Annotated in this window: 35 protein-coding genes and 2 pseudogenes; 15 read left to right on the forward strand and 22 right to left on the reverse strand. The window is 42.3% G+C overall.

Annotated elements, in window-relative coordinates; translation table 11 throughout:
- The first annotated feature begins 464 nt into the window (after window positions 1–464).
- The 4 genes and pseudogenes from AC5590_RS23220 to AC5590_RS23235 all read left to right on the forward strand — a co-directional run bounded on the left by AC5590_RS23220 (window position 465) and on the right by AC5590_RS23235 (window position 5,076).
- The gene (locus tag AC5590_RS23220; protein ID WP_169265763.1) at window positions 465–1,937 is read left to right on the forward strand and encodes an efflux RND transporter periplasmic adaptor subunit; all 1,473 of its coding nucleotides are present in this window, start codon (window positions 465–467) and stop codon (window positions 1,935–1,937) included.
- The gene (locus AC5590_RS23225; RefSeq protein ID WP_169265764.1) at window positions 1,934–3,151 is read left to right on the forward strand and encodes an ABC transporter permease; all 1,218 of its coding nucleotides are present in this window, start codon (window positions 1,934–1,936) and stop codon (window positions 3,149–3,151) included. The genes AC5590_RS23220 and AC5590_RS23225 overlap by 4 nt, the downstream gene beginning before the upstream one ends.
- Window positions 3,152–3,416: 265 nt before the next feature.
- A complete protein-coding gene (locus tag AC5590_RS23230; protein ID WP_169265765.1) occupies window positions 3,417–4,181 on the forward strand; it encodes an ABC transporter ATP-binding protein in 765 nt (254 codons plus the stop codon).
- Window positions 4,182–4,710: 529 nt separating this feature from the next.
- Window positions 4,711–5,076, forward strand: a pseudogene (locus AC5590_RS23235) (hypothetical protein).
- Between the two features lie 176 nt (window positions 5,077–5,252).
- On the opposite strand, the gene AC5590_RS23240 reads toward AC5590_RS23235, so the two are convergent.
- Together AC5590_RS23240 and queG are read right to left on the reverse strand one after the other, a co-directional pair.
- Window positions 5,253–5,894: an HAD-IA family hydrolase gene (locus AC5590_RS23240; RefSeq protein ID WP_169265766.1), complete on the reverse strand. Its 642-nt coding sequence runs from the start codon at window positions 5,892–5,894 to the stop codon at window positions 5,253–5,255.
- On the reverse strand, window positions 5,891–6,850 hold the full coding sequence (gene queG, locus AC5590_RS23245; protein ID WP_169265767.1) for a tRNA epoxyqueuosine(34) reductase QueG: 960 nt from the start codon (window positions 6,848–6,850) through the stop codon (window positions 5,891–5,893). Before queG ends, AC5590_RS23240 begins: the two co-directional genes overlap by 4 nt.
- 203 nt (window positions 6,851–7,053) lie before the next feature.
- Here queG and AC5590_RS23250 point away from each other — a divergent pair, with 203 nt between their 5' ends.
- Window positions 7,054–7,476, forward strand: a complete 423-nt coding sequence (locus AC5590_RS23250; protein WP_169265768.1) for a nuclear transport factor 2 family protein — start codon at window positions 7,054–7,056, stop codon at window positions 7,474–7,476.
- A 421-nt stretch (window positions 7,477–7,897) separates the two neighbouring features.
- On the opposite strand, the gene AC5590_RS23255 is transcribed toward AC5590_RS23250, so the two are convergent.
- The 3 genes from AC5590_RS23255 to AC5590_RS23265 form a co-directional block, all read right to left on the reverse strand.
- Window positions 7,898–8,329 (reverse strand): ATP-binding protein, encoded by a 432-nt coding sequence (locus tag AC5590_RS23255; protein WP_169265769.1) that lies wholly within the window; start codon window positions 8,327–8,329, stop codon window positions 7,898–7,900.
- A 3-nt stretch (window positions 8,330–8,332) separates the two neighbouring features.
- Window positions 8,333–10,006, reverse strand: a complete 1,674-nt coding sequence (locus AC5590_RS23260) for a SpoIIE family protein phosphatase (RefSeq protein ID WP_169265770.1) — start codon at window positions 10,004–10,006, stop codon at window positions 8,333–8,335.
- 195 nt (window positions 10,007–10,201) lie between these two features.
- Window positions 10,202–10,939: a response regulator transcription factor gene (locus AC5590_RS23265; RefSeq protein WP_169265771.1), complete on the reverse strand. Its 738-nt coding sequence runs from the start codon at window positions 10,937–10,939 to the stop codon at window positions 10,202–10,204.
- A 750-nt stretch (window positions 10,940–11,689) separates the two neighbouring features.
- On the opposite strand from AC5590_RS23265, the gene AC5590_RS23270 reads away from it, so the two are divergent.
- The 3 genes from AC5590_RS23270 to AC5590_RS23280 all read left to right on the forward strand — a co-directional run bounded on the left by AC5590_RS23270 (window position 11,690) and on the right by AC5590_RS23280 (window position 14,048).
- Entirely contained in the window at window positions 11,690–12,460 is a 771-nt protein-coding gene (locus AC5590_RS23270) for a WecB/TagA/CpsF family glycosyltransferase (protein ID WP_169265772.1), read from the forward strand.
- Window positions 12,461–12,802: 342 nt separating this feature from the next.
- Window positions 12,803–13,552 (forward strand): cell division ATP-binding protein FtsE, encoded by a 750-nt coding sequence (gene ftsE, locus AC5590_RS23275; protein ID WP_169265773.1) that lies wholly within the window; start codon window positions 12,803–12,805, stop codon window positions 13,550–13,552.
- A 109-nt stretch (window positions 13,553–13,661) separates the two neighbouring features.
- The gene (locus AC5590_RS23280) at window positions 13,662–14,048 is read left to right on the forward strand and encodes a hypothetical protein (protein ID WP_169265774.1); all 387 of its coding nucleotides are present in this window, start codon (window positions 13,662–13,664) and stop codon (window positions 14,046–14,048) included.
- 74 nt (window positions 14,049–14,122) lie between these two features.
- On the opposite strand, the gene AC5590_RS23285 is transcribed toward AC5590_RS23280, so the two are convergent.
- Both AC5590_RS23285 and AC5590_RS23290 read right to left on the reverse strand, forming a co-directional pair.
- Window positions 14,123–14,725, reverse strand: a complete 603-nt coding sequence (locus AC5590_RS23285; RefSeq protein ID WP_171975174.1) for a hypothetical protein — start codon at window positions 14,723–14,725, stop codon at window positions 14,123–14,125.
- Window positions 14,726–15,439: 714 nt separating this feature from the next.
- Window positions 15,440–15,976, reverse strand: a complete 537-nt coding sequence (locus tag AC5590_RS23290) for a DUF4330 domain-containing protein (protein ID WP_169265775.1) — start codon at window positions 15,974–15,976, stop codon at window positions 15,440–15,442.
- A 269-nt stretch (window positions 15,977–16,245) separates the two neighbouring features.
- On the opposite strand from AC5590_RS23290, the gene AC5590_RS23295 reads away from it, so the two are divergent.
- Entirely contained in the window at window positions 16,246–17,112 is an 867-nt protein-coding gene (locus tag AC5590_RS23295; RefSeq protein WP_169265776.1) for a M48 family metallopeptidase, read from the forward strand.
- A gap of 36 nt (window positions 17,113–17,148) precedes the next feature.
- On the opposite strand, the gene AC5590_RS23300 is transcribed toward AC5590_RS23295, so the two are convergent.
- The 3 genes from AC5590_RS23300 to AC5590_RS23310 all read right to left on the reverse strand — a co-directional run bounded on the left by AC5590_RS23300 (window position 17,149) and on the right by AC5590_RS23310 (window position 19,967).
- Window positions 17,149–17,910 (reverse strand): metallophosphoesterase family protein, encoded by a 762-nt coding sequence (locus tag AC5590_RS23300; RefSeq protein WP_169265777.1) that lies wholly within the window; start codon window positions 17,908–17,910, stop codon window positions 17,149–17,151.
- Between the two features lie 239 nt (window positions 17,911–18,149).
- Window positions 18,150–18,941 carry a Tab2/Atab2 family RNA-binding protein gene (locus AC5590_RS23305; protein ID WP_169265778.1) on the reverse strand — a complete coding sequence of 264 codons (792 nt, stop codon included), beginning with the start codon at window positions 18,939–18,941 and terminating at the stop codon, window positions 18,150–18,152.
- A 198-nt stretch (window positions 18,942–19,139) separates the two neighbouring features.
- Complete coding sequence (locus AC5590_RS23310) at window positions 19,140–19,967, reverse strand: TIGR01548 family HAD-type hydrolase (protein ID WP_169265779.1); 828 nt, start codon at window positions 19,965–19,967, stop codon at window positions 19,140–19,142.
- Between the two features lie 268 nt (window positions 19,968–20,235).
- On the opposite strand from AC5590_RS23310, the gene AC5590_RS23315 reads away from it, so the two are divergent.
- A complete protein-coding gene (locus AC5590_RS23315) occupies window positions 20,236–20,535 on the forward strand; it encodes a 30S ribosomal protein PSRP-3 (RefSeq protein WP_048871660.1) in 300 nt (99 codons plus the stop codon).
- Between the two features lie 134 nt (window positions 20,536–20,669).
- Here AC5590_RS23315 and AC5590_RS23320 read toward each other — a convergent pair whose 3' ends face one another.
- Both AC5590_RS23320 and iscB read right to left on the reverse strand, forming a co-directional pair.
- On the reverse strand, window positions 20,670–22,049 hold the full coding sequence (locus tag AC5590_RS23320; protein ID WP_169265780.1) for an aminopeptidase P family protein: 1,380 nt from the start codon (window positions 22,047–22,049) through the stop codon (window positions 20,670–20,672).
- A 238-nt stretch (window positions 22,050–22,287) separates the two neighbouring features.
- Entirely contained in the window at window positions 22,288–23,571 is a 1,284-nt protein-coding gene (iscB, locus tag AC5590_RS23325; RefSeq protein ID WP_169265781.1) for an RNA-guided endonuclease IscB, read from the reverse strand.
- A gap of 307 nt (window positions 23,572–23,878) precedes the next feature.
- Here iscB and AC5590_RS23330 point away from each other — a divergent pair, with 307 nt between their 5' ends.
- Window positions 23,879–24,328, forward strand: a complete 450-nt coding sequence (locus tag AC5590_RS23330) for a DUF4332 domain-containing protein (protein ID WP_169265782.1) — start codon at window positions 23,879–23,881, stop codon at window positions 24,326–24,328.
- A 40-nt stretch (window positions 24,329–24,368) separates the two neighbouring features.
- Here AC5590_RS23330 and AC5590_RS23335 read toward each other — a convergent pair whose 3' ends face one another.
- Window positions 24,369–24,983: a TetR/AcrR family transcriptional regulator gene (locus tag AC5590_RS23335; protein ID WP_169265783.1), complete on the reverse strand. Its 615-nt coding sequence runs from the start codon at window positions 24,981–24,983 to the stop codon at window positions 24,369–24,371.
- A 406-nt stretch (window positions 24,984–25,389) separates the two neighbouring features.
- On the opposite strand from AC5590_RS23335, the gene AC5590_RS23340 reads away from it, so the two are divergent.
- The gene (locus AC5590_RS23340; protein ID WP_169265784.1) at window positions 25,390–26,970 is read left to right on the forward strand and encodes a M16 family metallopeptidase; all 1,581 of its coding nucleotides are present in this window, start codon (window positions 25,390–25,392) and stop codon (window positions 26,968–26,970) included.
- Between the two features lie 90 nt (window positions 26,971–27,060).
- On the forward strand, window positions 27,061–28,533 hold the full coding sequence (locus tag AC5590_RS23345; RefSeq protein WP_169265785.1) for a M16 family metallopeptidase: 1,473 nt from the start codon (window positions 27,061–27,063) through the stop codon (window positions 28,531–28,533).
- Window positions 28,534–28,833: 300 nt separating this feature from the next.
- On the opposite strand, the gene AC5590_RS23350 is transcribed toward AC5590_RS23345, so the two are convergent.
- The 7 genes and pseudogenes from AC5590_RS23350 to AC5590_RS23380 form a co-directional block, all read right to left on the reverse strand.
- Window positions 28,834–29,655, reverse strand: coding sequence for a DUF6174 domain-containing protein (locus tag AC5590_RS23350; protein WP_318284318.1), 822 nt, complete (start codon window positions 29,653–29,655; stop codon window positions 28,834–28,836).
- A gap of 181 nt (window positions 29,656–29,836) precedes the next feature.
- Complete coding sequence (locus AC5590_RS23355) at window positions 29,837–30,052, reverse strand: hypothetical protein (RefSeq protein WP_169265786.1); 216 nt, start codon at window positions 30,050–30,052, stop codon at window positions 29,837–29,839.
- Window positions 30,053–30,604: 552 nt separating this feature from the next.
- A complete protein-coding gene (locus AC5590_RS23360) occupies window positions 30,605–31,318 on the reverse strand; it encodes a phycobilisome rod-core linker polypeptide (RefSeq protein WP_169265787.1) in 714 nt (237 codons plus the stop codon).
- A gap of 214 nt (window positions 31,319–31,532) precedes the next feature.
- Window positions 31,533–33,098: a chlorophyll a/b binding light-harvesting protein gene (locus AC5590_RS23365; protein WP_169265788.1), complete on the reverse strand. Its 1,566-nt coding sequence runs from the start codon at window positions 33,096–33,098 to the stop codon at window positions 31,533–31,535.
- A gap of 1 nt (window position 33,099) precedes the next feature.
- A complete protein-coding gene (locus tag AC5590_RS23370; protein ID WP_169265789.1) occupies window positions 33,100–34,152 on the reverse strand; it encodes a chlorophyll a/b binding light-harvesting protein in 1,053 nt (350 codons plus the stop codon).
- Window positions 34,153–34,629: 477 nt separating this feature from the next.
- Window positions 34,630–35,667, reverse strand: a pseudogene (locus AC5590_RS23375) (chlorophyll a/b binding light-harvesting protein); the annotation flags it as partial.
- Between the two features lie 382 nt (window positions 35,668–36,049).
- Window positions 36,050–36,340: a hypothetical protein gene (locus AC5590_RS23380; RefSeq protein ID WP_169265791.1), complete on the reverse strand. Its 291-nt coding sequence runs from the start codon at window positions 36,338–36,340 to the stop codon at window positions 36,050–36,052.
- 1,119 nt (window positions 36,341–37,459) lie between these two features.
- On the opposite strand from AC5590_RS23380, the gene AC5590_RS23385 reads away from it, so the two are divergent.
- Window positions 37,460–38,506, forward strand: coding sequence for an SGNH/GDSL hydrolase family protein (locus AC5590_RS23385; RefSeq protein WP_169265792.1), 1,047 nt, complete (start codon window positions 37,460–37,462; stop codon window positions 38,504–38,506).
- 77 nt (window positions 38,507–38,583) lie between these two features.
- Here AC5590_RS23385 and AC5590_RS23390 read toward each other — a convergent pair whose 3' ends face one another.
- A complete protein-coding gene (locus tag AC5590_RS23390; RefSeq protein ID WP_169265793.1) occupies window positions 38,584–39,063 on the reverse strand; it encodes a hypothetical protein in 480 nt (159 codons plus the stop codon).
- A gap of 257 nt (window positions 39,064–39,320) precedes the next feature.
- Here AC5590_RS23390 and AC5590_RS23395 point away from each other — a divergent pair, with 257 nt between their 5' ends.
- Complete coding sequence (locus AC5590_RS23395) at window positions 39,321–40,610, forward strand: hypothetical protein (RefSeq protein ID WP_169265794.1); 1,290 nt, start codon at window positions 39,321–39,323, stop codon at window positions 40,608–40,610.
- Window positions 40,611–40,724: 114 nt separating this feature from the next.
- On the opposite strand, the gene AC5590_RS23400 is transcribed toward AC5590_RS23395, so the two are convergent.
- Window positions 40,725–41,870 carry a SpoIID/LytB domain-containing protein gene (locus AC5590_RS23400; protein WP_169265795.1) on the reverse strand — a complete coding sequence of 382 codons (1,146 nt, stop codon included), beginning with the start codon at window positions 41,868–41,870 and terminating at the stop codon, window positions 40,725–40,727.
- Window positions 41,871–42,524 lie beyond the last annotated feature (654 nt).

A 42,524-nucleotide genomic window follows, 5' to 3' on the forward strand; every position in this document is an offset into this window, starting at 1 on the left:
TGGCGGTGTGCTTAAAGGGGCGATTGCGCGGAGCGCAGACGCCTGCATGCGTATCACTTAAACAATGTCATGCTATACCAGTACCCGAGTTAAATTTTCAACGACAAGCTAATGATTTAGACAACTAAACTCAGAATATTAAAGATCAGGTGCGACTGCGTTTTCCCCCTTTTTGTCTGGCTGTAGAACTATCATTCTTCCAAAAAATGGCAATTAACGCAAAATTTTTTATAGTGTTGATAATAACTGTAAAAGTCACCCATTCAGGTGAAGTCATAACGAAGTCTTGACCAATAAGATGAAGATATATTAAGCTACTGTATATTTTAGATGTTTACATAGTCATTGATTTATTAATAACTTTATTTTCAAAAGCCTTCTAAAAATTGTAAAAACTCCAAATTATTCGTTTTGCTCTTACACTGAAAGACGCTGATATCAAGCTATTATCATGACAATCTATTATGACTACATACTTAGAAACTCCTGTAATTGATAAAAAAGTTAAGCACCCAGCACGCTGGTTGATTGGTTTAGTAGCAGCTGGAGTATTGGTGATTGGTGCAACCACAACATACACATTTGTCAATCGGGGGACAAGCAAACAAGACATAACTGCACTGACTGTCCCAGTAGAAGCCAAAGATGTGACTGTGCGAATTTCTGCTAGTGGTATAGTGCAGCCTGTTCAAAGCGTGAATATCAGCCCGAAAAACTCTGGAACTCTGGTACAGTTGTATGTTGAACAAGGCGACAAGGTTACCCAAGGGCAAATTATTGCCAAGATGGACAGTGCAGATATTCAAGCACGAATCGCTGAGGCTCGTGCAAACTTAGCACAGAACCAAGCACAGTTGGATCAAGTCGTTGCTGGGAATCGTCCTCAAGAAATTGATCAAGCAAAAGCACGTTTAGCACAAGCAGAGGCACAACTCGCTCAAGCGCGTGCAGGAAATCGTCCTCAAGAAATTGCCCAGGCACAAGCTCAAGTAGATGCCGCTCAAGCAAAGGCTAAATATACAACCGAACAACTCAAGCGTTACCAATCTCTCTACCAGCAGGGAGCTGAGAAAAAACAATTGCTTGACCAAGCCATAAGTGAAGATAATGCTGCTAAGGCGAGTTTGCTAGAAGCTGAAAAACGCCTATCTCTACAACAAATTGGCACTCGTTCTGAAGAAATTTCTCAAAAAGAAGCAACAGTTGCTGAATCACGAGCAGCTTTGCAATTATCACAAGCAGGTTCCCGTCCTGAGGAAATTGCCCAACGTAAAGCAGCTGTTGGAGCTGCTCAAGCTAAGTTAAAAACAGAGCAAGTAAATTTAGACAATACGATTATCCGCGCTCCCTTTTCCGGAATTGTCACCCAGAAGTACGCCAATGTTGGTGCGTACGTCACACCAACAACTTCCGCTTCCTCAAGTGCATCGGCAACTTCTAGTTCTGTTGTTGCTGTCGCACGCGGCTTAGAAGTTCTGGCGAGTGTCCCAGAAGCTGATATAGGTAGAATTAAGCAGGGGCAGCAGGTAGAAATTGTCGCCGATGCCTATCCTGATCAAGTATTTAAAGGTCATGTGCGCTTGATTGCTCCTGAAGCAGTCAAAGAAGAAGGTGTCACATTGTTCCAGATACGAGTTGCAATTGATACAGGTTTAGACAAACTGCGTTCTGGTCTGAACGTGAACATGACCTTTTTAGGTGAAAAAGTACAAGATGCCTTACTCGTGCCAACTGTAGCAATTGTGACAGAAAAGGGTAACACAGGTGTCTTAGTGCCAGATGCAAAGAATAAACCCCAGTTTCGTCCTGTGACAATTGGAGCACAGGTCAAAGACCAAACTCAGATTTTAGAAGGAGTTAAAGGGGGCGATCGCATCTTTCTCAACCCACCTGCAGATTACATGATTCAGAAAAAGCAGGAACAGGAAAAGAAATGAACATCCTTGAAAGTATGAAGATGGCAGGTAAAACCCTGGTGTCGAATAAGTTACGTAGCGCCCTGACGATGCTGGGTATTGTGATTGGGAATGCCTCAGTGATTGCCATGATTGGGGTTGGTGAAGGAGGGCAAAAGTTTGTCAACAAGGAATTGCAGTCCCTAGGACCAAACATCTTGTTTGTCATTCCTGGTAATCGTGAAACTCAGCGTATTAGCAGGAAAGTGTCGAAAAATCTAGTGTTGGAAGATGCGGAGGCGATCGCCTCTCAAGTGCCAACAGTAGCAGGAGTCGCGCCGGAGTTAAATGGCAGATATGTAGCCAATTACCGTAACAGAAATACCAATGTCAACATCATTGGCACAACTTCCAGCTTTCCCAAAGTACGGGACTTTGATACTGCCAAAGGTCGGTTTTTTACCGACATTGATATAAAGCGCAATAATCAAGTTGTTGTACTAGGTGCCAATTTAGCAGAAAGATTATTTGGTACTAGTAACCCCATAGGTCAGCAGTTGCGAATCAAAAATGCTAGCTTTCAAGTTATTGGTGTCCTAGAAGCTAAAGGCTCAAGCTTGGGAGCTGATTATGACGAAGCAGCATTGGTGCCAATCACAACCTCAGCAAATCGACTTGTCGGACGGAATTCTCCCTATGGCATTGCGTTAGATTATATTGTTGCTTCTGCTCGTGATAGCAACAGTGTTGATGCGGCAGAATTTCAAGTCACCAATTTGCTACGCCTGCGGCACAAAATTATCAGCGAAGATGACTTTACCATCCGTACTCAAAAGGATGCTTTGCAAACTGTTGGTCAAATCACAGGTGCTTTGACAATTATGCTGGCTGCTGTAGCAGGTATCTCCCTATTTGTCGGCGGTATCGGCATCATGAATATTATGCTCGTCTCCGTTACTGAACGCACTCAAGAAATTGGTTTACGTAAAGCTATTGGTGCAACTCAGCAAGATGTTCTGTCACAGTTCATCATAGAAGCGATCATTCTCTCAGCAGCAGGTGGGTTAATTGGCACTGCGATTGGTGTGAGCGGCATTATGGTAGTATCAGCCTTGACTCCACTAAAAGCAGGAATTTCTCCTGTAGCAATTGCCCTTGCAGTTGGTGTTTCTGGTGGTATTGGTTTATTCTTTGGTGTTGTACCTGCACGTCGTGCGGCTCAACTCGATCCAATTGTAGCGTTAAGAAGTGCTTGAAGAAGAACTCAGTTGTCAGAACGCAGAACTCAGAATCAATTGGAAAGGGAAGGCAGCTAACCAATTGTAGACACCCCCGTTAACTGTCGTTATTTAAACCCCAAGACGAGTTACCCAGTCGTACAGAAGTTCATTCTGACTTCTGACTCAGGAGTTGCTGAGTTCTTTTTGTTAAAAGAATTTAAAACTGAGCAGGTGACTAGAGCAGCATTGCCCTATTAGGTAAACTGATAGTGGGTTAGGTTAAATTCGGTTAAAAATTTATATGCCAAATACTTTATCACTGACTGACTCCCGCGTTCCCAATCCGGGAAATCAACCAGTGATTATTCGTTTAGAAAATGTTTTTAAAGTTTACGGTAGTGGCGAAGCTGAAGTGCGAGCACTCAACGGTGTTAATCTGACTATAGAGGAGGGTGAATACTGTTCAATCATGGGACCATCTGGTTCTGGTAAATCCACGGCAATGAATATCATTGGTTGCTTGGATCGCCCCAGTTCGGGACATTATTACCTGGATAAGCTTGATGTCGCCCAAATGAAAGATACAGATTTAGCAGAAATTCGCAATAAAAAACTGGGATTTGTATTCCAACAATTTCACCTTTTACCTCAGCTGAGCGCTTTAGAAAATGTAATGCTGCCGATGATCTACGCTGGTGTGAACGGTAAGGAACGACGTGATAGAGCCGCAGAAGCTCTCAAGCGAGTAGGCTTAGAAAAGCGTCTGAATAATAAACCAACTCAACTATCTGGTGGACAGCAGCAACGGGTGGCTATAGCTCGTGCCATTGTAAACCGTCCAGTCTTACTCCTCGCCGATGAACCGACAGGCGCACTCGACTCGCGCACAACCCAAGAAGTATTGGATATCTTTGGTGAACTCAATGCCAGTGGTATCACTGTTGTGATGGTAACCCATGAACCCGAAGTTGCTCGTCAAACACAGCGTGTTGTTTGGTTTCGTGACGGTGATGTTGTACACTCTCACCTGAGTCCATCTGATCTGGGTCATTTGGCGGTGTCTTAGCTTGTGAATACTACTCCATTGATGCAATAACATTGAGCTTATGTGCAATCGCGATACGCGGAGCGTCAAGCCTATGACTAACGTCACGCTAGTCCCTAAGAGGGACGCTCTTGCAACGCTATCGGCTTATCGCCTTTTTTTGATATAGCCATAGCCAGTCAAGTTAGGACGTAGAGTATAAAGGATATTTATTACTTCACTTGGATCATTGACGCTTCGGCAATCCAAGTCGTTCTCAAGCAAGCAGCGTCCTAATGAAGATGACTATGGCTATAGCTCTATGTGTTGTACTTCATTTACTTGCAATGTGCTGTAATTTCTCTTTAAGGTTATTTTACATACCAAACTTAGGCCTATCAGAGTTTGATCATTAATATCGACCACCAAGAGAAAGAGTTTTAAAAAATGCAAAAATAGACTTTTATCTACCTTTTAATAGAGGTAAAAATCTATCCACAGATGCCAAGAATGGAAGAGTTACTCTTGATACAATACCAGATTGATAAAGAAAAACTTGCAGGAGTTAGTCATGCCTGACGAAGTGAAGCCCAATCCATCAGAAGCTCCTACCCAGGATGCACAATTAGCCGCTGAAAACATCGCTAGTGGTGAAGAAAAAGCACCAGGCGTGGATATAGAAGAAGATTATCAAGCTGCACAGCAATTGAGCGTCAGTGGAGTTGATCGCACAGGTGAAGGTGCCAAAGCGGCTGAAGAGGCGACCGCACCTAAGCAGGAAGTGGGTGAATCGGAATAGACAAAAACACAAGCCAAGGAAACTAGTAATCCTGGTGATTACATAGATATGGCAAAAGATGTTGGTGGTTCTAAAACTGAAGCTGTAGCCAACGTTAGTGATGATTTGGTAGAAAAAGTCAAGGAAAAGAGTCAATAAAAGTAATATTGGCTGGATTTGATAACAACATCAACTAAGATAAGTATTCAATCTGTATTCAGCGTTATTTTACTCTTTTCTCATTGATCATATGGGAAAATATTCGGGAGGATTGCTACCTCCCGAATTTGTAATATAAATAATAGTTTCTATTAAGCAGTCAGTTTACAATTCAACTAAAAATTAATGCAATTTATCACCTCTAACAGTTGACTTGGGTGATGAATTATAAAATCTGGATTTTGTTTTGCTAATACTTCTTCTGAGTTGAACCCCCAAGTCACTGCAATCACCTTAATATTTGCTTTCTTTGATGCTTCAATGTCTCTGGTTTCATCTCCTACATAGATAACTTCTTGAGGTTTAATCTGTTTTTGCTTTAATACATTATTAATTATTGTTGTTTTGCCGAAAATTGTCACTCCTGAAGAGATAAACTCAAATAAGTTATCTAAATCATTAACCTTAATAAAAGCTGTCACATTTTCTAGAGAATTAGAGGTGATAATTCCTAGCCTATAACCTTCATTGTTAAGAGCAACTAAAGCTTCTTTAATTCCTGAAATTGGTTCTAATTCTTTAATTTTAGTTTTTAACTCAGTTTTTACTTTTTTGACCAAAAAAGGTATTTTTAAAATTGAAATTCCTGAGTATTTAATGATTTCCCTAGAGCTTAAGTTTCTCAAAAGGCTAAGCTCGTCTTGGGTAATTGGTATATATCCAAACTCTCCAGCTAAACGATTGGCAATACTTACCAAAGCATCTACTGTATCAGCAATTGTGCCATCAAAATCAAAAATAATTACTTTCTGGGTCATTCTTTCGCCTGTGAGAATGCGTCTAAATTAGCACGGGCATTCCGTCGCAACATATCTGGCTTAATCCGTCGCAACGCTGATGCCGAAAATTGTCTATCCCACTCTTGATCTGAGATTTGGGCTAATTCTACCAGCTTGGGCGCAAGATTCCCAGGATACGGTTCAAACTCTGCAACATCTGTTTGTTTAGCAAAACGCTGATTCCAAGGGCAAACTTCTTGGCAAATATCACAACCAGCAACCCAGCCTTGTAAGTGGGATGTTATTGTTTGGGGCAATGTTTCATTGCGATTTTCAATCGTATGGTAAGCAATGCAGCGATTCGCATCGACGACAAACGGTTGAGTAATAGCACCCGTTGGACAAGCGTCAATACAACGAGTACAAGTACCACAGTGTTCTGTATGTGGGCGATCGCTCTCCAACTCCAAATTCGTCAGCACTTCCCCTAAAAAGACCCAAGAGCCATACTCCTGGGTTATCACGTTTCCGTTCTTTGCAATCCAACCAAGTCCAGCTTTTTGTGCCCAGACTTTATCTTGTACTGGACCTGTGTCTGCATAGTATCGTGCTTGAATTCCTTCATCAAGTCCTTGCAGCCAGGTTGTCATTGCCTTAAGTTTTTTGTGCATGACTTTATGATAGTCTCGTCCCCAAGCATATCGAGAAATTTTTGCGTATTCCCTTGTTCCAGGACGTTGATGATCTGTGTAGTAGTTGAGGGCGACACTAATGATCGTTCGCACCTCTGGCATAACCTTACGAATATCTTGGCGCTTAGGATTTGTCATCCATTCCATATCAGCGTGATAACCCAACCCTATCCAAGTTTGCAATTTTTGGGTCTCGTGTGTTGTATTCTCTCCATCTATCGCAGCAATTCCAACCTTTTGGAATCCCAACTCTAGGGCTTTTTTTTTCACCTCACTGCTATTTGTTCGGGGGGATTTATTCATTTACTTTTTTTTATTTGCCCTATAGCATAGTTTTCCTATTCTACACTATTGAGTCAAAGTTGTGACTTACATGGGCGTTGGTCTACTAACACGCTAGATGATTTGTGCTCGCCTAGAAAATATACCTCAAAAGTAGCTTTCGAGTCTGGTTGCTTTTGTATTTCAATGAATGAATTGTTAGCTATCGTCATACAGGTAAATTTATGACAGATAATGAATCTACACCCACAAAAGTAGAGGAAAAATTCCAGATTTCGGGAATTACAGAACCAACTCTGCTGGATTACTTTCAAACTTTGAATGCAGGAAAATTTGAGGAAACAGCTGCTTTGTTTGCAGAAGATGGTGTTATGCATCCTCCATTTGAATCTGGGATTGTGGGACGAGATGCTATTACTCGATATTTACAACAAGAGGCTCAAAACGTGAAAGCTTACCCCCGTGAAGGTGTCGTCGAGACTTTAGAGGAGGAGCAAATTCAATTTCAGGTGACAGGCAAAGCACAAACTTCTTGGTGTGGTGTTAATGTCTTGTGGATATTTATCCTCAATCAACAAAAAGAAATCCTTTATACGAGAATAAAACTTTTAGCCTCTCCCAAAGAATTACTCAATTTGAGGCGATGAGTAAGCACGTGACATCCTCCCTCACCATAATCTTTGATGATGGTGAGGGCTTCCAAGATTTACACCTTGGATTTCCTGGTTACTTTCTTTCAAGCTTTCGCCACTTGCCTAGACTGACCTTCATTAGCCCCCGGTAGCTCGACTGCACAGGCTGTTTAGGTTCCCGTCGGGCAGACGGTACTAATGAGAGTCCATGTATCCCAACGCCATACACTTCGTGTATGGCGTGGGTCTTATAGCTCCCCCAGACCCCTACACAAGATAAAGGTAGCAAAAATTATAATTATTGTTAAATATTTCTGAATTTAGGATTTTAAATGGCTTGGTCTATGCTAATGCAAGGAGAGCGTTATTGTTAAGCCCTGACTTTGGTGGTAATCGGCACACTCATCTTTTGTGGCAGAGCTAGAGCAGTTATTTTTTATGCCGTAGTAGTAATTTTCGGCAAGGTGACTTCTAGCTTCAAACAGTTACCACCTTCAACCTGTAGCTGGTACTCCACGTTGTCCATCAGACGATGCATGATTAGCCAACCGTAGCCACCTTCTTGTTGATCAGTAGGATTTGGGGGCGAATAATCAGATAAATCGAAGCCTTTGCCATGATCCCAAACTTCCAATGCAATTTCCTGGTCTTTCAATTCTAAACGAATGAGAACTGGTAATAGTGGTTGATCTTTATGGGCATGACGTACCACATTAGAGTAGGCTTCCACCAAAACTAAGCGCAAGCGACTTGATTGCTTTGACCAATCAACTGAACCTTTAAACTGAACTTCCAAGCAACCGACCAACCAGTTTTCTACGATGGTTAAAAACTTTAAGTCACTTGGTACATGAAGCTCGCTTTTCATCACTTACAAAACCTCCAGCGAAAGTATAGTTTGGTCATCTTCTTGGACTCGGTTGTCTGCTTGAATACGCGCTAGTAAGTGGTTAAGATGAAGTGGTTGAGCTTCTATCTTAAGCAGTTGCCACAGACCCTCTTGATTCAGCATAGAACGGTTGACTCGCTGGGCGCTATCGACGAATTGTGCACCAAAATCTTTAGTATTTAATACTTCTGCTTCAGTAACACCATCACTAGCTAGCAGCAGGATATCTCCGGGAGCAAGAATCAACTGACTAGACATGACCTGCCATACAGGCAAGATACCCAGAGGAACGCTACGTACCTTGAGATATTTGGGTTTTGTTTCTACAGTCTCTCGGTATGACCAAACCAAGGGATATATATGTCCTGCGTTAGCATAAACTAGTTCCCTGGTATTGGGAGTATAGCGAGCTAAGACGACGGTGATAAAACAATTGTTGCTAATCAAATCATCGCTGAGAGTATGGTTGAGATTTTGCATAACCACATTTGGTAGAGGCGGTGATTCCTGAGACAACTCTCGGCGCAACACTGAGATAGCACTAGCCATGAACAAAGCCGCTGGGACACCCTTACCAGAAACGTCTCCCACAGCCAACCACAAGTCTCCTTTAGGATGGACAAACACTTCAAAAAAATCGCCTCCCACTTCACGAGCAGGGTAGCAACAGGCTTGTACCCTCACACCCTTGATGTCCGGCATCGTTTGACGGAGTAGGTTGTTTTGAATTTGGCGAGCTACTTCCAACTCAGCGCGGATTTGCTCTTGCTTGTGATGAAGACGTTGGTAAAGTTTTGCTTGAGAGAGCGCAAGAGCTGCTTGTTCAGCAACACCTGTTATGAGATCGATATCTTCTTGTTGCCAAGAACGAGCGTGGTGATGCTGCTTGAGAGCAAGAACAGCAAGCACATTTTGCTGCCATGTTAGAGGCACAACCAATTTCTGACAAGCTTTCTCATCATGTATGCTTAGGACTTTTTGTGATTGACGGGTTTCAAGAACTTCGCGAATCAAAAGATTTAGGCCTAAATCACAACTCGAATCTGGGAATTTTGGATCTTGGTAGCAGAACTGATCTGGTGTTAGGCGATCGCCCTCCACAGGTCTGAGCACGCAATAACTGGCTTCAAAAGTCTGTCCCACTGTTGCGACAATTCTTTGTAGCATACTGTTGTAGTCCAGAGACTCTCGAATAGCTGTTGTGACTGCATTAAATAAAGATTCTCTGCGCAAGGCGCGACTCAACTCTTGTGTGCGTTTTTTCACGACTCGATATATATCAGCTGCTTGCTCAACAACTGCTTTGAGTCGCTCGGGCTTCCAAGGTTTAGTGATGTACTTGAAGACCTGACCAGAGTTTATCGCCTCTACTAAATCTTCGACATCAGTAAAACCAGTGAGTAAAATCCGAATTGTATCAGGAAAGTGCTCTACAGTTCTACCCAGAAATTCCGTGCCATTTATTTCTGGCATTCTTTGATCAGAGATAATCACAGCCATCTCACCTTCTTTGTCCAAGATATCTAAGGCAGTGAGGGCATTACTTGCTTGATATACCTGAAAATCTCGCCGAAAAGTACGGTAGAGTAAATGTAGGTTGTCAGGCTCATCATCCACCACCATGAGCTTAAGCTTTCCTGTCTCTATCTCAGTCATACTTAATTTGACTTTCCAAAGACTTTGATACTAACCCAATTATTTGCTATTGCCATGTCATCATTAAAATACACTCGACAAAAGCAAAAGTAAATAAAATTTCTCCTATTTAAACTCATGATTTCTCGAATTTTTCCAAATTTTCTCTAAATTCTAGTAACTCTTCTAAGAGTTTTCCAAAGCTGAATGTAAACTCTATCCCACTAGTCCAGAACGTAATGCGCGAACCGCGGCTTGTGTACGGTCATCGGCGCATAACTTGTTCAAAATATTTCGGACGTGTGTTTTGACAGTTCCAACTGTGATGTAAAGTCTTTCCGCGATTAGCGCATTGCTACAACCTTCTACAATCAATTGCAAAACTTCTAATTCCCTTTCTGTTAAAGTGTAAGGATCGATTGTGTCCAGGGGCTGATTTTCTTTTTCTAGGCTACTATCAACAGACATTTGTAAACTAGTTTTATTGTCTAATTTTGTAACTTCAGGCGAGAATGGATTTTTTTGAGCTTGTTGCAATACAATTCGGGCGATCGCTGGATCAATCCAAGCGTTACCGTTATACGTGACTCGCACAGCTTCAAGTAAATTGTCAAACTTAATATCCTTCATACAGTAAGAGTCGGCTCCTGCTGCAAAAGCAGCTAGCACCGCTTCCTTATTATCCTGTAGCGTCAAAATCAATACTTTTGTTGCTAATTCTTCTCCATCAACTGTAGATTTTATCTCGCGTGTTAGTTCAATTCCATCTTTGTCTGGTAAACCAATATCTATAATGGCAATATCTGGTTGTAGCGTACTTAACATTTTTAAACCCTCGACACCATTTGTCGCTTCGCCTACAACTTCAATTTCTTCCTTTTGCTGAAGAGCTGTCCGAATACCTACACGGGTCAGATCATGATCTTCAATCAAAGCAACACGAATTTTAACCATAGTCTATTACCGCCCTTATACTCAAAAGCTGTAAAATTGAGTTTACAAAAAAGTCTGCTGAAGATGCAGTGTAAAGATGCCTGTGGAAAAAGATAACAGAGCTTTTTGAGTTAGACTAACATATAAAGGCATCCCCTTTTTGTCACAGAATTTGATAAGATACTTGCCCGCTTAAGTCTCCACAGCTTGTGTGTTAGATTAAAATACACCCGAGTTTATAATTATCCTTCTTTAACATTAGCTTTAACAATAAAAACACAAACACAAAATGTTTCTCCTGCTTAGGAGTAGTACCTGATATAGATAGATTCTATTGTGCATCCTGAGTTCTATAGGGAGTAGCCTAACATCTAAATAGATACCACAAGTTATGCTGCTTCATTTTTATTGAAACTTAACTGGAGTTCCTTGCCAGCAGACTAGGTTGCGCGTGAAGTCTGCCGGAGAGCATCAATCTTTGTAAAAGCGCGAGTTTCACCTCTTATGAAGTTTTTTTGCTACGGCAAGATTTATAACTCTGACTCGTAAGTTTTTTCCGGCGCAAGTCCTAGATACATATCATGATTTATTTGTACAGTGCGTAAGTTACAATGCTGAGTTTTGATCTACTTTTTGGAATCTCCGTAATTTACCGGAGAGTGCCCTCACAACATCTATTTTGTAAAATTCCCTCACTTAAACTTCTGGAAACAATTTGATAAGCTATTGTTCTATCTATGTAGTTGGTGCGAGGCTCATAAAGAATAGGCTATGTCTAAACTGCCTAGAAAGTTTTCAGTCTTGGGGTTACCAGTTCATGTGACAACTGACTATCCAAGCTGGTTGCTAGAAGGTTTGCAGCAGGGTACAGGAGTTCATGTCGTCACTCTGAATGCAGAAATGACCATGCAAGCAGAGCGGAATTCCTCCCTAGCAAAGATCATACAGACTGCTGAGTTAGTGGTTCCAGATGGAGCGGGAGTTGTTCTCTACCTGCAATGGCTATTGCAGCAAAAAGTCCAGAGAACTCCCGGAATTGAATTAGCAGAAAAACTTTTGCAAAAACTTGGACAGACACAGACTAAGGCAAAGGTCTTTTTCTACGGAGGAGCGCCTGGTGTAGCCGCAAAAGCATCAGAGTTTTGGCTCTCTCAAATTCCAGATTTGGTCGTAGTTGGTACTCACTCTGGCTTTCATTCACAACAAGAAGAAGAACAATTGCGACAAACTCTTGTGCAACTACAGCCACAAGTGATTTTTGTTGGTTTAGGAGTTCCACGTCAAGAGTTATGGATTGCTAATAATCGCCATTTGTGTCCTCAAGCAATATGGATTGGTGTTGGAGGGAGTTTTGATATTTGGTCAGGGATAAAAACTCGTGCTCCTAGTTGGCTAGCAGATAACAATTTAGAATGGCTATATCGGCTATATAAAGAACCTTGGCGCTGGCGAAGAATGTTGGCGTTGCCTGAATTTGCCTTTAAAGCCTTAATTTACCGGTTTTTTCAAGTGTCAGGAGTTGGTGTAACGTCAAATTTGTAAACTATTGTTAGTTGTCCACCTTCCCAATCCTAAATCATTTGTCAAAAATAAGATCTCCGACTTCGTAAAAGTTGTCGGAGATCTGTATCTCTCAATTGATGCGCTACGCGCAGGCACTTTCACACAAATCAAATTGCTATACCTACCAACGATTAAGTACTCAGAAAAATTTTCTACTAGACCTCTCCAAAAATCGATTTTTAGTGCAAGCGTCGTAAAGGTTTCATAGCCATTTTTGGAGAGGTCTACTGCCAAAAAACTTGTTTTGAATTCAAGGTTGCTAGATTTCACCTGGGAATACTGATTGTATTCAATCTCAAATCTAGAACTATTATTCCTCCAATGCTACTATTAACCAAGCGAAAAGCTCCTGAAAAATCCGTCCTGACTCAAAACAGCGAAACAAAACAGCAAAATGGTAATGTTGAATTCATGGTGCAATTGCGCTCTGTGTCGAAAACTTATGCCAATGGTTGTCATGCTCTTGCCAATATAGACTTGGAAGTCAAAAAGGGTGAATTTTTGTTTGTCACAGGAGCAAGTGGCTCTGGTAAATCGACGCTTTTAAAGCTGTTGTATGGGGATGAGTTACCAACACAGGGAGATGTGATTGTTAATGAGTACAATATGGTACCTTTGAGGGGTCATCGCTTATCATTTTTTCGCCGACGCATTGGTGTTGTGTTTCAAGACTATAAACTTATTTCTCGGCGGACAGTGGCGGAAAATGTTAGTCTCGCGCTAAAAGCTCAAGGATACACGCGCAAGGAAATTCAAAGGCGTTTAGAACCTAGTTTGAAACTGGTGGGTTTACATTCCAAAGCAGAATGCTTTCCAAAACAGCTTTCGGGTGGAGAGCAACAACGAGTAGGTATTGCACGAGCAATCGCGGGAACACCACCTATTCTTTTAGCAGATGAACCAACTGGAAACCTTGATCCAGAGAATTCCTGGCAAATCATGCAAATTTTCCAAAAGTTAAATTCTTTTGGAGCAACAGTGATAGTGACAACCCATGATGAACAGTTAGTCCGCAGGTGTAATCATCGAGTGATGCAAATGCAAAATGGGCGGCTTTATCCAAGAACTTAAAGAAGGTGGAAGTTTTCTATTGACATCCTCTCTCAAGCGAACCGAAGTTTGGTGAGGGATTCCAACTGTCTAGTGGAAAAAAGCTCTACAAGAGCCGCAACTGTTCGTTATGTGCCAACGTTCGTCGAATCAACAGGCTCAGGCTGGCTTTGTTCTAAAAAGACACTTGACTCAATATTTAGGCGCATTACCGCCAAATACTATGATTGCACATTTGCTGTTGTTGTTCCCAGGAATTTGGCAAAACCTCAGTTATCTTCTTCTGTATGTGCGCTATACGGAAAACTGGTTACGCAGTCGTAGCCAAGACAAAGCCAGCCTTGTTTTAGTTGTCTGTTATGTGTCCTGCTTAGTCGGGAACACCATGAAAGCTGATTTTATCTTTAAACAAATTCGAGAGAAAATTTTTGGATATCGCTCCCCCATTTACCAACGATCTACCTGTAGCCAAGACCCCAGTACTCTAGCGGCTCTTAATAAGGAAACAAGGATGTAAGGAGATAGATCAAGCATAAAAATTGATCAGATGTCCTACATCCTTACATTTATATTCCGTTATAGATTGACTTGTTAATAACAGAAACTAAAATCATCAATGGTGAATTGACCATCAAAAGCAGAGAAGGTAATACGGTGAATTTCCTTTGCTGATACTGATAATAAAGTGTTGGGAGATCCACCGGAGTCAGAATTAGCAAGATTTGCTCCTGGTAGTACTGTTTGTGTCAGCAGTTGCTGATCGCGAGCGTATGCTGAAAGCACAAGCCGCTGTGAACTGGTGACAAAAGCACTGACAAAATGGACAGGACGTAGAAAAGTTACTTCTATATATCCATTTTTAGGTGCTGCCATTAACACTACCAGGCCAGAATGGGTAGGAAATGCTGGGTTTGAAGGCTGTATTGCGATACAATTCTTAAAAAGAACTCCCCATTGCTCATACTGTCGCTCCACTGCTTCAAAACATCTCAATTCTTCCAAAGTTAAGTAGACGCACGTGGGTACTGATACGACTTTAGTGTCAATAACTTTTTCCACTTGGCTTTGCGAAACTGGAAATTGATTTTGATTTTTAGAATCAAATTCATTACGAGAGAATTTATGGTCTTTTATGGTTGATTTTGTCTGGGATTGAAGACTAGCCTGCTTTGCCACGACACCCCGCTTTGTCATTATCTAGAGAACAGTTAGATGATTAACGACATAAAAATTCATTGGTTTTGATCAGCTGCATAGGATTCTAGGTACAAAAACTAGTTGCCCAGCTAGCAGCATGAAGCACACCCAGGTTTACTTACTTAATATATTCAATGAGTGTTTACACTTTTCTGGACGCTTACTCATATCAGTGATGTTTCTGATAGAGCACTACAACAAATTAATGTTATTTTTGATATAAAGTTATATTTACTACCAGTAATAATTCTGTTTTAAGAGTCTATTTTTCCAGATATCTAAATGCACAAAACAACTTACATTGTAAAAATATTTACATTTTTTATAAAAAATATGTAGATTTTACAGATACTTCATGAGACGTAGGAATGAGGAGTGTGTGAATGTTATCTGTAAGCGTTGGTGAACTACTGAAATAAATTTGGAAATTGGAAGATAATGAAGATAAAAAAGTAGGGGGTTGGGTTTGAAATAGATAACTCCGACTGAGTTACCCATTCATACCCAAGAAATATTTCTCTTTAAGTTGGTGGTAAGTCGCGCTTATCATTAACTTACAAATCTAACTAAACCAGAGCGACTGACCACAAAAGCTCATGGCAGGCATATTCGGTTCATATTTTATGAAGCGGCAGTCGCTCATAGAGGAACCTCCAAAGGCACGCAGGCTCCTCATAACTGGACTGTCTTCTCCTGACTAACAAATGTAAGTTAATTTTCTTTTAATCTGACATCAATAACAGTGGCATTAAAGTTGTAGTTGAAGCCATCTAACTCAATTGGCATTCCAATTTTTACTTTACTATTACCTAGAACTGGTCCTTCGTCAGTGATTTGTGCTTTGCCTGCTAAAGTCAAACGTAAATCTTTACTAAAGCTGTTTGATCTGTCTGGTTCTGGCAATTGTTTAATCGAACCATCAGGTTGAGGAACTAATATAGTTCTGGGTAACTCTTCTACAGATTTAATATCTATTTGACCGTGAGGCTGATTGCGGATAATAACTTTAGTTTTGCCGCCTTTTTCAAATCCTCGCGCGTATAACTGTTTAGTATCGAGTACATTTAATCCCCGAACGATTAAGTCTACCTCGATGGGTACTGTTTTCCCACCAACTTGAGCAACGGAACCGGAACCACCAGGGAAGATAAAGATGCCAACTATCACTAGCAGAATAACAAGTACAGCACCTAAATCCAGGATGTTAATTTTACCGAATAAACGACCTTTGGAATCTATAATAGCCATAAGAAATCTTTCCAAATAAGAGCAAAGTTGCTGATTGTAACAGTATGGTTTATTTAAGCACAGAGGATTCTGAGTTACTGCGTTAGCAGTGAATGTGCTTGGGCGTTACGATCATGCGACAGTGTATCACAACTTCCTAGTTTTAGATGGACTTTTTGCTATTTTAAGTTGCTGTCCCACAGAAGATATATCTTTATGCAACTTACACAGTTAGAAATCCGTCCTATAGTTTTATATTCCTTCAAACCTCTTTTCAAGCCGGATTTGTGATGAATAGGAAACGCTTTTCTATCAATCCCCGTTTTTCTCAAAAACCCTGGTTTTACCCATTCGTTTCGGTAATTGTCGCCACACTCATCTGCTTAGTGACACCTGTGACAACAAGAGCGATTGATGCTGGGCAGTTGTTGCCTTTCATTCTTCAGGGAGTTCAGGTTATTCAATTGTCTAATATGTCTCCTCGCCAGGAAGTTGATATTGGTAAGCAGATTAATGAGCAACTGTTAAGTAGTCAAGTTAAACTTAACCGCAACTCTGCACTTAATCGTTATGTACAACAAATTGGTCAGCGTTTGGTAGCTAATAGCGATCGCCCCGATCTCCCTTATACTTTCCAAGTCGTTGAGGATGACACTATTAACGCTTTTGCCACTCTAGGTGGTTTTGTGTATGTTAACACAGGTTTGCTGAAAACAGCAGACAATGAAGCCGAACTAGCAAGTGTTATGGCGCACGAAATTGGTCATATTGGCGGAAAACACCTTGTTAAACAGATGCGACAAAAAGCACTTGCAAGTGGTTTGGCATCAGCAACTGGATTGGATCGTAACCAAGCTGTGGGGATTGGTGTAGATTTAGCCCTCAATCGTCCTCGTAGTCGTGGAGATGAATATGATGCTGATACTAGAGGATTAAGAACTCTAACTAGTTCTGGTTATGCTCCATCAGGCATGGTTTCCTTTATGGAAAAACTACTAAAAAAAGGTTCTAGCGTTCCGACATTTTTGAGTACTCACCCTGCAACAGGCGATCGCATCAAAGCTTTGCAGAGTGCTATTAACAATCAACCTAGAAGTGGGAGTGCCGGTTTAGATAGTTCTAATTATCAGGCAAACATTAAAGCTTTGCTGAGATAAGTTGTTTTGACTGCTCCTCATGTCCTTTATTTGCTACTAGACTCGTTGCTTATTGCAGCGTCTCACCTCGACTTTAGCTGGATTGACAACAGTCACTGCTTCTTTTAGAGGCAAGGTGCGGAAACGATGATTATAAACATTTGCCTGATAAACAAGTTGATTTGTAATGTCTAGTCCTGTCAGCCACCCACTTCGGGGATGATAAGCGCCAGTATCAATATCTAACCATCCTTGTCCTTGTGCTAATTTACCAGGATTCACGTCAGGTAACGTAAATGTCATAGTATGACCAACAATAATTAGCTTATCAGGAAGATAGGGTTTTTCCATACTGTGAAATTTATCGCGCACCCAGCAAAGCTGTTCTACAGTTTGTTCTGCCATCGGAATTGAGGGATCAACACCCGCATGAGCCAAGAAAATATCTCCTAAATCCAGATGTGTAGGTAAAGTTTTCAACCATTCCAGATGCTCATCAGGTATTGTGGCTTCTTGATAACTGGCTACCGTTGCTTGCCCTCCACTGCATAGCCATCCTTGTACGAGCGAGGTGGAAACGTGTTTGTTGGTAAAAATGTTTAATAACATTTGCTCATGATTCCCCAACAAACACTGGTAGCAACTATTCTTGACAAAACTCACAACTTGTGAACTTTGAGGACCGCGATCAATTAAGTCTCCAAGAAAGTAGACTTGATCATCTGATGTGGGAGCGATCGCTTCTAACAATGTCATTAAACCTTCATAATGACCATGTATATCCCCAATAATAATTCGGCGGTAGCTAGTTGCGCTCATGAGCTTTATGGTTGGATAACTTTACCTAATACTGGTGCTACACTTTAACTGCTGCTAATTTCGTAAATTTGGCTAAAAAAAGCTCAGAAACATAAATGTTAATATCATTGGGACTCATTCAAGTAGGCGTATATAACTACTTTAACTCGCTGTGAGTAAATACCGTTGTATTATGGCAAACAATAAACTCACAGATGTGAAAAGGATCTGGCGCTTGGTACAGTGCCATAGGTAATAACTCACTCCTCACGTAACAACCAAAAGCCACTGTAAGTCATCCCAGAATCATCAGGTTGTACTAACAAAAAATGTAATCCTCGGCTTTGCTGCTTCCGTTGTTCATAAACTTTGCCAGCAGTTGTCACTTCTTTATCTTCAAATGTGCCAACAATCCACCTGTCAACTAAGCCAGCTTCTAATACCAAACCATCAGGTGCGCCAGCAACGTAATTCAACGCCACAGGATGGACTTGTTGCAACCAGCGTGCCAAACGCATTGATTGCCTTCCACCATAAATGACAACACCGGGAACGGGTGTTGTTGATGCTAAACCGAGATTAATAGGTAGGAGATATTCTGGCATTTCTAGAATCGGAATGGGGCGATCGCCAAATATTTCTGCCACATCACCAGCTGTGAGTGAAGCAAAACGCCATTCTTCTCCCCAAAGATTTTCTGGTAATGGCATTGGGGGTGGTTTGTCCAAAGATATAGGATATTGCTTTTCTTGCAACCACTGTTTTAATGCCAAGGTGCGGCGCGTTGGTTCAACACAAATGCCTAAACTGCGTCCAGCTTGTTCTATTAAACTTAAAGACTGAGGACGAAACACTTGAATGACATCTGGGAGTTGTTCAAGCGCTGCTTTGTGAAGTTGAGAACCAACCCAACTTGAAGAAGCTTGTGACTGTAGACAAGTTGCTTGATACTCAAAACTACGAGTCGGATCGCAAATCAGCAACTCCCACATCACTTGTCCAGATGCTTCAGTCTGGGGACGACGATAAAAATCAGCTTGCCAAATTTTCATGAAAGGTACGCATCTTAACAATTCAAAATCACCGAAGATTGGATCGGAGGAAACCTCCGCTCCAACTTCTCTCAAAATTCATGGTTGCTGAGCGTAGTCGAAGCAAAATTCAAAATGAAAGACGGTTTCAGTTTGGGATTTAAACCCCAACTGAAACTGAGGTGCAATGACTTGCACCCTACCTCAACAAAATAACACCTACACTTGTTCAAAACCTGTTTCGTTGACTAGTTCCGAAATCCTAAGCAGACTCAGGTGTTGTACATTGGTGAAAACCATAGATGCTCCTGCGTCTATCAATTTTTCAGCATACGCATCCCGATGTGCTAGTATTTGCTGTACATGAGGTGGTAAAACACCAACGCCAATCCAAGTCCGAGAAGGTTCTTGCAAACGCGCTTGCTTCACCGTGTACATATCAGCTACTGTATCTCCTACATACACTACTGGCGTTAAATGCTTATCATTTTTATTGTCGGAAGACTCTAAGGAACGCACAGTGGCAAAAAGTCCAGTCGGGTTTGGTTTACTTGGTGCATCTTCCATTGCGATTAAGACTGGAGACTTCAACCCAAGGCGTTGTTCCAAAATGTAAGTAGCAGAACCGCGAGTTGCACCACTGAAAAATCCCCAGGGAATCTCAGCTTTTGTTAGTTCCTCTAGATATTTAGAGTCTAGCAATAATGGTTCATTGCAGATATATCCTGTGAATTTGTCGGGATCACATCCTCGATAACGCGATTGAAAAAAGGTGACAATGGCATTGTAATCGAGTTGTAATTGCTCGCGCGTGTAACAGAGAGTTTCAAAATAGCGGTAAGTTAATTCTTGAGATGCTTCCCAATCGTTATTCCAAACACCTTCAGACTTGAGCTGATCTATATCGAGTTGTGTTGGGCGATACGCTCCTTCTGTAAAATGCTCTACAGTATCTGCGATCGCTCGTCGATAAGAACCACTGACATCACGTATAACACCATCAATATCGAAAACCACTATCGCCTTTGGTGAGAGTTGTTCAGTCATAAAATGCGGAGATTTTTGATGAGTTATTAGGAGGCGGTGCTACAACGCGGGTTAAGCGTTTTGTAGCACCTGCCGTTAATTAGTCATTAGTCAATAGTCATTAGTCATTAGTCAATAGCTATTAGTTACAACAAGCAATTTTCCTTTTCATATTTCATTCTCTTGACTTGCGACTTTCCACTCTTGTTTGGAAATTTGGTAGATATTGCGTTACAATAGGCGATCGCAAAGTTAGTGAGTGTTGCCCGGATACTCCCCGGAGGTGTGATTGTCGAAATTTATTTTGAAAATACTGTGGCTAGATGAAAACGTAGCCTTGGCGGTTGATCAAGTTGTAGGCAAAGGCACAAGTCCTTTGACTAAGTACTTTTTCTGGCCGAGGAATGATGCCTGGGAAGAATTAAAAAAGGAGCTAGAATCAAAACACTGGATTACTGAACTAGATCGGGTGGAGTTGCTCAATAAAGCTACAGAAGTTATTAACTACTGGCAAGAAGAAGGCAGAAACCGCCCGATGGCTGAAGCTCAGTTAAAGTTTCCTGAAGTTGCCTTTACAGGTAGCGCCTAGAGTTGCATAGTTCATTCCCCTGTTGTTGAACAAGCTCCGAGAGTTTGTTAGTTTTATCCCTGCTGCCAATAACCTGAGGTTGTGCAACAGGGCTAACACTTATGTGTTATCTGTTTTTCATCACACAAGAACAATTATCGACACACTAAATCTTCTATCTGACTAGCTTGTGTCGGTAATGCCGCAGTTAAAACGTCGCGACTTTCTTGTGTCACTAAAACATCATCTTCAATGCGGATTCCTCGCACATCGGCAAATTGAGATAAGTGCTCCCAATTTACAACATCCTGATACTGGGACCGTACATTCGCATGATTTAGAATCGCTGGAACTTGATAAAATCCTGGTTCAATTGTGACTAACATTCCTGGACGTAAGGGGCGATTTAAACGCAGGTAGCTTAAACCAAAATGATTGCTCCTTGTACGTCCCTCTTCATAACCTGCTAAATCTCCCAAATCTTCCATATCATGAACATCTAAACCCAACAAATGACCGATTCCGTGGGGAAAAAATAGCGCATGGGCGTTGATTTCGACTAAATCTTGCGGATTTCCTTGCAAAATGCCTAAATTGACCAAGCCCTCTGCAATGACAGTACAAGCGAGTAAATGTAATTCTTGATACTCAACGCCAGGGCTTACCTTAGCAATACAAGCATCATGAGCCGCTAACACAATATCGTAAATATCTCTTTGGGTAGATGAAAACTTACCACCTAGTGGCCAAGTACGTGTGACATCACCTGCCCAGCCTGTCTCTGTCTCAGCGCCAACATCAGCAAGTATCAAGTCGCCCGGTTGCAATGAGTGGTGATATTGCTCGTTGTGTAGAACTTCTCCGTGAACAGTGACGATACTGTTGTAGGAAGTCGTCATGTTATTGGCGATGATCACTTGTTCCATCGCGGCACGAACTTGTGCTTCAATTTGAGCATGAGTTGTAGCCTTCATGCCAGCTTTGTGTGCTTCTACAGTCACAGCGGCGGCTTTGCGTAATTCAGCTAATGCGCCATCGTCGTGAATCAGCCGTAACGAGATGATTGCTTTGGCTAACTCCAAGTCAATGTCTTGTGGTGACTTCAGCGGCAAAACCCATCTATTCAAAAGTTGGGACTGTTGTGTCCAAGTGGCGGCGTCCTGTACAGCAATTGTTGCGGCTTCTTCTGTCCACAATTCTAATTCTGCCATTGGCTTAGCAACGTCTGCTCCAATTATTTGAGCAATTTCCTCACGATCAGGCATTTGTCCATGCCAAAGAGCGCTTTCTGGTTGAGGATCATCCATAAACAGTTCTAGCTTACCCGCACTCAGGCGAATTGCTGCGTTTGGCAGTCCAAGTCCTGCAAAGTAGAGGAAATGACTGTTTGCACGAAATGGAAAGACGTTTGCTGGATAATTACGCGGACTGGTAGTTCCTGACCAAAGAATTGCCGGAAAATCAATCAGGCTGGCGAGTCGTTGGCGTCTGTCGCGTAGAGTTTCGATGAGGGAGCTAGAGGTTTTCAATATCATAATCTTGAAATTAAAGCAAATGTTTCAAATTTTTGTCAGTTTCCAGAGCAAATGAAGATTTTTCAACAGCGAAAATTTTGCTTAAGATTACGTTGAAATAAAGATATCAATGAGCGTATTTCTCACACAAACCAAAGGCGGAAGCCCACGAGGAGGTGTGAGAAATCCCGATTTCTCACACCTCCGTCCTTCAGGCGTGGGAGGAAGCCGACACGACTTTAGTCGCCGTCCAGAAATCCTAAAATGCATAATTGTACCCGTCATTTTTGTGAATGTGTGTGCAACATTTATAACTAATACCTGACACCCTTCCAGATTTAGTAGATATGTCGAAACTACCACTCTTGCGGCACAAGACACGACCTACGTATTTACCCGTCTTCTTCCCAGACTCAACGACGGCTTTAACAATGTCGCCAGTTCTAAACCCGAAGTGAAGCACTTTGCGCTCATGATGACGTGTCGAAAATCCGTATTTATCGGTTCCGCACATCTGCCGTGTTCCGTGTCCAGTCGCCTTAAGCAGGAGTGGCTTAACGTATTTGACGACCAGAGTAAGCGTGGAAAGCCCAACACAAGCCGCATCAATCCAATGGGTCTTATCTAAACCTTGTTGGGTGCGATTGAACTTAGTTAATCCTCCGCTGCCCGTCTCTACAGGTAACTCCGTTGCTTTGAGTACCTCCAGCAACTTGAACCGAGTAGCATTGACTGCTGTAGTGTCGGCAAGTGGTTTCTTAGCTTGCGACAATATCTTCTTGAGCAAGTCAGGCTTGTTTTTCAAGAATAGCTCAATTGGCTTGTTGCCCTTTTTCAAATTGCACTTTTCACACGCCAAGCATAGATTACTAATGCGGTTAGAACCACCTAGTGAACGTGGGTGAATATGCTCTATTTGCAGTGGAACATCTTTAATCTTGCAGTAAGCACATTGACGGAGCCACTTATCAAGCAAGTACTCTCGCGTCTCATAACCAGCAAGTGTGCCTTGCTGATATTCCTTGCCGCTAATCTCCGGATTTTGGATTAACTGCGTGTCAAATTTCACTAACTCTTGGGAAATGCCAGTAATCGGTGCTAGCTTGCATAGTCGTTTTACCCAAGTCTCAATGTTGTACACACGGCTCATGAGACTAGGTGGCAACCATCCTTTTGGCTTCGTGCGGTTATTGAATCTTGGAGCACGGTAACGAGTTTTGCGGTTGCGCCGACTTCTGCGTAGTTGGCGACGGGATATCAAAGATTCCCGAATAGCAAAGCCTCGGTGTTGCAATTCGGCAGCCCACACAACCTCTCCCGTTTTATCGTTAAGCAACGCCAAACCCGTTGTTTTTGCGCCTGGGTCAATTTTGAATCTTAATGGTTGAACGGAAACCTCAGGTCGTGATTCTTTTAAAATCAGCGTGAATGGGAAGCGATATAAGATTGCGGCTTTATCGTTTCTCAGTAGTTGCCTTGCTTGCGCTGGGTGGATTGGATCTAATGGTCTTTTGTTGGTATCAATTACAAGTACTTTGCTCATACGAGCCTCCTTTCGACTACGCTCAAGGCAAGCCTTTCGGGTGATGTTAGCCTGGACAATGTTATCGGTCGGTACTTTCTATTGCGGCACTGAGTTTAACCCTTTACGTCTGTTTAACCGTTTCGTTCTAGTATCCTGGAACTGGCTTTGTATTCCGGAGTAGGTTCTTTAACACTTACCGATAACGTAGTACGCGGGGTACTTAGTCGGGTCAACTAGGGCTTACAACGACTTGGTCGCTGGAAGCCCACGGCTTCTGGCCGTGGGTGTTGACTATATTTGTATAGCGTATTTGTTTTTTCAAAAAATGTCTCTTAAACAAAAAGTAAACGTCAGTCCTATCTCATCCTCTAATTGGTCTATTGAGCAATTGCCTGGATTGAGTCAGCAAGAGCAAGCCCAACTGCAAAACTGTGGAATTACAACCACAGCCGCACTCGTTAAACAAGGGAAAACACCTGCGGATAGGCTAGTGCTGGCAAATAAATTACATATCCATCTTCAGTATGTGAATAAATGGGTAGCATTGGCTGATTTAGCTCGTATCCCCGGTGTCGGAACACAATATTGTGGATTGTTGCTGCATGCTGGTATTGCTTCTGTGGTACAGTTAGCAGCTACCCCCATTCACAGATTGCACCAACAACTTCTGCGTTTGGTGGTAGCAACCATGCAACGACGAGATTTGTGTCCTTCGATTGAGCAAGTTCAACAGTGGAGTCAACAAGCGAAAACAGTACTGAGTAATGAGCGATGAACTTAGTACGCAAAACAAGAAATTGTTGACTGTTGACTGATTACTCTGTTGCCAAGACTCCATTCAGGAAGATATCAGCTAATCCTTCTGCCATTTGCTGCATTTGTTGGGGTGAGGCGTTTGGTTCCATAAGGGTGTTGTTGGAAAAGCCTGCAACGGCAAACATTCCTAGAAAAACCTTGGCGACAAGTTTGGCATCCATGCGACGATAGATTCCTTTATCCATTGCAGTTTGAAAGAATGCCTCGCCAACATCAGTCATTTTGGCAATGACTTCAGACTGGATGCGATCGCGCAAGTCTGGGTGAAACTGTGCCTCCATAAAACAAACCCGCATCAAGTCCGCGTTTTTTTGCATATTCCACATCCGGCGACGCATAACCTGAGCGACAGCCTTATAACTCCCCATTTCACTCAATTCTGTGAGCAAGTCTGTCAGAATTTCCACCCACCCTTGAGTTGCAACCTCTATCAAAATCGCCTTTTTATTGGAAAAATGACGAAACAGCGTGCCTTCAGCAACTCCTGCTGCTTGTGCCAAGTCGCGGGTGGTTGTGCCATCAAATCCTTGAGACGCAAACAGTCGTCTTGCCGCATCTAGAATGCGGGTGCGTGTTTGTGTTTCTGAAGATGGAGGAGCATTAAAAATTCGCATAAAAATTATGATGATATCGCTGGAATAGAATGTGTAGCATTATTGTCTAATTTAAATGCAATAACAATGGAAAGCTTAATACAAGATTAAGACCTTGTTGACTGACGATGCCAACTCGTATACTCACTTTTCCCCGCAAAGGGATGAAAACACTTTATCTGAGGGTATTTTGACGATAAGCCGTCTTACCGCATCTGGAATGCGGGCGCATGTTTGTGTTTCTAAGAATAGAGAAGAATAAAAATTCCTATAATCACAGCTATAGTGAAATATCCGGAACAGGATGTGTTGCATGATTGTCTAAGGTTTAATGCAAGAACGACAGAAAACTTAATACAACACTAAGACCCTCTTGACTGACTAAACTGTTTATATTGTCAAGCGAACTTTACTTTTTTTTTCGTGTATGCACAAGCCCAACCACTCATACCAGAGGAAACTTAAAAACAAGGCAAGTCAACTTTTCGTATCTTTTGTTATAGCAGTTCTTCTTTGGTGGGAGTTACTACCGGGAGTTGCTTTAGCACAAACTCAGACTCCAGCGCCTACTGAAAACTCGATTCAACCTTATTTGAATCGGGTGATGAAGCAATTGAGTGAGTTCCGCCTCGACAATGGTTTGAAGTTCATTGTCTTGGAAAGACATCAAGCTCCTATTGTTTCTTTTCTAACTTATGCTGATGTCGGTGGTGTGGATGAGCCAGATGGAAAGACTGGTGTAGCTCACTTTCTGGAACATTTGGCTTTTAAAGGTACGACGCGTATAGGTACTTCTAATTACCAAGCCGAAAAGCCACTACTTAACCGTTTGGATCAATTGGCAGAGCAAATTATAGCAGCAAAAGCGGCTAATAAAAAAGATGAAGTTGCTCAGTTAGAAGCCCAGTTCAAGAAAATAGAAGCACAAGCCGCTAAACTCGCCAAGCAAAACGAATTAGGACGAATTGTGGAACAGGCGGGAGGCGTGGGTTTAAATGCCAATACCTCCACGGAAGCGACTCGTTATTTTTATAGCTTTCCTTCTAATAAGTTGGAACTGTGGATGTCGTTGGAATCAGAAAGATTTCTTGATCCTGTGTTTCGGGAGTTTTACAAGGAAAAAGATGTCATTTTAGAAGAGCGACGTATGCGGGTGGAAAATTCTCCCATCGGAATCATGATGGAAAAGTTGATTGATACATCTTTCAAAGTCCATCCCTACAAGCGTCCAGTGATTGGTTACGACCAAGATATCCGTAATTTAACACGGGAAGATGTCCAGAAGTTTTTCGATGCGTACTATGTCCCCAATAATTTAACTATTGCTGTGGTTGGTGATGTCAAGTCCGCTGAGGTTAAAAGACTAGCACAAATTTACTTTGGGCGTTATAAGGCAAAAGAAAAAGGCGTTGCTCAAATTTCTGTAGAACCGAAACAAACACAACCCCGAGAAGTGAGTGTTGAACTACGCTCTCAACCCTGGTATCTGGAAGGTTATCATCGTCCCGCAATGACTCATCCAGATCATGTGGTTTATGAAATTATTGGTAGCTTGCTCAGTAGTGGGCGTACGTCGCGACTGTATAAGTCTTTGGTGGAAAAGCAGCAGTTAGCGCTCACGGCACAGGGTTTTAGTGGATTCCCAGGAGATAAGTATCCTAATTTGATGTTGTTCTATGCTCTCACAGCTCCGGGTCACACGGTTGATGAAGTGGCTGTGGCTTTGCGTCAGGAAATTGAGAGGTTGAAGACAGAGCCAGTTTCTGAGACTGATTTGAAGCGGGTGAAAACACAAGCGCGAGCAAGTTTGTTACGCATACTTGATTCCAATATGGGAATGGCACAGCAGTTGTTGGAGTATGAAGTGAAAACTGGCTCTTGGCGGAATTTGTTTAAGGAGTTGGATCAAATTATAGCTGTGACGCCTGCTGATATTCAACGGGTGGCGACAGCGACGTTTACAACGGAAAATCGTACAGTTGGTAAGATTTTGTCGAAGCAAAGTTGATTGACGGATAAGAGGAATGAACCGCTAAGACACGAAGGGCACGAAGGAAGAGATATGAAGAGATTTAGGGGTAGAAGGGATAAGAAAAGGATGAGACGTCTTTACTCGTTGCTGGTTTGTTTTGTGTTGGTTGGATTGTTATGCTTTGGAGTATACAACACATCTTGGGCGGCGACGGCGGCAAAGCATTACACAGAGTTGCAACTTCCACCATTACCTCAGGTGAAGATACCGAAGTATGAACGGTATGTGATGAAGAATGGCATGGTTGTGTATTTGATGGAGGATCATGAGCTACCGTTGGTGAGTGGTTCGGCTATAGTGCGTACGGGCGATCGCTTTGAACCCGCAGATAAAGTTGGCTTGGCTGGGTTGACAGGTGTTGTGATGCGTTCTGGAGGAACAACCAAGCATACACCGGATCAACTCAATCAGATCTTGGAACAACGCGCGGCAATGGTTGAAACTGGCATTGGTGAAACTGCTGGTAATGCTAGTTTTCAGTCACTCAGTGAAGATTTGGAAACGGTTTTTGGGTTGTTTGGTGAAGTTCTGCGCGAGCCAGTTTTCGCGCAGCAAAAGTTGGATTTGGCGAAAACACAGTTGCGGGGTGCGATCGCTCGTCGCAATGACGATCCAGATGATATTGCAAGTCGGGAATTTCAGAAATTGATTTATGGTAAAGACAGTCCCTATGCTCGCACTCAGGAGTATGCAACGCTGAAGAATATTTCCCGTGAGGATTTGATCAAGTTTAAGCAGCAGTCTTTTTATCCCAATAATATGATTTTGGGAATTGTGGGGGATTTTGACTCTAAGAAAATGCGATCGCTGATTCAAGCTCAGTTTGCTGACTGGAAACCCAATCCCAATTTGGTTAAACCTCAGTTACCCAAAGTGTCGGAAAATAAACAAAGTGGTGTGTTTTTTGTCAATCAGCCACAACTGACTCAAAGCAATATCTTGATTGGGCACTTGGGAGGACAGTTTAATAGTCCTGATTATCCAGCGCTGGATGTATTGAATGGAGTGTTAAATGGCTTTGGTGGACGCTTGTTTAATGAAGTCCGATCGCGTCAAGGTTTAGCTTACTCAGTTTCCGGTGCTTGGAGTCCCCGATACGACTACCCTGGAATGTTCATTGCTGGCGGGCAAACACGCTCGAATGCGACAGTGCAATTCGTTAGAGCGCTACAGCAAGAAATCAAGCGCATACAAACTCAAAACGTCATGCCTAAAGAGTTAGCTTTTGCGAAAGACTCTACCCTCAACTCGTTTGTTTTCAATTTTGAAGATCCTGGGCAAACTTTGTCACGCCTCATGCGGTATGAATATTATGGCTATCCGTCTGATTTTCTGTTTCGCTATCAAAAAGCAGTCGCCGCAACAACAGCTGCTGATGTCAGGCGGGTAGCGCGCAAATATCTTAAACCAGACAATTTGGTGACTTTGATCGTTGGAAATCAAAGCGCTATTAAACCACCACTAACACAATTGGCAACGCAAGTGACACCAATAGATGTGACTATTCCTGGTTCACCAACACAAGCAACAAGAAATTAATACGTAGTGATTTGTCTCATTAATTTTGATAGTTTGTAGAGACGTTGCCCTCCGGGTATCTCCTGAGCCCTAAGCAATGGTGTTGTAAAACAGAAACAGCCAGATTAGGGCTAGGAAATCATACCTTAGCCTTGTTTTGCGCCCTTACTGGCAAGGCGACTCCAGCCGCTGCGTGGCAAGGTGAAGACTTGCCCCTTGCTCCCTTCTGTCGCCTTGCCTCTTGCACTGCTGAGCTAAATTGACTTTATCCTACAAGCCGTAAAACCCCTATGCCTTCACTTCTGCAATCGCTTTTCGGGGTTACTCCAACACAACTGCTTTAACATTGTTAGATGCGTAAATTTTGACACCCAAGAAGTTACCTTGTCGTGGTAAGGGACTGTAAATTGCCTTTATAGGCGTTATTACTTGTGCAGCAGATCCATTTGGTGGTTGGGCTACGAAATCAAATTCTACAAAATCAATTTCACCATTTGGTGCTGAAGGGCGCAGAATTAATTCGGCATCTCTCCAACCCGCCGTGCTCACAATTCCATATGCTGTTATACTCTGGAGTTCCTGAGATACCTCTATATTCTGTACTTCAAACACTTTCGTCTTGGTCGTCTGAGCCTGAGTGAAATTTTCAACTGTCAGAAACAATTCCTCATCAGCTATCCTACGGTCGTAATCTATATTAATTTGGGTTGGATAGCCCAAAGTGGGATTGTATTGTACGTTGATGCTATCTGCCCGACGTGTAATTGCATCTCTAATCACATCAAAGAGTTTAGGAATCGTATCGTACCTATTAAATAACTCTGGATTGGCTGGCTGACCAGTACTTTGAGAAGTCACGGAAGATGTGCTACCATTACTTACCTTAATTACGACAGGTCCTCTGGCTTCATTTGTGCAGAAACAACTTCTGGTAAGTGTGTAACTATAATCGAGAACTCCTTGTTTGTTCCATAATTTTTGATTTTTTGTGAGTTCCTTTGAGTCGGTTACATTTTCTTGGTTGGAGTTTTCTTGCGTTTGTACAAGTTGTACTTGTGCTTCTGTTAGGGGAAGAGCCATGACAGGCGCATTCCAGCAGAGTAATAGAGTTAAAAAGATGCCAATAACCAGTGATAAGCGCATACTGTTCCTTTGAAATGGATCTGCAAATTAATAGTTACAAGCCTTTTCAACTTATGCACTCCCCCTTTTTGCAAAAATGGGGGGTGGTGGGGTAGACTCAAACTGATTTCGCCTGCCAATTACCTCTGTTTTTATTTACCGTCGCTAAGGTCGTCCCCTAACATCTGAGCATAAACTTTTGCTATCCCTCTTGAGCTTCTATAGTCACGTTAATCGTGTTTTCTCCTGCAAATCCGCCCTCACTACCTGATGTTTCAATAATTTTCCATTGAATGCGTAGGTCGGAAGTACCTGGGCTTGATAAAGCGTTTAGTGCTTTACGAATAGCTTCATTAAGAGCCGATTGAAAATTCCCTTCTTCTGAGGTTCCTTGAAATTGTTCTTTATTTAATGACATTTTACGTTTTATTAAGTTGAGCTACTTATAAACATAGTATCTAGCTGCAATTATTTTGATAATTAACTATTTTTAGAAAGAGATGATTAAGTATTAACTATTTTTAGATTATCTCCTTAACAGCCATCGCTCGTGCAATCTGACGTTATACCTGTCTATTTTTGATAAAATCTTCACTCTGATTGCATACACATCGCTATAACCTAAGCATTTGTCGCAAATAGGGGTTCTGGCAATACGGTTCGGATAAACATGGGAGCAAGGAAAGGGGAATATGAGAGAGAAAGAGTTATCGTCCATCAACTCTTGTTCTCCCTTGCCCCTAGCAAGACTGCTGTCTCAACGAATAGATGCCTTAACCAAACGGTAGCGTGTCTAGCTTAAAATGCTGGGTTGAGGATCTTAGGATGACAATTCTTGTTAGATATTAGTGATATAAAATCCGGTAGGGTTGGAATCATTGTATACGCGACTTATGCGCTTACGCGCAGGCTGCGCCAACACAAATCAAACAGAATTGATATGGAGAATAGTTTCATAACTGCAAATAAGTTATTTAGGAGTCGCAACAGCTATCAACGTCAAAAATAACATAGCAAGTGCAAGAATTGGAACTGCAAATATCACCTTTCGATAAACAGAAGCACTTTTATCTGCCACGCCATAATAAAAAGGTCGTAGTTGACCGATTTTTCGCATTTGCTTCAGGTAATGATCATCGTAGCGTGCCATACGGGCAAAGGGAAGTTCGCCTTGCGATCGCTGCGGTAAAATCCGTCGTCGTTGATAAGGAACTGTAGAAAACCCAAAGTTGTTTAGATATTCTTCGCTGTTTAATAACTCATCAATAAAACCCCGCAGTCCCTTGGTTGCTAAAACAATTGACCAAGCTAATTTTTCACGGTTGTCATATACATTCCGTCCCAACAAACGCTGAATGCACATTTCAACAAAGCGGTAGTTATTGTTTGTCTCGTAGTTCAACCGACGAAAAGAATCAGATAAAACTAACCCTTTAATAAAATCTCGCACAGTAATTTGATTGGCGTGAAGTTGAGATTCCAAAGCAATTTGGCGATGGCTTGCAATCTGTTGTTGCTCATTGAAAACTTGCCGATATGCTGCCCGGATAATTTCATCTACTTCCGTACCTTTGGGCAAATTATCCGTAGTATATATCCTAGGTTGTTCATCACCGGGAATTTCATAGCCATTTACACGTTGATTCTGGCTCGATAATGGATAACTCAGAAGGGAAATAGTCATGGTTGAAATCTTTGTTAATTAATGAATTTTTTAATTGGATTGGGGATTGGGAATTGGGAATGACTCTCTTCGGTGCTCTAAAATTACCTCTGACAGTAAAGCGTATTTTCTCTGCGCTCTCTGCGTCTCTGTGGTTTTAAAATAGTAATCTTTTGGCAACAAGGGAGTAGGAATTAAAACTTCTTCCTATCACCCAATACCCAATACCCATTACTTACGAGCCAATACCTGCTCGTGCAACTTCAAGTAGGATGAAGCCAGCAAAAATCACACCTCCGATCCCACCAACGAGAAAGCCAGAAGAAAAGAAGCTCCAACCCCTTTTGCTTTGGAGGTTCTCAGGTAAAACCCCAACGGGTTTTTGTTTTTTGCCAAACACAGAAATACCGTAAGAATACAGGCAAAGACTTAAAATCACCACTAACCCGGATGCAGAGGCTAATCCGGCTGGAAGTGCAATGTCTGTATCGCGCAGGGGACCAAGTTTCAAGAACGGACCCAGCAAGAAATAACCGTGCGCCATACCAATCTCTAACCCGCGTGTAATTGGTGACAACCCATCACGGTAAATCGGTAAATTTTTGAGCCAACCGAGGCTGACACTGCTGTTGTTGACGGGAGTAGCCAAGTTTCCTAAATGAAAGTCGCCTTTGTAGGGCTGTACAATCCCTTCAAACACGGCGCGATCGCTAAATTGAATATCCCCAAACAAAGCATCGGCATTAAATTTCATCTCGCTGAATACAAATCCAGCAGCGATCGCTCTTGCTCTCAGGGCGTGCCAAAAATGTCCCGCTAGCAACAAGCTTGCAAAGATAATATGGAACAACATCAACCAGGTACGGGGAGTGATAATCCCGTCTACAGTTGTCGTTCCAACCGGACCATAAAACACACTTGGATAAACGGTGTCATTTACCCAAACGAAAAAGGCAGCAAAGAATCCCATATAACCAAGAGCCGCTTGACTATAGGATAAATATGCTTCACCCGACCAAACAAATAACCCTTTCGTCCATTCCTTTGGTGCGGTGTTGATATGCCAGATTCCGCCCAAGATACACATTGTTCCAACCCAGATGTGACCACCAACCACATCTTCTAGGTTATTAACACTAGCCATTCCCTTGAGTGTCCAGCCATCACGACTAAAGCCAACTAAATAGCCAAAAATCACCGCTGGATTCAAGGTTGGGTTGGAAATTACCCGGACTTGCTGGGCGACTGGATCGTACAATCCACCAAACAACACAGCTTTGGCAACTAATAACAGCGCTCCTAAACCCAGTAGTACTAAGTGGATACCGAGAATCGTCGTCATTTTGTTACCATCTTCCCAACGGTAACCAAAACCCTTCTCATCTAACTTATCTGGACCTAGCACCGCATGGTAAATACCACCTGCTCCTAACACAGCAGAACTAATCAAATGCAAAATCCCAACTACAAAATAGGGATAAGTATCGACTATTTGACCGCCTGCACCAACACCCAAACCTAATGTTGCGAGATGGGGTAACAAAATTAACCCCTGTTGGTACATTGGTACATTTGGATCGAAACGGGATAGTTCAAACAAGGTCATTGCACCTGCCCACAGCACAATCAATCCAGCGTGGGCAACATGGGCACCCAGGAGTTTACCTGAAAGATTGACAAAGCGGAGGTTTCCAGCCCACCAAGAATAGGGGTCTTGAGACTGGGCGACGTAGTTGATAGCGACTGTTGGATCGTCAGAAAACCCAAGGGGTTTCAAAGGACTTACATTTGTTGATGTCATATTATTTCACCTGTCCGCGTGTGGATGCGATGACTTTACCTTCTGTGAAGCTGTAACCTGCAGCCCGCAGTGCATGGAACAGATGTCCTTGCAAAAAGAAGAAGCCCAACCAAAAATGAGCATTCGCGAGCCAGACTCGACTAGTTAATGCTCCATCTGTACTAGCAAAGAGGGGGAAGCGGTCGAATATCAATGTTAAAGTCGATCCATAAAACTCTGTTGGGAATACTATTGTATTTACCGATACAAACAGCGTTGCCACAAATGCCATCAAGCTTACGGCTCCAATGCTGTAGGATAAATAGGCTTCACCGGACCAGACAAATAAGTTCTTTGCCCATGGGAATGGTTGAGTGCGAATATGCCACAATCCACCCAACACACACATGGCACCAACCCAAATATGACCACCGATCACATCCTCCAGGTTATTGACACTCGCTAACCAAAGCTTGCCATGCGTACCGAATAAATAGCCAAAAATTACTCCTGGATCTAAAGTCGGGTTTGTAATCAAGCGAACGCTTTTAATGAGTGGGTCGTAAATTCCCCCAAAAGCCATTGCTTTCGCCACTAACAAGAATGCACCTATCCCCAACACGATCAAATGAATGCCAAGAATACTTGTCATTTTGTTGGCATCATCCCATCTATAGCCAAAACTTGGAAATTTTGTTTCTAGCTGTTTGGGGCCAACGAAGGTATGGAAAAGTCCGCCCGCTCCCAAAAACGCAGAGCTGATCAAATGAATCACGCCTACTACAAAGTATGGGTAGGTATCTACAATTTGACCACCTTCACCAACACCAAGCCCTAACCGAGCTAAGTTTGGCAGTAGAATCAAACCCTGCTCATACATTGGGCGTGTTACGTCGAAATTAGCAACTTCAAATAACGTCATCGCTCCTGCCCAGAGTACAATCAACCCCGCATGGGCAACATGAGCACCGAGTAATTGTCCGGAGAGGTTAACTAAACGGGCATTCCCCGCTCTCCAGGGAATCTCCTCGGTTCTTCCATTTGTGGTTACAGTTGTTGCAGTTGTTGCAGTCATTCGTCGAATTGCTCCTTGAAAAATTTAATTTTGTCGTGCTGAGTTTTGAGCAAAGAAGTTAGGACTTATGATTTCTGTGTTACTTCACCCTAACCCTGTCCTTGATAAGGAGAGGGAAGGCAGGCGGGTGAGGTTCTTCGTGTTTTATAAGTCCGGACATGAAATTCACTCGCTACTTCCCGCATAGCGCCAAAGGATTTGCCATACGCATATGAGACCGACCACAATATCAGTTATCAGTTATCAGTTACCAGTTATCAGGGGGGCTTGCCCTGAGCTTTGTCGTTTGCGTAGCGCCCCCTCCGGGGCTAGGGTCAAGAAATCGCTGACTCTGTTAACTGTTGACTGTTAACCGTTCACTGTTTGAATGAGGTTATGGGGTGGAATTTATAGACTCCCAACTCAGGCAGTCGGATTGACAACACTTGTCATAACAGCAGGTCTCACATCCTTGGCGATGAAGTCAAAGAAAGTATTGAAGTAAATACCATGAGCTGCTTTACGTGCTCGATAAGCGTGCCAGATATGACCGACTAATGCGAGAAATCCGAAAGCAGCATGAACGCTCGACAAAGCTGCACGCACTGACACAGATCCGCCATTAATAGGTCCATAAAACACGCTTGGGTAAGCAATCTCGTTTACTGAGACAAAACAAGCAACACTAAAACCAGCGATCGCCAAAGCTCCTAAACTATACGAAAGATAAGCTTCACCCGACCACACCAAAGCTCGTTTTGCCCAATCAAGAGGCTGTGAGACGATGTGAAAGATTCCGCCAGCTATGCAAAGAACGCTAACCCATACATGTCCCCCAATGACATCTTCTAAATTATCTACGCTAGCCATGCCAGTTATCGTCCAGCCATTCGGACTGAACCCAAATAAATAACCAAATATTCGAGTTGGGTCTAAATTAGGCTGAATCAGGCGTACCTGCTCTGCTAGAGGATCATATATTCCTCCGAAACGCGTGGCTTTCAAGACCAGCAGCAATGCTCCAAGACCCAGCATGATGAGATGAATTCCTAATATACTGGTCATCTTGTTGCCGTTTTGCCAGTTATAGCCAAACCCTTTCTCATCCAGAACTTCCGGTCCTAATACGGCATGATAAATTCCCCCTGCACCTAAAACGGCTGAACTGATAAGGTGCAGCATTCCAATAACGTAGTAGGGATAAATATCCACGATTTGACCGCCGTCACCCACCCCAAAACCCAGCGTTGCAAGATGTGGTAGTAGAATCAAACCCTGCTCGTACATGGGAATAGCCGGGTCAAAGCGCGAAATCTCAAACAGAGTCATCGCACCTGCCCACAACACAATTAGCCCAGCATGGGCGACATGTGCCCCCAATAATCGCCCAGAAAGATTAATAAACCGAGCGTTACCAGCTAATAGCGGTGCGCCCGATTCCCCCTCGGCTTTTTCATCAGAAGACCAGCCCAGAGTCCGAAACACAGGCTTCCAAAAAATTGAAACGGTCATGCAGTATTCCTTTTTGATGAGCATCAAAAACAGCCGATTGGAATGACCAACCGTTGCTTTTTCTAACTGGTTCCGTCTCTTAAAGGATCGTGTGTTCTCACTGGTGTCACTCGCTTTCTCCCAGATATTTAGATATCAGACATCAAGTATTTAGATATCAGACATCAAGAAAATAAAATTATCTAATGAGATTTAATAGCGATAAATTTCATTATGCAGGTTGAGAGGATTTGCACAATCTAAACTCAAAATTTCGTTACATTAATTTGGATTTTGTTACTTAATCTAGATTTTATGGGTGCAAAACGCTCTTAAGCTTTGCGATTAGACAATGCGTCATCATCCTTCTTCGGCCCTTTACGTTAAACACCTTGCCAAAATCATCACCAAAACCTGGCAAGAGCCACTAATTGAGTGAAATGCCATCACATTTCTTTCGCTGGCATTTCCGAGCAGCATTAGAGTAAGCAGTTTTTGGTTCAAAATCTCGACAAGTTATCGCTTCTTCCGAGCAAGCAATCATAGGGTTTACTGTACACTTAAGACGGTAATCATTCGTAAAGAAATCACAGCGATCGCAAGGAATTTGATGCATTCTTTTTACTTGAGCAGCGCCTTGTTTGAAAGCTAGAACAACACTACAAGCAAATCCGATTACCATGGAAACCCAAAGGCAGATAAAAAATATAGCTAGCATTATTCATCCTCAAAAATATTACAAACAATGACCAAGCCTGCTTCGGGGAGTGGGTGTAAGAGTGTAAAGCCAATAAATCTCCTGCTTTTTTACACCCCTATACCCTTTTCATAACCCGCAGCTAATGACTTTCAACGATAGGGATCAGAGTGAAAAACTCTTACGTAAAAGATATTTTTTACACCAATGAGAAGAGTGAAAATATTAAGCAAGACAAACTAACCGACCTTAGGCTTTGGTGCGACTTAATGATTTGGGGTATTAATTGTTCGTATGCTAGCTTATTGATTTTATGTTGCAAGTATCTTAGCATTTTTTTCCAGTAAATATGTTAGATTTTTCTGATTTTGGTAAAAAATCTTTAGAACAAACTGCTGGTGAGTTTATAGATTAATTCCTGAAATACCATATGTATAAGGGTTTAAGCGGCAAGCTTACGTCTAATTTAAGTATATATACTGGAATCTGCTACTCAATGGGCTTTTCTTATCTTTCAGAATCTAAAACTTATTGATAAAATATTTTGATACTCATGTGGTTGGATTTTAAGTTAGGTATGATTTTCATCAACTTAGGCATTCCTCGCAGGTATGTGTTTCATACCAGGAGACTAAAAAATAAGATGACGGGTTCTCTGAGTGATACTTATGTCGAAAAACTGAGAAATTTGATTGGCAATCGCTGGGATTAAATTTGGAATGTTGTTAACACAAGACAATAACAAAAGATAGGATAATCTACCTTACATCCTCCCACACGATAATCTTCGATTATCGTGTGGACTTGCCAGCCTTGCGATTGGGCTTTCCTGCTTCCTTTAGTGTAAAAATGTACTAAAAAACTAATGACTGGAAATCTTACAGCTTCAAGCCATGGGATAAGTTAAACTTTATTTACTTACTTTCTGATAATTATAAAGAACAGGTAAAGTTACATAACAGTAATTGTCTTATGATGCCTTTATAATTCAAGTTTAGTACATTGCTCACCAAAGCATTTAAATAAACTCTAGTAAAAAAAAACTCTTCAATAAATACACACAAAGCTAGAGTTGAACAAAGGGTATATTAATATCAGAAACCTTAATAGTTTATGAAAAATATAAGGGGTAGAGTCGGCATGAAAAAAGAACTCGTAACTGCTGGATTTGTCTTTTTATCTTTGAGTTTACCGCTAAAAGCTTCGGCTGCAGGTTTTAGTCAATTTAACGTATTTGGTGACAGCCTGTCAGATACTGGTAATGTGTTCACTGTTTCTGGGCAAAACTCACCTACAGGCCCCATTCCCCCAGATCCACCTTACTTTCAAGGACGGTTTTCCAATAATAAGATTTGGGTGGACTATCTTGGACAAGATATCGGATTAACTCCTACATTATTTACTAATCTAAGTACTAAAACTCCCACTCAAGGTATTAACTTTGCCTTCGTAGGTTCTCTCTCTGGTCAAGACAATGCTTTCGTTCCAGGCGCACCAGGAGTTCTCAAGCAAGTTGACACCTTTTTAGCAAATAACCAGAAGGTAGATCCCAATGCACTCTATGCTGTATGGGGAGGTGCAAATGATTACTTGTTTGGTCAGAATCCTAATCCTAATCAAACAGTTAGTAATTTATCAAATGCAGTAGGAGCACTTGCCCAAGCTGGTGCCAAAAATATTTTGGTCTTCAATTTGCCAGATTTAGGCAAAACTCCAATTGCACTCAGAACTGGAAATACTAGCAATTTAACAACTTTAACAAATGCTCACAATGCAGCATTGGCATCAGCTTTGGGTCAATTGAATAACAACAATCCTAGTGTCAATCTTATCCCTGTTGATATTAATTCTCTGTTTAATAGGGTAATCGCCAATCCAGGGGAATTTGGGTTCAAAGATGTTAACACTTCTTGCGTAGTCTATGACATCAGCAACAACCAATTATTGAAAACCTGTAATAACCCAAATGATTATTTGTTTTTTGATGAAGTTCATCCCACTACAAATGCTCATAAGCTCGTAGCAGAAACAGTGCTAGCGGCTATTAGGGCTAAATCTGTCCCTGAATCTTCAACAGTCTTCGGTTTGTTGGGGCTTAGTGCTTTGGGTGCAGCAGCAATGCTCAAACGCAGACAAAAAACAGTTAGCCCCGAGTTCAGTAGCAAGTCAAATTTTGTCACTAAGTAAAACATATACTTAACCGAAGTCAGCCGTGATTCTGAGGAATAACGGCTATGTTTTCATCAACTTCAGTCAAGACTCAACTATTTCTCGGGAGATTTCAAAGCCTCATCTAGAACTTGTCGAGCTTGTTCTGCTTTTGCTCTTGCTTCTTGATAACGCAGATTAGCTTGAGCATAATTTTTGAGAATTTTAAAACCTTCTTTCAGGCGAGTAATTTCCTCCTCAGTTACAGTATTATCTGAAAATAAAACGTCAACTGCCTTACGAACTTCCATAGCTTCAGTGCGTGATTCCTGCACTTTCAACTTGAGCGTAGCTAAGTTGCTCAAAACTTGGACAGCCTGTGTAATAGCGTCTTCATCGCCAGCAGTATCTGTTGGTGTTTCTTTGACTTCAATGAGTTGTTTAGGACCAAATCCATCTTCGAGTTCCGTAGGTAATTCCCCTTCATCCATCCGTTTCATTAACTGATCCATCGCTTTGTCGCGGGCTTTGGCTGAATCTTTACCAGGAACTTCGAAGATAATTTCTGGACTTTGAGCAAGAGTGTACTTAACCATAATTAGGCAGAAAATTTGCAAGTAAACCAAGCCAGGGTAATAATCTTAACGCGAAATCAAGCTTTAAGACCATTAAATGATCCAGTGTGCAACAATAGTTGTTTCTTGAACAGGATCGGGATAATTTTCCTCAAGTAAGAAAAATTAATAGAGCGATATAAAGGTTTTTCTTTATCGTCTCTGGTACGATCTTTCCAAGTTCTGAAAAATGAAACTTTATACTGGAAGAAGAGTTTTTTCGCTATGAGGGAAGAGCAATGGCTCCAAATCCCACCATCATGCAAGCTGTGGAACAATTGGGTTACCGCGTCACTGTTGGAGATGTGGCAACTCAGGCTGGACTAAATGTCGCTCAGGCAAGTCAAGGGTTATTAGCTCTTGCGTCTGATGCTGGCGGACATATGCAAGTGAGTGATACGGGTGACATTATTTATTTATTTCCAAAAGACTTCCGGTCAATATTACGGAATAAGTCTTTGCAATTACAATTGCAGGAATGGTGGAAAAAAGTTTGGGGTATTCTATTTTACCTAATTCGGATATCCTTTGGGATTTTCTTAATTGTTTCCATCGTTTTAATAACTATTAGCATCATTTTAATAATCTCGGCGCTTAACTCAGACCGTGATAGCGACAATAGAGGAGGCGATTTTAGTGGTGGCTTCTTCTACTTCCCAGATTTCTTTTGGTATCTCAGTCCAGATTACGACGCCCGTCAGAGGGAAAGACGCCGCGAGAAAAGCAATCTCAATTTCTTTGAAGCCGTATTTTCGTTTTTGTTTGGCGATGGTAACCCCAATACTAAATTAGAAGAACGCCGGTGGAAAGAAATTGCTACGGTGATTCGTCATAACCGAGGTGCGATCGCTGCAGAACAAATTGCACCGTATCTTGATGATATAGGAGAGGGTTCTGCAAAAGAGTACGAAGACTATATGCTACCTGTTCTCACTCGCTTCAATGGACAACCCAAAGTTAGTCCCGAAGGAGAGATTGTTTATGACTTTCCAGAGTTGCAGGTGAGTGCAGCCAAAAAAAAGCGTCGTCGGTCTATGTCAGCTTATTTGGAAGAATTTCCTTGGCGCTTTAGTGCAGCAAGTTCCGGACAAATTATGCTGAGTGCAGGATTGGGTGTTGCAAATTTTGTTGGCGCATTAGTGCTAGGAAGTTTGTTGAGAGATGGTGCAGTAGCTGCTCAAATAGGTGGGCTCGTTGCTTTTGCGCATGGAATTTATTGGTTATTATTGGCTTACGGAACAGGTTTTTTGGTTGTTCCGTTAATACGGTATTTTTGGATTCAGTGGCGCAATAGTAAAATTGCTGAACGTAACGGCGATCGCCTGTCCCGCGCCAGACAACTAACAGATCCAGACTCTGCGTTGCAGCATAAAATAGCTTATGCTCAGCAGTTTGCAGCAGAAAAAGTCCTTGGTGATGAAGATTTGGTCTACTCTACTGAAACTGACTTATTAGAACAGGAGGTTGAACGTTCTCAAAAAACTGACGCTGAATGGCAAAAACGCTTGCAGCAAGAAAGTGAGGAGTAGGGAGTCGGGAGTCGGGAGCAGGTGAGACAGCGCTGCGGGAGGGTTTCCCTCCGCAGGCGACTGCGAACCCGAAGGGGAGTAGGGGAGAAAATACCCCTTCATCCTCCTCCTCATCTACTTAACCCGAATAGGTGCTAAAGCAACACCTTTGTAATAATAATTCAAAATTTGCAGGTGGTTGTATCCACGCGATGCTAGATTATAAGCCCCCCACTGACTCATGCCTAAAGCATGACCATAGCCAAGCCCTGTTAATGTAAAGCTTCCATTCGCATTGCTGACGGTAAAGCGGGTGCTTTTTAGCTTAAGAACTGTACGCACATCCTCACCTGTTAGCACTTTCTCACCCTTGTCACCAACTATTTTCAAAGCTTTCACGCTTCCGAAAGGCGATGTACTTCCAGAAATAATTTGCTTGACATTTCCAACTTCTGGAACTGCGGTGCTAATTTCTGCCGGGGAAAAAGTTCTGCTCCAGTTACATTCTCTGATATTTTGGTCAAAATCTGGAACAGCACGCAGGTATGGTTGAGCACTTCCCCAAACATCTTCCGAGTTTTCAGTGTGTCCGCCAGAACATGCGTGGAAGACAGAGAGAATAACTCTATTTTTGTAAGTCAGTACTTCGCCAGCTGTAGCATCAACTGCAGCGTAGGTAGTAGGAGATTCACTGCTGACGCCTTTGTAAATTTGCCAACGATCTGGTGAAGCACCCAAATCATAAAGGGGATTATTGCGCTGTTTCTCACGCTCGTAAAGAGCATATGTACGGGCGGCGATCGCCTGAGCTTTCAAAGCTTCACTGGGCCACCGGGGGTCCATTTCGCCACCGATAACGCTGTAGAGATATTCGTCCAAAGCAACCCAGTTAACAACAGATAAACCTTTTTGTGAAGGAACAACAAGAGTTCTGCCACGATACCAGCGATCGCCAATATAAACGAATCCCTTACCTGTTGGCTCAACCCAAAACAGATTAGATCGCCACTTATCCAAAGCAATTCCACCAGGAACCGCTTGAACAGAGTAAGGACTCATTGCCGGTAACTCTCCTAGAGTACGACCACTACTATCCTTGATCACCGCAGTGGTAGAACTACCAACTTTCACCTGATTGACGTCCCTTTGAATTGCCACACGCAGGATTACTGACGATGCTTGAGATGGGGCAACCATAGCTATCCATATCAGGATACCAAGCCACCAATGGCGTCCTTTGACGTTGGAAAATAAAGAGGCTAGGAACACTTGGAATTTCATGTTGACAATTACAGTTACACCTACTATACGTTTGACGCTTGCTTTTGCAGTAGTTTCCTTTTAGGTAGGATTGGAACTCTACCTCATGATAGATGAACTTCCACAAGCTCTCAACGCAATTTGTATGGTATCTGGTTTTTTGAGCGTTCAAACTTTTTCTAGCTTTCTTAGCTTGGTGTGACTTGATCACGGATGGACTTAACCTACTCAAAAACTTAACCGTGATTGACACTGCAAGAACAAAAAGCTTCCGTTGCTAGCAGGGATACTTTCAATCCTTGCTAACAGCGAAAGCTGGTAGATACACACAACTGTTTCTAACAAATCAATGTGAATTTTAACCCGACACGTAACCTTGGGTACCATTACTATTTTCCATATTTGCTGTGACTTTATTACTAGTGGACTGGACCAAGTACCGAATAATGACGATTTCAAAGCCCAAGCCTTGACTTCAGGTATGGGTACTGTTGGGATTGCCCAAAGGGCAGACGCAATCATGCCTATCGCCACGGTGTTGTCGTGTTTCGCGTCTGGTGCTGACGCTGTAAGTTTAACCTAACCATAGTCCGCAGCGACCTCCAGGGCGACCTCCTCCGAAGCGATAGCTAGCCCCTAAGGGGCAAAGCTCGCCGGGGGGAGTATCCCCCCGGC

Source organism: Brasilonema octagenarum UFV-OR1 (assembly GCF_963888615.1).
In the GTDB taxonomy this organism is placed as follows: Bacteria; Cyanobacteriota; Cyanobacteriia; order Cyanobacteriales; family Nostocaceae; genus Brasilonema; species Brasilonema sennae.

Bases quoted from the DNA above. Each gene is read 5' to 3' on its own strand.
- AC5590_RS23360 (WP_169265787.1), bottom strand. From the start codon at position 31,318: ATGACTATTTCCCTTCTGAGTTATCCATTATCGAGCCAGAATCAACGT.
- AC5590_RS23250 (WP_169265768.1), top strand. From the start codon at position 7,054: ATGACAGATAATGAATCTACACCCACAAAAGTAGAGGAAAAATTCCAG.
- AC5590_RS23295 (WP_169265776.1), top strand. From the start codon at position 16,246: ATGAATAGGAAACGCTTTTCTATCAATCCCCGTTTTTCTCAAAAACCC.
- AC5590_RS23395 (WP_169265794.1), top strand. From the start codon at position 39,321: ATGGCTCCAAATCCCACCATCATGCAAGCTGTGGAACAATTGGGTTAC.
- AC5590_RS23340 (WP_169265784.1), top strand. From the start codon at position 25,390: ATGCACAAGCCCAACCACTCATACCAGAGGAAACTTAAAAACAAGGCA.
- AC5590_RS23310 (WP_169265779.1), bottom strand. From the start codon at position 19,967: ATGACTGAACAACTCTCACCAAAGGCGATAGTGGTTTTCGATATTGAT.
- AC5590_RS23365 (WP_169265788.1), bottom strand. From the start codon at position 33,098: ATGACATCAACAAATGTAAGTCCTTTGAAACCCCTTGGGTTTTCTGAC.
- AC5590_RS23380 (WP_169265791.1), bottom strand. From the start codon at position 36,340: ATGCTAGCTATATTTTTTATCTGCCTTTGGGTTTCCATGGTAATCGGA.
- AC5590_RS23265 (WP_169265771.1), bottom strand. From the start codon at position 10,939: ATGGTTAAAATTCGTGTTGCTTTGATTGAAGATCATGATCTGACCCGT.
- AC5590_RS23400 (WP_169265795.1), bottom strand. From the start codon at position 41,870: ATGAAATTCCAAGTGTTCCTAGCCTCTTTATTTTCCAACGTCAAAGGA.
- AC5590_RS23285 (WP_171975174.1), bottom strand. From the start codon at position 14,725: ATGACAAAGCGGGGTGTCGTGGCAAAGCAGGCTAGTCTTCAATCCCAG.
- AC5590_RS23255 (WP_169265769.1), bottom strand. From the start codon at position 8,329: ATGAAAAGCGAGCTTCATGTACCAAGTGACTTAAAGTTTTTAACCATC.
- AC5590_RS23320 (WP_169265780.1), bottom strand. From the start codon at position 22,049: ATGATATTGAAAACCTCTAGCTCCCTCATCGAAACTCTACGCGACAGA.
- AC5590_RS23290 (WP_169265775.1), bottom strand. From the start codon at position 15,976: ATGGCTATTATAGATTCCAAAGGTCGTTTATTCGGTAAAATTAACATC.
- AC5590_RS23220 (WP_169265763.1), top strand. From the start codon at position 465: ATGACTACATACTTAGAAACTCCTGTAATTGATAAAAAAGTTAAGCAC.
- AC5590_RS23370 (WP_169265789.1), bottom strand. From the start codon at position 34,152: ATGACTGCAACAACTGCAACAACTGTAACCACAAATGGAAGAACCGAG.
- AC5590_RS23385 (WP_169265792.1), top strand. From the start codon at position 37,460: ATGAAAAAAGAACTCGTAACTGCTGGATTTGTCTTTTTATCTTTGAGT.
- AC5590_RS23225 (WP_169265764.1), top strand. From the start codon at position 1,934: ATGAACATCCTTGAAAGTATGAAGATGGCAGGTAAAACCCTGGTGTCG.
- AC5590_RS23305 (WP_169265778.1), bottom strand. From the start codon at position 18,941: ATGAAAATTTGGCAAGCTGATTTTTATCGTCGTCCCCAGACTGAAGCA.
- AC5590_RS23260 (WP_169265770.1), bottom strand. From the start codon at position 10,006: ATGACTGAGATAGAGACAGGAAAGCTTAAGCTCATGGTGGTGGATGAT.
- AC5590_RS23330 (WP_169265782.1), top strand. From the start codon at position 23,879: ATGTCTCTTAAACAAAAAGTAAACGTCAGTCCTATCTCATCCTCTAAT.
- AC5590_RS23335 (WP_169265783.1), bottom strand. From the start codon at position 24,983: ATGCGAATTTTTAATGCTCCTCCATCTTCAGAAACACAAACACGCACC.
- AC5590_RS23390 (WP_169265793.1), bottom strand. From the start codon at position 39,063: ATGGTTAAGTACACTCTTGCTCAAAGTCCAGAAATTATCTTCGAAGTT.
- AC5590_RS23345 (WP_169265785.1), top strand. From the start codon at position 27,061: ATGAGACGTCTTTACTCGTTGCTGGTTTGTTTTGTGTTGGTTGGATTG.
- AC5590_RS23280 (WP_169265774.1), top strand. From the start codon at position 13,662: ATGTGCCAACGTTCGTCGAATCAACAGGCTCAGGCTGGCTTTGTTCTA.
- iscB (WP_169265781.1), bottom strand. From the start codon at position 23,571: ATGAGCAAAGTACTTGTAATTGATACCAACAAAAGACCATTAGATCCA.
- AC5590_RS23270 (WP_169265772.1), top strand. From the start codon at position 11,690: ATGTCTAAACTGCCTAGAAAGTTTTCAGTCTTGGGGTTACCAGTTCAT.
- AC5590_RS23355 (WP_169265786.1), bottom strand. From the start codon at position 30,052: ATGTCATTAAATAAAGAACAATTTCAAGGAACCTCAGAAGAAGGGAAT.
- ftsE (WP_169265773.1), top strand. From the start codon at position 12,803: ATGCTACTATTAACCAAGCGAAAAGCTCCTGAAAAATCCGTCCTGACT.
- AC5590_RS23230 (WP_169265765.1), top strand. From the start codon at position 3,417: ATGCCAAATACTTTATCACTGACTGACTCCCGCGTTCCCAATCCGGGA.
- AC5590_RS23300 (WP_169265777.1), bottom strand. From the start codon at position 17,910: ATGAGCGCAACTAGCTACCGCCGAATTATTATTGGGGATATACATGGT.
- AC5590_RS23240 (WP_169265766.1), bottom strand. From the start codon at position 5,894: ATGACCCAGAAAGTAATTATTTTTGATTTTGATGGCACAATTGCTGAT.
- queG (WP_169265767.1), bottom strand. From the start codon at position 6,850: ATGAATAAATCCCCCCGAACAAATAGCAGTGAGGTGAAAAAAAAAGCC.
- AC5590_RS23350 (WP_318284318.1), bottom strand. From the start codon at position 29,655: ATGCGCTTATCACTGGTTATTGGCATCTTTTTAACTCTATTACTCTGC.